Annotated in this window: 49 protein-coding genes, 4 pseudogenes and 1 riboswitch (1 of these 54 running past the window's edge); of the genes and pseudogenes, 35 read left to right on the forward strand and 18 right to left on the reverse strand. The window is 40.0% G+C overall.

Annotation, left to right across the window (positions count from 1 at the left end):
* The first annotated feature begins 302 nt into the window (after positions 1 to 302).
* From R2B77_RS08310 to R2B77_RS08345, 8 genes are all read left to right on the forward strand, one after another.
* Positions 303 to 797 (forward strand): helix-turn-helix domain-containing protein, encoded by a 495-nt coding sequence (locus R2B77_RS08310; protein ID WP_203248103.1) that lies wholly within the window; start codon positions 303 to 305, stop codon positions 795 to 797.
* A gap of 8 nt (positions 798 to 805) precedes the next feature.
* Positions 806 to 1,090 carry a hypothetical protein gene (locus R2B77_RS08315; protein ID WP_203248102.1) on the forward strand — a complete coding sequence of 95 codons (285 nt, stop codon included), beginning with the start codon at positions 806 to 808 and terminating at the stop codon, positions 1,088 to 1,090.
* Positions 1,091 to 1,366: 276 nt separating this feature from the next.
* The gene (locus tag R2B77_RS08320) at positions 1,367 to 1,846 is read left to right on the forward strand and encodes a nucleoside deaminase (RefSeq protein WP_203248101.1); all 480 of its coding nucleotides are present in this window, start codon (positions 1,367 to 1,369) and stop codon (positions 1,844 to 1,846) included.
* Positions 1,847 to 2,045: 199 nt separating this feature from the next.
* The gene (locus tag R2B77_RS08325; RefSeq protein ID WP_203248100.1) at positions 2,046 to 3,005 is read left to right on the forward strand and encodes a zinc-binding dehydrogenase; all 960 of its coding nucleotides are present in this window, start codon (positions 2,046 to 2,048) and stop codon (positions 3,003 to 3,005) included.
* Between the two features lie 203 nt (positions 3,006 to 3,208).
* Positions 3,209 to 3,384, forward strand: a riboswitch (cobalamin riboswitch).
* Positions 3,385 to 3,464: 80 nt separating this feature from the next.
* Complete coding sequence (gene cobT / locus R2B77_RS08330) at positions 3,465 to 4,514, forward strand: nicotinate-nucleotide--dimethylbenzimidazole phosphoribosyltransferase (RefSeq protein WP_203248099.1); 1,050 nt, start codon at positions 3,465 to 3,467, stop codon at positions 4,512 to 4,514.
* A 409-nt stretch (positions 4,515 to 4,923) separates the two neighbouring features.
* A complete protein-coding gene (locus R2B77_RS08335) occupies positions 4,924 to 5,958 on the forward strand; it encodes an ABC transporter substrate-binding protein (RefSeq protein WP_203248098.1) in 1,035 nt (344 codons plus the stop codon).
* Between the two features lie 5 nt (positions 5,959 to 5,963).
* Positions 5,964 to 6,734, forward strand: coding sequence for an ABC transporter ATP-binding protein (locus tag R2B77_RS08340; RefSeq protein WP_203248097.1), 771 nt, complete (start codon positions 5,964 to 5,966; stop codon positions 6,732 to 6,734).
* A 7-nt stretch (positions 6,735 to 6,741) separates the two neighbouring features.
* Complete coding sequence (locus tag R2B77_RS08345; protein ID WP_203248096.1) at positions 6,742 to 7,533, forward strand: ABC transporter permease; 792 nt, start codon at positions 6,742 to 6,744, stop codon at positions 7,531 to 7,533.
* A gap of 121 nt (positions 7,534 to 7,654) precedes the next feature.
* On the opposite strand, the gene R2B77_RS08350 is transcribed toward R2B77_RS08345, so the two are convergent.
* Positions 7,655 to 8,203 carry an ECF transporter S component gene (locus tag R2B77_RS08350; RefSeq protein ID WP_203248095.1) on the reverse strand — a complete coding sequence of 183 codons (549 nt, stop codon included), beginning with the start codon at positions 8,201 to 8,203 and terminating at the stop codon, positions 7,655 to 7,657.
* A 208-nt stretch (positions 8,204 to 8,411) separates the two neighbouring features.
* On the opposite strand from R2B77_RS08350, the gene R2B77_RS08355 reads away from it, so the two are divergent.
* The 3 genes from R2B77_RS08355 to R2B77_RS08365 all read left to right on the forward strand — a co-directional run bounded on the left by R2B77_RS08355 (position 8,412) and on the right by R2B77_RS08365 (position 10,490).
* Entirely contained in the window at positions 8,412 to 9,260 is an 849-nt protein-coding gene (locus R2B77_RS08355) for a pyridoxamine kinase (protein ID WP_203248094.1), read from the forward strand.
* A 172-nt stretch (positions 9,261 to 9,432) separates the two neighbouring features.
* On the forward strand, positions 9,433 to 9,726 hold the full coding sequence (locus R2B77_RS08360; RefSeq protein WP_203248093.1) for a VOC family protein: 294 nt from the start codon (positions 9,433 to 9,435) through the stop codon (positions 9,724 to 9,726).
* Between the two features lie 311 nt (positions 9,727 to 10,037).
* The gene (locus R2B77_RS08365; RefSeq protein WP_203248092.1) at positions 10,038 to 10,490 is read left to right on the forward strand and encodes an OsmC family protein; all 453 of its coding nucleotides are present in this window, start codon (positions 10,038 to 10,040) and stop codon (positions 10,488 to 10,490) included.
* Between the two features lie 122 nt (positions 10,491 to 10,612).
* Here R2B77_RS08365 and R2B77_RS08370 read toward each other — a convergent pair whose 3' ends face one another.
* From R2B77_RS08370 to R2B77_RS08380, 3 genes are all read right to left on the reverse strand, one after another.
* Positions 10,613 to 10,978: an SLAP domain-containing protein gene (locus R2B77_RS08370; RefSeq protein ID WP_203248091.1), complete on the reverse strand. Its 366-nt coding sequence runs from the start codon at positions 10,976 to 10,978 to the stop codon at positions 10,613 to 10,615.
* A gap of 241 nt (positions 10,979 to 11,219) precedes the next feature.
* The gene (locus tag R2B77_RS08375) at positions 11,220 to 11,618 is read right to left on the reverse strand and encodes a VOC family protein (RefSeq protein ID WP_203248090.1); all 399 of its coding nucleotides are present in this window, start codon (positions 11,616 to 11,618) and stop codon (positions 11,220 to 11,222) included.
* 36 nt (positions 11,619 to 11,654) lie between these two features.
* Positions 11,655 to 12,632 (reverse strand): tRNA dihydrouridine synthase, encoded by a 978-nt coding sequence (locus tag R2B77_RS08380; protein WP_203248089.1) that lies wholly within the window; start codon positions 12,630 to 12,632, stop codon positions 11,655 to 11,657.
* A 200-nt stretch (positions 12,633 to 12,832) separates the two neighbouring features.
* On the opposite strand from R2B77_RS08380, the gene R2B77_RS08385 reads away from it, so the two are divergent.
* Positions 12,833 to 13,789, forward strand: a complete 957-nt coding sequence (locus tag R2B77_RS08385; RefSeq protein ID WP_203248088.1) for an Rpn family recombination-promoting nuclease/putative transposase — start codon at positions 12,833 to 12,835, stop codon at positions 13,787 to 13,789.
* Positions 13,790 to 13,933: 144 nt separating this feature from the next.
* On the opposite strand, the pseudogene R2B77_RS08390 reads toward R2B77_RS08385, so the two are convergent.
* The 3 genes and pseudogenes from R2B77_RS08390 to R2B77_RS08400 form a co-directional block, all read right to left on the reverse strand.
* A pseudogene (locus R2B77_RS08390) lies at positions 13,934 to 14,206 on the reverse strand (beta-xylosidase family glycoside hydrolase); the annotation flags it as partial.
* 87 nt (positions 14,207 to 14,293) lie between these two features.
* Positions 14,294 to 15,331 carry an aldose epimerase family protein gene (locus R2B77_RS08395; RefSeq protein WP_203248087.1) on the reverse strand — a complete coding sequence of 346 codons (1,038 nt, stop codon included), beginning with the start codon at positions 15,329 to 15,331 and terminating at the stop codon, positions 14,294 to 14,296.
* A 337-nt stretch (positions 15,332 to 15,668) separates the two neighbouring features.
* Positions 15,669 to 16,841, reverse strand: a complete 1,173-nt coding sequence (locus R2B77_RS08400; protein ID WP_203248086.1) for an ROK family protein — start codon at positions 16,839 to 16,841, stop codon at positions 15,669 to 15,671.
* Between the two features lie 154 nt (positions 16,842 to 16,995).
* On the opposite strand from R2B77_RS08400, the gene xylF reads away from it, so the two are divergent.
* The 7 genes from xylF to R2B77_RS08435 all read left to right on the forward strand — a co-directional run bounded on the left by xylF (position 16,996) and on the right by R2B77_RS08435 (position 27,058).
* Positions 16,996 to 18,108: a D-xylose ABC transporter substrate-binding protein gene (gene xylF / locus R2B77_RS08405; RefSeq protein ID WP_203248085.1), complete on the forward strand. Its 1,113-nt coding sequence runs from the start codon at positions 16,996 to 16,998 to the stop codon at positions 18,106 to 18,108.
* Between the two features lie 66 nt (positions 18,109 to 18,174).
* Positions 18,175 to 19,695 carry a xylose ABC transporter ATP-binding protein gene (locus R2B77_RS08410; protein WP_203248084.1) on the forward strand — a complete coding sequence of 507 codons (1,521 nt, stop codon included), beginning with the start codon at positions 18,175 to 18,177 and terminating at the stop codon, positions 19,693 to 19,695.
* Positions 19,692 to 20,855 carry a sugar ABC transporter permease gene (locus R2B77_RS08415; RefSeq protein ID WP_203248083.1) on the forward strand — a complete coding sequence of 388 codons (1,164 nt, stop codon included), beginning with the start codon at positions 19,692 to 19,694 and terminating at the stop codon, positions 20,853 to 20,855. The genes R2B77_RS08410 and R2B77_RS08415 overlap by 4 nt, the downstream gene beginning before the upstream one ends.
* A 50-nt stretch (positions 20,856 to 20,905) precedes the next feature.
* Positions 20,906 to 22,228: a xylose isomerase gene (gene xylA, locus R2B77_RS08420; RefSeq protein WP_203248082.1), complete on the forward strand. Its 1,323-nt coding sequence runs from the start codon at positions 20,906 to 20,908 to the stop codon at positions 22,226 to 22,228.
* Positions 22,229 to 22,313: 85 nt separating this feature from the next.
* Positions 22,314 to 23,813, forward strand: coding sequence for a xylulokinase (gene xylB, locus R2B77_RS08425; RefSeq protein ID WP_203248081.1), 1,500 nt, complete (start codon positions 22,314 to 22,316; stop codon positions 23,811 to 23,813).
* 20 nt (positions 23,814 to 23,833) lie between these two features.
* A complete protein-coding gene (locus R2B77_RS08430) occupies positions 23,834 to 24,826 on the forward strand; it encodes a Gfo/Idh/MocA family protein (RefSeq protein WP_203248080.1) in 993 nt (330 codons plus the stop codon).
* A gap of 546 nt (positions 24,827 to 25,372) precedes the next feature.
* Entirely contained in the window at positions 25,373 to 27,058 is a 1,686-nt protein-coding gene (locus R2B77_RS08435; protein WP_203248079.1) for a methyl-accepting chemotaxis protein, read from the forward strand.
* A gap of 95 nt (positions 27,059 to 27,153) precedes the next feature.
* Here R2B77_RS08435 and R2B77_RS08440 read toward each other — a convergent pair.
* Positions 27,154 to 27,389, reverse strand: a pseudogene (locus tag R2B77_RS08440) (transposase); the annotation flags it as partial.
* 2 nt (positions 27,390 to 27,391) lie between these two features.
* On the opposite strand from R2B77_RS08440, the pseudogene R2B77_RS08445 reads away from it, so the two are divergent.
* From R2B77_RS08445 to rlmD, 3 genes and pseudogenes are all read left to right on the forward strand, one after another.
* A pseudogene (locus tag R2B77_RS08445) lies at positions 27,392 to 27,889 on the forward strand (FGGY-family carbohydrate kinase); the annotation flags it as partial.
* Between the two features lie 97 nt (positions 27,890 to 27,986).
* Positions 27,987 to 28,970, forward strand: coding sequence for an aldo/keto reductase (locus tag R2B77_RS08450; protein WP_203248078.1), 984 nt, complete (start codon positions 27,987 to 27,989; stop codon positions 28,968 to 28,970).
* A 318-nt stretch (positions 28,971 to 29,288) separates the two neighbouring features.
* Positions 29,289 to 30,689: a 23S rRNA (uracil(1939)-C(5))-methyltransferase RlmD gene (gene rlmD / locus R2B77_RS08455; RefSeq protein ID WP_203248077.1), complete on the forward strand. Its 1,401-nt coding sequence runs from the start codon at positions 29,289 to 29,291 to the stop codon at positions 30,687 to 30,689.
* Positions 30,690 to 30,944: 255 nt separating this feature from the next.
* On the opposite strand, the gene R2B77_RS08460 is transcribed toward rlmD, so the two are convergent.
* The 5 genes from R2B77_RS08460 to R2B77_RS08480 form a co-directional block, all read right to left on the reverse strand.
* On the reverse strand, positions 30,945 to 31,847 hold the full coding sequence (locus R2B77_RS08460) for an AraC family transcriptional regulator (RefSeq protein WP_203248076.1): 903 nt from the start codon (positions 31,845 to 31,847) through the stop codon (positions 30,945 to 30,947).
* A gap of 106 nt (positions 31,848 to 31,953) precedes the next feature.
* Positions 31,954 to 33,042 carry a rhamnose ABC transporter substrate-binding protein gene (gene rhaS, locus R2B77_RS08465; protein ID WP_203248075.1) on the reverse strand — a complete coding sequence of 363 codons (1,089 nt, stop codon included), beginning with the start codon at positions 33,040 to 33,042 and terminating at the stop codon, positions 31,954 to 31,956.
* Between the two features lie 66 nt (positions 33,043 to 33,108).
* Positions 33,109 to 34,137 carry an ABC transporter permease gene (locus R2B77_RS08470; RefSeq protein WP_203248074.1) on the reverse strand — a complete coding sequence of 343 codons (1,029 nt, stop codon included), beginning with the start codon at positions 34,135 to 34,137 and terminating at the stop codon, positions 33,109 to 33,111.
* A gap of 3 nt (positions 34,138 to 34,140) precedes the next feature.
* On the reverse strand, positions 34,141 to 35,178 hold the full coding sequence (locus R2B77_RS08475; protein WP_203248073.1) for an ABC transporter permease: 1,038 nt from the start codon (positions 35,176 to 35,178) through the stop codon (positions 34,141 to 34,143).
* Between the two features lie 32 nt (positions 35,179 to 35,210).
* Positions 35,211 to 36,737 carry a sugar ABC transporter ATP-binding protein gene (locus R2B77_RS08480; RefSeq protein ID WP_203248072.1) on the reverse strand — a complete coding sequence of 509 codons (1,527 nt, stop codon included), beginning with the start codon at positions 36,735 to 36,737 and terminating at the stop codon, positions 35,211 to 35,213.
* 515 nt (positions 36,738 to 37,252) lie between these two features.
* Here R2B77_RS08480 and R2B77_RS08485 point away from each other — a divergent pair.
* From R2B77_RS08485 to R2B77_RS08505, 5 genes are read left to right on the forward strand one after another with little or no spacing between them, the layout of a single operon-like run.
* The gene (locus R2B77_RS08485) at positions 37,253 to 39,322 is read left to right on the forward strand and encodes a bifunctional aldolase/short-chain dehydrogenase (protein ID WP_203248071.1); all 2,070 of its coding nucleotides are present in this window, start codon (positions 37,253 to 37,255) and stop codon (positions 39,320 to 39,322) included.
* 25 nt (positions 39,323 to 39,347) lie between these two features.
* A complete protein-coding gene (gene rhaB, locus R2B77_RS08490; protein WP_203248070.1) occupies positions 39,348 to 40,838 on the forward strand; it encodes a rhamnulokinase in 1,491 nt (496 codons plus the stop codon).
* Positions 40,804 to 41,118: an L-rhamnose mutarotase gene (rhaM, locus tag R2B77_RS08495; protein WP_203248069.1), complete on the forward strand. Its 315-nt coding sequence runs from the start codon at positions 40,804 to 40,806 to the stop codon at positions 41,116 to 41,118. Before rhaB ends, rhaM begins: the two co-directional genes overlap by 35 nt.
* Before the next feature lie 19 nt (positions 41,119 to 41,137).
* Entirely contained in the window at positions 41,138 to 42,394 is a 1,257-nt protein-coding gene (gene rhaA, locus R2B77_RS08500; protein WP_203248068.1) for an L-rhamnose isomerase, read from the forward strand.
* Between the two features lie 39 nt (positions 42,395 to 42,433).
* Positions 42,434 to 43,216: a DeoR/GlpR family DNA-binding transcription regulator gene (locus tag R2B77_RS08505; protein ID WP_203248067.1), complete on the forward strand. Its 783-nt coding sequence runs from the start codon at positions 42,434 to 42,436 to the stop codon at positions 43,214 to 43,216.
* A gap of 76 nt (positions 43,217 to 43,292) precedes the next feature.
* Here R2B77_RS08505 and R2B77_RS08510 read toward each other — a convergent pair whose 3' ends face one another.
* On the reverse strand, positions 43,293 to 44,786 hold the full coding sequence (locus R2B77_RS08510; RefSeq protein WP_203248066.1) for an L-arabinose isomerase family protein: 1,494 nt from the start codon (positions 44,784 to 44,786) through the stop codon (positions 43,293 to 43,295).
* A gap of 214 nt (positions 44,787 to 45,000) precedes the next feature.
* Here R2B77_RS08510 and R2B77_RS08515 point away from each other — a divergent pair, with 214 nt between their 5' ends.
* From R2B77_RS08515 to R2B77_RS08545, 7 genes and pseudogenes are all read left to right on the forward strand, one after another.
* Positions 45,001 to 45,717, forward strand: a complete 717-nt coding sequence (locus R2B77_RS08515; RefSeq protein WP_322555677.1) for a FadR/GntR family transcriptional regulator — start codon at positions 45,001 to 45,003, stop codon at positions 45,715 to 45,717.
* Between the two features lie 14 nt (positions 45,718 to 45,731).
* A complete protein-coding gene (locus R2B77_RS08520; RefSeq protein WP_203248065.1) occupies positions 45,732 to 46,448 on the forward strand; it encodes a (Fe-S)-binding protein in 717 nt (238 codons plus the stop codon).
* Positions 46,449 to 46,463: 15 nt separating this feature from the next.
* Entirely contained in the window at positions 46,464 to 47,888 is a 1,425-nt protein-coding gene (locus tag R2B77_RS08525; RefSeq protein ID WP_203248064.1) for a LutB/LldF family L-lactate oxidation iron-sulfur protein, read from the forward strand.
* Positions 47,885 to 48,595, forward strand: a complete 711-nt coding sequence (locus tag R2B77_RS08530) for a LutC/YkgG family protein (protein ID WP_203248063.1) — start codon at positions 47,885 to 47,887, stop codon at positions 48,593 to 48,595. The genes R2B77_RS08525 and R2B77_RS08530 overlap by 4 nt, the downstream gene beginning before the upstream one ends.
* 255 nt (positions 48,596 to 48,850) lie before the next feature.
* A pseudogene (locus tag R2B77_RS08535) lies at positions 48,851 to 49,183 on the forward strand (23S rRNA (uracil(1939)-C(5))-methyltransferase RlmD); the annotation flags it as partial.
* Between the two features lie 406 nt (positions 49,184 to 49,589).
* Positions 49,590 to 51,005, forward strand: coding sequence for a FecR domain-containing protein (locus R2B77_RS08540; protein ID WP_203248061.1), 1,416 nt, complete (start codon positions 49,590 to 49,592; stop codon positions 51,003 to 51,005).
* 24 nt (positions 51,006 to 51,029) lie between these two features.
* Positions 51,030 to 51,167 (forward strand): hypothetical protein, encoded by a 138-nt coding sequence (locus tag R2B77_RS08545; protein ID WP_203248060.1) that lies wholly within the window; start codon positions 51,030 to 51,032, stop codon positions 51,165 to 51,167.
* Between the two features lie 222 nt (positions 51,168 to 51,389).
* On the opposite strand, the gene R2B77_RS08550 is transcribed toward R2B77_RS08545, so the two are convergent.
* The 4 genes from R2B77_RS08550 to R2B77_RS08565 form a co-directional block, all read right to left on the reverse strand.
* Positions 51,390 to 53,999: an FtsX-like permease family protein gene (locus tag R2B77_RS08550; protein WP_203248059.1), complete on the reverse strand. Its 2,610-nt coding sequence runs from the start codon at positions 53,997 to 53,999 to the stop codon at positions 51,390 to 51,392.
* Positions 53,996 to 54,679, reverse strand: a complete 684-nt coding sequence (locus R2B77_RS08555; protein WP_203248058.1) for an ABC transporter ATP-binding protein — start codon at positions 54,677 to 54,679, stop codon at positions 53,996 to 53,998. The genes R2B77_RS08550 and R2B77_RS08555 overlap by 4 nt, the downstream gene beginning before the upstream one ends.
* Before the next feature lie 141 nt (positions 54,680 to 54,820).
* The gene (locus R2B77_RS08560) at positions 54,821 to 55,825 is read right to left on the reverse strand and encodes a sensor histidine kinase (protein WP_203248057.1); all 1,005 of its coding nucleotides are present in this window, start codon (positions 55,823 to 55,825) and stop codon (positions 54,821 to 54,823) included.
* 1 nt (position 55,826) lies between these two features.
* Positions 55,827 to 56,510 (reverse strand): response regulator transcription factor, encoded by a 684-nt coding sequence (locus tag R2B77_RS08565; protein ID WP_203248056.1) that lies wholly within the window; start codon positions 56,508 to 56,510, stop codon positions 55,827 to 55,829.
* Positions 56,511 to 57,083: 573 nt separating this feature from the next.
* Here R2B77_RS08565 and R2B77_RS08570 point away from each other — a divergent pair.
* A protein-coding gene (locus tag R2B77_RS08570) for a GNAT family N-acetyltransferase (protein ID WP_203248055.1) crosses the window boundary here: on the forward strand, positions 57,084 to 57,671 show its 5' portion. The gene runs 279 nt beyond the window's last position; the window shows 588 of its 867 coding nt (coding positions 1-588); its start codon is at positions 57,084 to 57,086; its stop codon lies off the right edge, out of view.

A 57,671-nucleotide genomic window follows, 5' to 3' on the forward strand; every position in this document is an offset into this window, starting at 1 on the left:
GTTCAGTTCGTTAGATAGGTAGTTGAGTTTGCCAAAAAGGTAGTCCAGTTTCCCCGAGGTAGTCGAGTTTTCGCGAAAGGTAGTTCAGTTCGTTAGATAGGTAGTTGAGTTTGCCAAAAAGGTAGTCCAGTTTCCCCGAGGTAGTCGAGTTTTCGTGAAAGGTAGTTCAGTTCGTTAGATAGGTAGTTGAGTTGGCCAAAAAGGTAGTCGAGTTACCCCTACGAAGAGTGAAAATTAATTTTCAAAGGTGTATCCGATTTCCTCATTTCCCTCTATATAAAAAATAAAGGGGAATGACCACCATGACAACATACTTAAAAGAGAACGCACACTTCGCAAATACACAGGATATGGACGAGGCAGCACGCCGTCATGTTATCAAAAATTGGAACGAAATGAATTCAACAGATCGCGCCGTACTGGATATGATTCGCCGTTACTCGGTAAAATACGGTGCTGCCCATTTAAAGCATGACACGATGGCAGAGAAAATCAGCAAGTCCAACGTAACCGTTCGTCGTGCGATTCGTAAGCTAGAAAAGCTCGGCATCATCGAGCGTATCCATTATATTCGACCTGTTATGAACGGACTTGGCGCTAACATTTACACTATTTTACCCTTCGATGACCAGTCGACTTTGACCACGCCGGCAATGGCGGACAACCCTTGTGACAGTATGGACGAGGCTACTTTATCTGAAACTGAAGCTTTTTCTTTTGAATCTAAAAACATTAAGAACAATACTCTTACAGATACGTATCCTGCGGAGCCGACTCCAGCACCTACTACGGAATAAAAGATCTATTGTCCACAACGATTGGTAACAGTTCTTCTGCACGCCAATTGTTCGGGATTTATCGTGCACAGTCCTTACGTATGATGAAATTCAGCATGTACGAGAACGAAGGGGATTTATTTGAACAATTGGCCATGCAAGCTCTTCATATTGCGGTACGAGCGACAAAGCGTAAAGAGATTCGCAATATCGCAGGCTATTTCGATGGTGTCCTACGTAAATTGATTGATAAGACGCTGTTTGAGAATATTTTTATGGAATATGATGTGTCGTTGGAAGGATTTTTATATTGAAGATGTTATAAAATGGGGACAGTCAGTAAGAGTCTGGTTTTACTGAAATTCTATTTTAGAAGTTGTTTATTTGAACTCTTTTAGATTCTATAATATAAGCCTTTAATCAAATAACGCATATAAAACGCTAGGCAGCTCCGGTATGATAGATGTATCAATCAAAGGAGTGAATCGAGCAAGTTCGATTCAAAATCTGAGCTACTGTAGAACTTGATACCAAAAATGGTGAAGTCCATAAAAATTATATAATGATAACCCAAAAGGAGCGATGCCCCAATGATTAATAAGACGGACATCAAGCATTTAGAGCGTTGTCTAGAACTTGCAAAGGATGCGTTACATATAGGAGACGAGCCATTTGGTTCGATTCTTGTTTCAGCTAGCGGGGATGTGCTGAAAGAAGATCATAATCGTGTTTCAGGCGGAGATCATACCCAACATCCTGAATTCGCTATCGCACGTTGGGCTGCTGAAAATATGACACCTTTAGAAAGACGTCAAGCGACGGTCTATACATCTGGGGAGCATTGTCCGATGTGTGCGGCAGCTCATGGTTGGGTGGGATTAGGCCGTATTGTGTATGCGAGTTCTTCTGCCCAACTAGCTGAGTGGCTACAAGAAATGGGCGTCCCGGCATCTCGTGTTCGCAATTTACCTATTCAAGAAGTTATTCGAGATATAGAAGTAGATGGTCCGGTGCCGAGGCTTGCAGAACAAGTATGGCAGTTACACCGACAGTTGCATGAAAGAAAGTGACTTTTGGGGTGGACGCTATTTTTTCAATATGCTTAGACCACTTCACAGGCAGATAGTGACACCTTTTCGACAAAGATCCTAGTTTATTGACAAGTAGTAGGGCGAGGAGTAAAGTTTTATTTGTAAGATACTTTAAATTCAAGTTAGTTGTAATGAGTTTTTTATATGATAAAGAAAAAACAATTTGGAGGCGATAGTTGTGAAAGGTTGGCTATTTTCAGGTACGAATAAACCGCTAGAATTGATTGAAAAAGAAGATCCGAAAGCAATCCCAGGTCAAGTTGTTATTGATGTGAAAGCTGCTGGTCTATGTCATTCGGACGTTGCAGCATTAGAAGATCCAGGTTGGATGCCACTATTCCCGAATGGTCCTGTTATTATGGGGCATGAGTTTGCAGGGATTGTTATTGAAGTGGGTGAAGGTGTTGAAAATATTAAAGTTGGGGACCGTGTTGGGGTTAACCCAATGGACCGAGCAACTAAAATAACTGCTGGGTACAACTATGATGGTGGTTATGCGGAAAAAGTCCGTGTACCTGAACATCAATGCGTAATCATTCCTGAAGGTGTTTCCTTTGTAGAAGGTGCAGCCTCTACAGATGCAGGAATCACAGCTTATCGTGCTCTGTTTAGTATTGGACAAGCAAAAGAAGGTACGAAGTTAGGCATTGTTGGTATCGGTGGACTTGGTCAATTTGCCTTACAAATGGCACTCATTAAAGGTTGCGAAGTATATGCAACAGACGTTTCTCCAGAGGCTCGAAAACTTGCTGAAGAATTAGGAGCTACTAAAGTTTATGACACAATTCTAGATATGAAAGAAGCAGAATGTGATGTTATTGTTGACTTTGCTGGATTTGGACAAACAACTTCTGACTCACTAGAAGCTGTAAAAGTACAAGGAACAGTCGTAATTGTGGGTATGGGTAAATTGGAATCTACGATTAATACGTACTTAATGATTACAAAAGAAATTAAACTTTTGGGCAGTAATGGTGGATCAGTAGAAGACTTAAAAGGTGTGTATGATTGCTTTGCTACAGGTAAAATGAGTCCAAACCTTATTACAATTCCATTTGAAGAAGTTGATAAAGGTATTGAAAAGCTGAAAAATCATGAAGTTAAAGGCCGCCTAGTAGCTATTTTTGACGAAGAATAAAAATGTTTTATTGATCAGGCATCCAAGTTGCTTAAGCGACCTGGGTGCCTGATTGTTTTTCTTTTAACAAGAACAATCATCTGGTAAGGATATCATTCAATCGTGTTTATTCGAATGACTCCTATTTTTCAATATGATTAGAACACTCATTACATTCTCAATTGAATTTGTCAGCATTCTCCTATATGATAAACGTAATAGAAAGTTAAATAAAAGCAGTAGGTGCCCTTAGGGGAGAATAGGGAATGAAGTGAAAGTCTTCAGCGGACCCGCCACTGTAAAGGGATGTTTTATTTGGAATGCCACTGGAAGTGATTCTGGGAAGGTAAATAAAACGATGACCCTGAGCCAGGAGACCTGCCTATTTGCTTATTATTTATAGACGATGGAAAAGTCTGTAGTTTATTTACTATGTAAATAAACTGCAGGCTTTTATTTTTTTGAAAAGGAGAATGAAAAATGCGACTGTTAGAGGAAACGATTCAAAGGATTGAAGGATTGGATGAAGTAATGATGGAAAAGGCGAGAGAGCGGGTAGATAGCTTGATTAAGCCACCTAAAAGCTTAGGAAGATTAGAGGATATTGCTATTCAATTGTCTGGAATTACGGGGAAGCTTTATCCTGTAGTTGATCAGAAAACGATTATTACGATGGCGGCGGATCATGGCGTTTATGAAGAAGGGATTTCCGGTAATCCACAAGAAATCACATGGGCACAAACGTTACTTTTTGCAAAAGGATTACCAGGTGTATGTGCCATAAGTCGGGTTTCTGGGGCGAAAGTGATTGCAGTAGATATTGGGATTAAAGGTGACATTCCAGAGGATGCTGGTGTGTTCAATAGAAAGATAAAACATGGGACAGATAATATGGTGAAAGGTCCTGCGATGACAAGAGAAGAGGCGGTTAAATCGCTAGAGGTTGGGATTGAAATGGCCAATCAGGAAGCGAAAAAGGGCGCTAATTTGCTGGGAACGGGTGAGATGGGGATTGGGAATACGACGCCTAGTACCGCTATTTTGTCAGTTTTGGGCAATTGTGATCTTTTGGAAATTACGGGGAGAGGCGCGGGAGTTGGTGAAGGAGGAATTGAGCATAAAGTAGCAGTCATTCGAAAAGCTATTGAGTTGAATAAGCCGAAGCCGACTGATGGGATCGATGTTCTTGCTAAGGTTGGAGGGCTGGAAATTGGCGGTATGGCAGGGGTAATGCTTGGGGCTGCAGCCAATCGAATTCCTGTCGTTATAGATGGCTATATTTCTACAGTAGCTGCCTTAATCGCAATAGCCATTGAGCCGAAAGCGAAGGACTATTTCATCGCTTCTCACGCTTCCCTCGAACCGGGCGCGCGACTGGCCAATGAACTGCTAGGAATCGAACCGATGTTAACGATGGACATGTGCCTCGGTGAAGGTTCAGGAGCAGCTTTAGCGTTTCCGATTATAGATGCAGCCGTCAGTATGATGGCATATATGGCTACTTTTGCTGAGGTAGGAATGGAGATTTAATCGAATTTCTTCGTATGCAAGTAGCAATATAAAAATAAAAAGCTTGACTTCTAGTTTGAACATCAGTAATATTCAAAACAATTACTTTTGCGCAAAAGATAATGAAAACTACTAAAAAAATTAAATATAGTTGAGAGATGGTCCAGTAATCATATTGTGAGCAGCAACCAGAGACTGAATGGTAAGTGTGAATTCAGGCAACAATATGTATGAAGTACGCCATCTGATTTACTCAATTGCTAATGAAGTGGATGAGCGGTCTAAAATCGGTTCGTCAATTTAGGGTGGTAACGCGGAGAGCTCCTTCGTCCCTTTCCAAGGGATGGTAGGGGCTTTTTCTATACCCATTTTACCTAGATCCAGCCGCATTCGTAGTGGCAATTATATCAAAAATTAGGGGGAACATGATATGACAAAAAGAATGATCATTACACTTATTTCAGTCCTTTTATTAGCATTTGGACTAGCCGGCTGTGGGAAAGACACAGATGCTACATCCGCTGAACAAACAGCAGTTGAAATTGGAATGTTGAAATTGACGAGTTCCGCACCTTTATTTATCGCACTTGAAAAGGGGTTCTTTGAAGAGGAAGGCCTAGATGCTAAAGCGAAATGGTTTGAAGCGGCGCAACCGATATCAGTTGCAACGGCAGGTGGGGATGTCCAAGTGGGCGCGACTGGTATTACGGCGAGCTTATACAATATGGTGGCTAGCGGAGAAGAGTTAGTCATCGTTGCGGATAAAGGAAGAGAGCAGGAAGGTTATTCTTCTTCAGCTGTATTAGTCCCGAACGACTCTGCTGTAGCAGCCATCGAAGACTTAAAGGGAAAAAAGATTGGGATTACACAAACCGGGTCAACTTATCATTATATGGCGGGTAGACTGTTGGAGGTTCATGGTTTAACGACGGATGATGTGGAGCTCGTTCCGCTAAATAGTATTCCAGGCCTTATGGAAACATTACAGAGCAAGCAAGTGGATGCCATTTTATTGAATGAACCAAATGTTTCTCGAGTAGTAAGTGAAGGATATGGAAAAGTGATTTCTCATGTAGGAGAGGAAATCGAATATCAAACGTCGGGAATCTTTTTCTCGAAAGATTTTGCGGCTAATACGGACGCAGCGACAAAGTTCTTGAAAGCTTATGCAAAAGCGACTCGCTACTACTATGACGCTGTGCTCAACAAAGTCGATGGTGAAATTGTGCCAGGCGAGAACTATGAAGAGGTTGTACAAATCATTGCAAAATACACGGACCAAGAAGAGGAATTGATTAAAAAAGGACTTCCTTACATGGATCGTGATGGGAAATTACTTGCTTCAGACATCCAAACGCAAATTGACTGGTATGCTAAGCAGCAATTAATTGAGAGCTCAATTAATTCAACGGAGATTGTCAATGGAGACTTACTTGAAGAAGCATTGAAACAATTAGGGAAGTGAAGTAAATGAAGATTGTCATTGAAAATGTAGGTAAAAAATTCACGTCTGCGAAAAAAGAAGAAGTGACGGCACTTGAAGATATTAACTTCTCGATTAATGAAAAAGAATTTGTTGTTTTAGTGGGGCCAAGTGGCTGCGGTAAATCAACATTATTGAATATTGTTGGTGGACTCTTGTCACCTTCAAGTGGTTCTGTGTATTTCGAAGGCATGATGGATAAGGAGCCGAATTTGGCGATTGTTTTTCAAGAAATTGCCCTACTCCCTTGGCGCACGGTGTACCAAAATGTGATTTACGGTTTAGAGGAGAAGAAGGTTAGTAAACAGGAGCTAAAAGAGAAGGCTGATTTTTATATCGATATGGTTGGTTTAACGGATTTCAAAGATGCTTATCCAAAACAATTGTCTGGGGGCATGAAACAACGAGTTGGTATTGGTAGGGCACTTGCGGTTGAGCCAGATTTACTGCTAATGGATGAGCCGTTTTCTGCTTTAGATGCCCAAACAAGAACATTGATGCAAGAAGAGCTGTTAACCATTTGGAACCGCACGCAGCTCAGTACACTTTACGTGACGCACAATATTCAAGAAGCTGTGTATTTGGCTGATCGGGTCATCGTTTTGTCCAGACACCCCGGCCGAATCAAAAGTATTATCGATATTGATTTACCGAAAATGGGTAGAGGCGAAGAGCAGCATAGGGAACAATTTGAACGGTATGCTGATGATATCTGGCAGCTCATTCGTAATGACGCTGTCGAAGCACTAAAGGAGTGATAATGGGATGGCTGTACATAAACAAATGATTACGAATCGTGTCGCATTTCTTGAGAAAAAAGTCCCGTTATATGCTTCCGTACTAGGGTTAATCGGTTTGCTCGTTTTATGGGAAGTTATTTGTAGCACGAAAATCGTTTCACCACTTTTCTTACCTGCACCGACGGCTATTGTCGTGACAGGATGGGATATGCTCATCAGTGGTGAAATTACTCGAAACCTTGGTCCCAGTCTTTACCGGATAGGGGTTGGCTATCTGATTGGATCAGTTGTCGGTATTTTAGTTGGGCTTATTTTAGGCTTCTCCAAATGGGCGGATGCAATCGGAACGCCGGTTGTCTATGCCATCTACCCGATTCCAAAGATTGCCCTGCTACCACTTTTCGTCCTTTGGTTGGGCATTGGTGAATTGTCAAAAGTAACGATTATTGCATTAGGGGTCTTTTTCCCAGTAGTCATTAACACATTTTCAGGTGTTAAAAGCGTTGATCAAATACTGATAAAAGCCGCGGTGACCTTTGGCTCCAATCATTTTAACGTCATCCGAAAAGTCATTTTGCCAGGTGCATTACCTATGATTTTTGCTGGCTTAAAGCTTGCGGCAGGAACGTCCCTTCTATTACTAGTAGCGGCAGAAATGATTGCAGCTCAAAACGGGATCGGTTCCATGGTTTTACACTATGGGAACTTAATGATTACAACGAAGCTTATGGTAGGCGTATTAGTCTTGTCACTGCTTGGTTTAACGTTTAACCGACTGCTTCAGTGGCTTGAAAATAAACTCCTACCTTGGAAATGAAAACATTTTTCCATGGGTAAACTGTAAACAGACGCTTCTATAAAAAAGCAATCTTTCATTTGATGGTAAATGAAAGATTGCTTTTAACATTTTTGTTCTCTCCATACTCGCCTATTACGTATCAAAACTTCCTTTTGAAATAAGGCGTTTTTTTCAACATGATACATACCGGAATCGCAATTAGTAAACCGACAATGTTTTGGATAATGTCACCTGGAACGGATGCCATTGGTGCAATCCAGTTATTGTACATGATGCCTTGCCCAATATAGTAAACTACCATCATCACTGGCATTGACAAAACGGCTGCTAAAATGTTTAGTCCAACATTATCGCCTCGATGTCCCTTCGACCAAGCAATTTTCCCGACGATGAGTCCTTGTAATAAGCGGGAGATAATGGTCGTTGGCGCCCAAATTGCCCAGCCACCTAAGATATCGAATAAGCCCATCCCGATTGCGCCGGCAAGTGCCCCTTTTTTAGGTCCGAATAAAATAGCTGCCATGAACAGCATGGATGTCCCTAAGTGAATCAGTCCACCTTGCCCGATGGGTAGCTTAATATTGATCATTGTGGCGACGAAAATAAGTGCAGCTAAAATTGCGGTAATGACTAAATCAAACGTTTTACTGCGCGTTTTTGTATAGGGTTGATTTTGAATATTTTGCATGTTGATCATCCTCACTATAATGAATTCTTTGATAGTTTTAACTTTAGCAAATGGCTGACCATTGTAAAAGTGTCAATTTAGTAAAATTGTTAGAGGTCAGATTGATTTCCTATAAAAATAACTACTGGAAGCTGGTGTATTTCTGCGGTTGCCTACTTATGATAGGATGAAGAGAATACAAGTGAGGATTAGGTAGGTGGAGAGTACGATGAAGAAAGTTGCAGTAATCCAAGATATGTCATCCTTTGGAAAATGCTCGTTAACGGCTGCAATACCTGTGCTGTCAGTGATGGGTGCTCAAGCAGTGCCGTTGCCAACCGCGATTTTTACGGCGCAAACAGGATATTCGAGCTTTTATTGTGAGGATTTAACGTCAAAAATGGACTTCTTTGTGGATGAATGGAGAAAGCTGGGGGCTACCTTTGATGGCATTCACACGGGCTTTGTGACGGGACAAGAGCAAATCAATAATATATTTCAATTTTTAAACGTGTTCTACTCAGATGAAACGACACTGCTTGTCGATCCGGTGATGGGGGATATGGGCGAAGTGTATAAAATGTTTACGGGCGATTTGCTGGATCGTATGAAGGAACTCGTGAAGAGTGCAGACATTGTTACGCCAAATGTTACAGAGTGCTGCTTGCTTACAGGTTTGTCGTTTGAGAAGCTACAGAGCTATCAAGACGAATCAGATTATATGCAGACACTAGGGGAGGCGGGCCACCAGTTACAGCAGACGACTGGTGCGAACGTCATTATTACTGGTTTGAATCCGCCACCAGCAGTTCTAGATAAGCGTTATGTAGGTAATATGTTTGTCGATGCAGATCGTTCATTTACGAGTATCCGTGATTATAATGGCGAGAGCTATTCGGGAACAGGTGATTTGTTTGCATCTGTCATCATGGGTGGGATGATGCGCGGGCAGGATTTAGTAGAGTCGATGAAGCTTGCAGAGACGTTTTTAGCCGCTGCGATCGAAGCTACATCGAAAGAGCAAGTTCCAAGCAAGGCGGGCGTGAATTTTGAACAGTTTTTGCGGATGTTGCTTTAGTCATTTAAGTGAGTGGTGCGCAGGAATCCAACACTAAGTTTTCAATTAAGTACATATTGACAAACGTATGTTCTTGTGTGTGAAATGTATTTATAGGTAATAATGGTGGTGGTTACTGCCGCTTGGAAATCACTTATGCATTGCAAAAATGGAGCTAAGGAGCTGTTGAATAATGTCGATTAGTTTGAATCCGTATTTGATTTTTGATGGTAACACGAAAGAGGCAATCCATTTTTACGAGAAAGCGCTGGGTGGGAAAGTAATAGGGATCACGAAGTTCGGAGATATGCCGGAGGACCCGAATTATCCGTTGTCGGATGATATGAAGAATCGCGTTATGCATGGACATTTGCAAGTCGGTGGACAAGTCATTATGCCTCTTCAGAAGACGGATTGGAGCCCCTTGTATGGGCAAGTCAAGGACAAGTTCGGCGTTACCTTCCAAGTGAATGTCCCGGGAGAATAATCGCAATAAATTGCCTTGTACTTTCAGAAATCACGTGCTATAAGAGTGTGGCTGTGTCGAATAAGATATCGCATTTTCGTAAAATAATAAGCTCTTTTCGAAGGGGCTGCCCAGAAAGTCAATTGTCACTGACTTTCTGGGCAGCCCTGTTTTATTTTGATTACTAACCTACGGCTCTCATCTCCGCACTTACTGGCCTTACTATTTTCTTATAAAAAAGTTGCAAAATTAAAGAAATAGATTGCATATTCAGTATATTGCTGTTATATTCAATAAAACATATTAGTTTACTAGGAATGGAGAGGGTTAAGATGTCAACAAGTCAATTATTAAAAGTAGAAACAAGTGGAGTTTGGAAAGAAGGAGTTAAGACGGAGATTTCCGTTCGTCACTTTGAGCCTTTTGTTGTCGATGAGCCGAAGAGTTTAGGTGGAACAGATGAAGGGCCGAATCCAGTTGAATTTGTATTAGCGGGGTTATCAAGCTGCACTTCTGTCATGATTGCAATCATTGCAAAAGAGCTTCAATTTTCCTATGAAGCAGTTGAGTTCGTCAATGAAGGCTCACTAGATTTGCAAGGATTAATGGGCGTAGAAGGGGTCTCACCACATTTTCAATCGGTCGACTTTGATGTCACTATCAAAACAGAAGAAACAGAGGATCGCATTCAACAATTGAAGGAGAAAGTTGAGAAAAGGTGTCCAGTGATGAATTTGCTCGTGGATGCTGGTGTTCCTGTTACTTCTAATTGGGTGAAAGGCTAAAATTAAGAGTAAACATGAACGATTTTTCTATAAGAATCGATCCATTCAAAGAACGGGGCTGTCGCAGAAAGTCATTTTTCACTGACTTTCTGGGTAGCCCCGTTTTACGCCTTTATTTCACATCAATTCCAAATCACATACTCAGGATCTACATTCGTATCATTCACTTCCGAAAATATAAACGTCCATGGCATCGAAGTATTTCCAGCAACTTCACAAGGTAAACTAAACGTAGCATTGGCCAGTTGTTTCCCAAGTTCATAATATGAAATGACTGTGTTGTGTAAGCGAAGATTTGTATCCTCAAAGTTGTGAATGAGTACGGTAATCAGCTGTTCACCTTTATGATTACGAGCGTCCCATAAAAATGACAAATGAACGCCGCCTTGTAGCTGTTTTGCTTGGAGCTGAAATTGAAGAGTGATTTTTTCACGATCAATAGGGGCAATTGTTTTGTCCCATGCCGGTTCAAAATAGAGCTTTTGCATTGTCATAGCTCCTCGTTTAAGTAGTTGTCGCTCCAGGATATGTATAGTCATTCAGCTAAGTGTGAAAGTTCAACCTTGAATTCACTTGCTTGAATGACTGCGCAACTTTTTTATTTCAAAATATTTTTTTGAAAGGTGTATCCAATTTACTCATAGCCTTCAATATTGCTGTTCAAGCGGTAAAGCGCTGTTTGCTGATATTTTTAAGGAATATGATGTAGCTCCACAATTTGCAACCAAATTACTCTGGTAAGTTTAACTGCCAGGATACGCCGAATTTGTCGTTCAGCCAGCCGAATTTCTTGCTGAACCCATAGTTATTGATAGGCATAAGTGCTGTGCCATTTTCCATCATCTTTTCATATAGGCTGTCAATTTCCTCTTCGGTATCGCACGTCAAAAAAATCGAGAAAGATGGGGTGAACGCAAACGCATGGTCAACATGGCTGTCGATGCACATGAACTCCTGCCCCTTTAGCGAAAATACAGCTTGTATAACAGTCCCTTCTTTACCGGGACCATCAGCCCCGTATCGAGCTATGCTTTTAATTTCTGAATCCTCGATAAGGGATGTGTAGTAATTCATAGCTTCTTCTGCAACACCGCCTTGAAACATTAAAAATGGAGTTACGTTCTTCATCGTTAACTTCCTCTCTTCGTTTAAATTTTGTTTGGCTTAGTCTAATTCCATTTCCAAAAGTGGTTGCACTAACTGGCGTACTTCATCTGTTGATTTTGTCTCCATTAATTGATTCCTTAATTCGCCTGCGCCTCTAAATCCGCGAATATAGATTTTGAAAAAGCGATGGAGCGGCTTAAATGGACGAGGTTCAGCTTCTGTTGAATATTTATCGTGCAGATCCAGCTGTAAGAGCAGTAATTTTAGAAATTCCTTCACGCTATGTTCTTTCGGCTCTTTTTCAAAAGCGAATGGATTGGTGAAAACACCGCGTCCAATCATGACGCCATCGACGCCGTATTGCTCGACTAATTTTAGTCCTGTTGCGCGATCAGGAATATCGCCATTAATGGTTAACAGGGTATTTGGAGCAATTTCATCGCGTAATTTTTTGATTTCAGGGATTAGTTCCCAGTGCGCATCTACCTTGCTCATCTCTTTTTTTGTACGAAGGTGAATGGAAAGGTTCGCAATATCTTGTTTTAATATATGTCCTAACCAATCGCGCCACTCGTCAAGATTTGTGTACCCCAATCTTGTTTTAACACTCACTGGCAAGCCGCCTGCTTTTGCTGCTTGAATAATTTCCGCTGCAACTTCAGGATGTTGGATAAGTCCAGCACCTTTCCCATTCGCGGCGACGTTTTGCACGGGGCATCCCATGTTTAAATCGATCCCTTTAAACCCTAGTTTTTTCATATCAATACTCATTTGTTCGAAAAATGCGGGTTTATTGCCCCAAATATGCGCGACAATCGGTTGCTCATCCTCTGTGAATGTCAAACGGCCACGTACACTTTCTCTTCCATTAGGGTGGCAATAACTTTCTGTATTTGTAAATTCCGTGAAAAATACGTCAGGCGATGCTGCTTCACTGATGACGTGGCGAAACACAACGTCCGTGACATCCTCCATAGGTGCTAATATAAAAAACGGCTTCGGTAAATCAAGCCAAAAATTTTGTTCGTTACTCATTTTTTCTCCTCCTGTTGCTGCGTATAAAACAGTGCACTATCCTTTACTCATTTCTTTAGTATAATGCACAGAACTATTTTCCACCATCCTGTCTTTGAAAGCAATGTGTTTGTTTGGGTGTAAGAATATTCAATCAAAACACTCGACTTTAACGAACGTACGTTTTATAATATAAGGAAAAAGAATGGAAGGTGTTTTGTATGATTGCAGTTGTCCGTGAACAAAATGAGACATATGAACAGGACTTGTTGGATATGCGTAATGATGTTGTTTTTAAAAGTTTTTTCGGCAATCCACGGAATAATAAGCTATTGCTTAGCTTCTTAAATGCCATTTTACATGATACGATTTCTTCTGTTGCTTTAACGGACCCCAGCATCTCGATTAAACATCCTGATGATAAACTATCGGTGATGGATATTCGGGTCGTGACGCATACGGGTGAACAAATTAATGTAGAAATTCAGCTGCAAGATCACGAGGCATTTGCGGAGCGCATGCTCATGTACTGGGCGAAAATGTATACGAGTCAAGATAAAGTAGGTCAGTCGTATACGGGACTTAATAAGGCGATTCAGATCATTATTACCAATTTCAAATGGTTGCCGAAAAATCATTTTCATAGTATGTTTCAATTAATAGATCCCGAGAGTAGAACGCTGTTTACGGACCATATGGAAATACATGTTTTGGAGCTGCGTAAGTTGAGTGTAGCCGAATTGCAAGAGACAGATGCACTTGAAAAATGGCTGTTGTTTTTAAAAGGCAATAAACAACTAAAGGAGGCGTTGGCTATGGAAAGTCCAACAATGAAAGAAGCGTTCGAAGAAATTCAACGACTTAGCGAAGATCCTGCCACACGCAGAATTGCCGAATACAGAGATTTTCAACTCAGAGGGCAGCTTCAGCGAGAAATTGATCGGGAGAAGGCTGGACTAGCTGAAGGACTAGAAATAGGGAAGAAAGAAGGTTTAGAAAGAGGGAAAAAAGAAGGTTTAGAAAGAGGGAAAAAAGAAGGCTTAGAACTAGGTATTGCCAAACGGGATCGGGAAATTGTATTAAATATGCATTCTCAACAAATTGCCGCCGAAATGATTGCGAAGCTGACCGGAATAGATTTGGATACTGTACTGATGGTGATTGAAACTAATTTGTGATACGGGGGGAATTACGCAAGCACCATATGTTCCGTTACCTTCCTTTCGATGGAAGACGTTCAAAAAAGAATCCATTTTGATTAAGCATACTCAAAATGGATTCTTTTGTTGATAGGTTGTTATGTTTGTTTGCAGCTAAATCAGTTAATTGTTTTCTTTTTTATAAACAAAATAATCGAAATCAGCGTGTAGATTTTGACCCGATGTATCTTGACACTGCATACCGACGAATGCGCCCGTAAAGAAACCACCGCCTTCGATATAATCATCGGACAACTTGCAGGATTCAAATTTAACAGGAATCAGCGTCCAATTCTCCCCATCGAACGAATAGGAATACTGGTAACTAGTTGTTTTCACTTCAGCACGTAGATAAACGTATTCGACATGATCAGGAATTACAATTTCTTCACCTTGTGTGAGTGACAGGCATCTTTACAATTATAAGCCATCCCTTAATTGGATGGCTTTTGTCATTTCGCGGAAATATCGGCAAAATTCTAGTTACACTTCAACTCCAAAAGAAAATACTGTCTGCTTTTTATACTGCTCCCCTGCATTCAAAACAACACTTGGAAAACCATTATGATGTAATGATGCCGGAGAACTCTGCGTTTCAAAGCACACACCAAGGTACTTCTTAGAAAAGTTTTCTTTCAATTCCATTCCATCTTCCATAGTATTGGAAGTATACATAACCATTCCGGGTTGATTCGTTTTTAACCGCATTATACGCCCAGAATCAGTATCTCTGACAACAACAGCGTTTTTCTTCCCCTGATTAAAAATAAAGTAATGATCATGGCCATTTCCTGCAATTTTATTTTGCACAGAATCATCTTTAAGCCCATTACCCAATAGTTGACCATTACGATAGTCAAAGGAAGTACCAGCAACATTTATTAACTTTCCAGTGGGAATGAGTTCTTCATCGAGTTCAATAAATTGTTCACTATCTATTGTTACATAATGATGATGGACCGTTTTTTTTAAATCACCGCTTAAATTAAAATAAGAATGGTTTGTCAATGTCAATGGAGTTGGCTGATCACTGGTTGCCGAGTAATCAATAATGAACTGATTATTATTATTCAGTTTGTAGGTGACAGTAACATCTAGATTACCAGGATATCCACCTTCTCCATCTGAACTTTTGTAAGTCAACATCAATCCAATAGTATTAACGGTTTGAAAAGGTTTTACATCCCAAATAGCCTGGTGGAATCCAGATGAACCTCCGTGTAGATGATTGTCTTTGTTGTTTTTTTCCAACTCGTAAGTTTTCCCATTAAGTTCGAATGAACCTCCCTGGATTCTTCCAGCAACACGGCCGATTAATGCACCAAAATAGTTCTGGTTGGATTCGTAGTCGACGTAATTTTTAAATCCGAGCACTACATTTTCTATTTTCCCATTTCGATCAGGAACAAGTATTTCTGTAATGATTCCACCATAGTTCAGTACAGATACAGACATACCTTGTTCGTTTACTAATGTATATTTCATCCACTTTCCGGAAATATCCGTTATTTCCATCTTCATTATTTTTCCTCCTGCTAATTTAATGTCTGAATAATTCGTTTAAATGCCATCTGTTCTTTGAAAACGCCAGTATCTTCAAGTACTCTTGTAAATTTTTTGCCGAGTTCTTTTTCTAAAATACCATCAGGCAGCCTTGAATTGGAAGTCTCACATACTCATTTTTAATTTGCTCTGCCTACTTCTGATAATATGCCGTTACATTACTCCTTTTACCAAGTGAAAATTTCTTGATTTCAGCCAGTTCATCCTTCAATCTTGCTGACAGAACAGCAAGTCCCATCACTTCTCAACACGTGTAGCAACTAGTACCAAAACGATTAGAAACTCAATACTTTATTCACTCATTATGGTCAATCTTAAGAAATTCTTCGATTGTAAAAGCCGACACTCCGAGTGCTGCTGAGTAGTGGGATAACTCGGAGAAAATAATATTCAGATCTACTTTATGAAAGGGCAATAGTTCTTGTTTTGCTGTTGTTATGATGGGTTCTTTAATCCACTTTTCTGCTTTTGCTAATCTATTGCCAATAATAATAAGCTGAGGATTAAACGTTTTTGTTAAGTTCGTAATTCCTGTACTCATATTACAACCAATTTCTTGGAACAATTTTAACGCATCTTTATCATTATTGTTGGCTAGTTCAATTAATTGTTCAAGGTTTACTTCAGATAAATGGTCGATTTCTTTTGCTTGCTTTAATAGTGCATATTCAGATGCATAGGCTTCCCAGCATCCGCTACTTCCACAATTACATTTGCGCCCATTCCTCAAAATGGTCATATGGCCACTCTCTCCCGAGAAACCGTTAATGCCGCGATATAATTCTCCATTTAAAATGATTCCTACTCCAATTCCAATTCCAGCACTTACGTAGATTAAGTTGTTGCTTTTTTGTCCGGCACCAAATTTTTTTTCTCCGTAGGCACCAGCATTCGCCTCATTTTCAACAAGAATAGGGTAGTTGAATTCTGCTTCAAGAATTTGTAACAAGTCTACATCTTTCCATCGTAAATTAGGTGCCAATAATACCTTGCCTTCATTATCAACAATTCCAGGTACACCAACTCCAATACCTATGACACCATATCTACTTTCAGGTACATGCTTGATTAGGATGTGAACTGTATCTATTACAAGTTGAATTTGTTGATCTGATGAAAGATTAGTATCAACCGTTTGACTCACTTCATAAATAACGTTACCCACTAAATCAGTAACAACACCTAAAGTATAATTAACACCTATATCAACCCCGATTGAATATCCGGCTTGTTCGTTAAAGAGCAGTATGACAGGGCGTCTGCCACCACTGGATTCTCCGATTCCTGATTCATAAATAAGCTCGTCATCTATGAGTTCACTTACTAAGGAAGAAACCGTAGCTTTATTTAAGCCAGATTGTTGTGCAATTTCCGCACGTGATAAAGGAGCTAGCTTAATAATGGCTTGCAGAACAATTTCTTTATTCTTTTTCTTGACGATATGTTGATTCCAAGTTGTTTGTCTCATTCTTTTGCAACCTCCACGTTTTATTAACAATTGTAGCTGTTAGAAATATTGTACTACAAAACTTTGTTTATTGTATGGACAAACTAAGTTTGTAGTGTTAAGATTTAAATGTACTAAGATTTACAACAATTCAGAGGAAAGGGAGTATTCTATTATGATGAAATGGAAGGGCTTACAATCAGTTGTTGTTTTATTGCTAATGATGTTTTTGTTGGCAGCATGTGGTCAGGATGCAGGTACGAGTAAAGAGGTTGATTCAAAAGTCGGCAGTACAAGCAATGCAGATGCCGGGGAAAAGTCAGAGGGGAAAATTAAAATCGGTCTTTCAGTATCAGACTTATCACTAGAACGTTGGCAACATGACCGCGACTTTTTTGTTGGGAGAGCGGAAGAACTTGGGGCAGAAGTAATCGTACAGTCAGCAAATGGCGACGAAGCAAAGCAATTATCACAAATTCAGAATATGCTATCCCAAGACATTGATGTATTGGTTATCATCGCAATTAACTCAGATGCCCTATCTCCGGCTGTTGAAAAAGCAAAGGAAGAAGGAATTCCTGTATTAGCATATGATCGTCTAGTGAACGGTTCAGATATCGATGCCTACGTATCTTTTGATAATGTACGAGTCGGTGAGATGCAGGCTGAATACTTAGTAGAGAAAGTACCGACAGGAAAGTACTTCCTAATGGGTGGTTCTCCAACAGATAATAACGCGAAGATGTTTAGAGAAGGTCAAATGAATATTATTCAGCCTCTTGTTGATAAAGGCGATATTACAATTATCGGTGATCAATGGGCGAAGGGCTGGGATGCAAATGAAGCATTGAAGATTATGGAAAATGCATTAACAGCAAATAAAAATGATATTGATGCAATTGTTGCTTCTAATGATAGTACAGCCGGAGGGGCAATCCAGGCATTGGATGCTCAAGGCCTAGCTGGCAAAGTCGTTATCTCGGGTCAAGATGCCGATTTAGCAGCAGTTCAACGTATTGCAGAAGGTACACAAACAATGACAGTGTATAAGCCAATCAAAGCCATAGCAATTAAGAGCGCAGAAGTAGCTGTACAATTGGCAAAAGGTGAAGCGGTTACATCAGATTCAACTGTAAACAATGGCAAGTTAGATGTACCTTTCATTAAGCTAGATCCGATTAAAGTAGGTAAGGAAAATATTATCGATACGCTAATAAAAGACGACTTCCATTCATACGATAATGTTTATAAAAATGTACCAGAAAATGAGCGTCCAGCACGCCCATAAGTAGAATTTTAGGAGGGGGATACTATCCCCCTCTAAATTTATCTATTTTAGGGGAGGGAATCCAAAATGGAAAATTACGCACTTCAAATGAGGGCAATTACGAAAGAGTTTCCCGGTGTACGTGCGCTAGATAATGTTACTTTTTCAGTTCGTAAAGGCGAAATTCATGCTTTATGCGGTGAAAATGGTGCAGGTAAATCCACTTTAATGAAAGTTTTAAGCGGGGTTTATCCACACGGATCATACGACGGAGATATTATAATAAGCGGTAAAAATGTAGCATTTAAATCAATCAAAGAATCGCAAAATGCTGGTGTTGGAATCATTTATCAAGAACTTGCATTAGTAGAAGAAATGTCAGTTGCCGAAAACCTATTCTTAAGTCATGACTTAATGAGAGCGAAAATCATTGATTGGAATAAAATCTATGCAGAAGCCCAAAAATGGTTAGATCATATTGGATTAGATGTTGACCCGCAAACAAAAGTCGGGCAACTAACAGTGGGTAAACAGCAAATTATTGAAATTGCAAAGGCATTGACGCAGAAAACAGAAATTCTCATATTGGATGAGCCTACCGCCGCATTAACAGAAAGTGATGTTGATATTTTAATGAAACTTCTCCACGATCTACGTGCTGAAGGGGTCACTTGCATCTATATTTCTCATAAGCTCAATGAAGTGATGGCACTAGCGGATTCCGTAACGATTTTAAGAGATGGGCAAACAATTAGTACCGACAAAATTGCCGACTTAACAGAGGAGCTCATTATTACAAAGATGGTAGGACGCGAATTGACCGAGCTTTTCCCTTATGAAGCCCGCCCAATTAGTTCTGAAAATATACTAGAAGTAAAAAATTATTCAGTTACTGATCATGTAGGGAAAAAAGTAATCGTTGATACCTCATTTGCTGTAAAAAAAGGTGAGATTCTTGGCTTTTCTGGCCTGATGGGTGCTGGAAGAACGGAATTATTTATGAGTTTGTTTGGTGGACTAAAAGGTAACCAAACAGGAAGTGTTTTAATTGATGGAAAAGAAACAAATATTAAAAACCCAGCGGATGCTATTCGAGAAGGATTGGCATACGTTTCCGAGGATAGAAAGCGCTATGGTTTAGTTTTAGGAATGGATATTACTAAGAACACAACATTAGCGGCTTTAAATAAGATGATGAAATTAAAGGTAATTGATAATGCTTTGGAAGTTAAAACAGCGGGGGATATTACATACAAAATGAACTTGAAGGCGCCTAACTTGGAAGCGTTGGTTGGTCAACTCAGTGGTGGAAATCAGCAAAAGGTTGTCTTGAGTAAATGGTTATTAAATGACCCTAAGATTTTGATACTTGACGAACCGACAAGGGGAATTGATGTCGGGGCAAAGTATGAGATTTATAAAATAATCAACGAACTTGCCAATCAGGGAGTAGGTATCGTGATTGTTTCATCTGAATTACCCGAAGTTTTAGGCATGTCTGATCGAATTATTGTGATGGCAGAAGGGAAAATAACAGGGGAATTCCTAAGGGATGAAGCAACTCAGGAGAAAATAATGACATGTGCAACAGGAGGGAAGAAATCGTGAAAACACAGTCCACGGTTAATCCAGAGATTAAGGAAAAAAGAGGTTTAAGTTTTAAGTTAGATATGCAAGCCTACACATTGATTATTGCACTGGTGCTAATTGCTGTTATCTTTGGTTTTTTCACTGGTGGAGAATTTTTATCGTCACGAAATATTTCCAACTTATTTTCCCAAATGTCTATCATTGCAGTGCTAGCTATTGGTATGACTTTGGTTATCGTAGCCGGGCATATTGATTTATCCGTTGGTTCATTAGTGGGTCTGACGGGTGGCGTTGCAGCGATATTACATGTTTGGTACGAATGGAATACGTTTACTGTCGTTGTTGCGGCAATTGCCGTAGGTGCACTTTTCGGTGTTTGGCAAGGGTGGTGGGTTGCCTACAGGGCAGTTCCAGCATTTATCGTAACGCTTGGTGGGATGTTGATTTTCCGTGGCATATTGATTGGACTGAGTAAAGGGCAAACAATTGCGCCGCTGAATGATAGCTTTAAGGCAATCAGTAATAGTTATTTTCCTTTTACCTTAGGTTATATTTTGGCAATAGCCAGTATTGGCTTGTTGATATTTTGGACAGTCTGGAATCGGTCGAAAAGAAAAAAATTAGAATTATTGCTACCAGCACCAGTAATTGACTATGGCAAGGTTGGCGTTTACTCGTTTTTCATCTTGTTAGCTACGTATATGTTGAATCGCTATCAAGGAATTCCAACGCCTATATTACTTGTTGTTTTATTGGCAGCCATTTTCATCTTTATTTCAAATAAAACCTCATTCGGGAGATACGTTTATGCCATTGGTGGAAACCCAGAAGCAGCAGCCCTTTCAGGTATCAATATTAAGCGTAATACACTATGGGTTTTCATATCAATGGGTGCATTATCTGGAGTTGCAGGTGTGATTTTAACCAGTAGATTAAATGCGGCCACCGTAAGCGCAGGAAATATGTACGAACTTGATGCAATTGCAGCCTGTGTTATAGGTGGAACTAGTCTAATGGGTGGTAAAGGAAAAGTTGTCGGTGCTCTCATTGGTGCATTAATCATGGCCAGCATTGACAACGGTATGAGTATGATGAATATCGAAACCTTCTGGCAATATATCGTCAAGGGATTAATTCTAATCATCGCTGTCTGGAGTGACATAGCTAGTAAAAAGTAATCGATAGATTTAAAGAATTGTAAAACATAAAACATCTGGAGGAATTGAGCATGACATATTTTGAAAACATTAATCACATTAAATTTGAAGGACATAAATCCACAAATCCACTAGCATTTAAATTCTATAATCCGGAAGAAAAAGTAGCCGGCAAGACAATGGAAGAGATACTACGATTCGGTGTTGCTTATTGGCATACATTTACAATGGACGGATCAGATCCATTTGGTGCTGGCAATATGATTCGTTCATGGGATAAATTTAAAGGCATGGATTTAGCTAAAGCCCGTGTCGAAGCTGGATTTGAGTTTTTCGAGAAATTAAATGTACCATTCTTTTGCTTCCATGATATTGATATTTCACCAGAAGGAGCAACTCTTCAAGAAACAAATAAGAATTTAGATGAAATTGTCGCAATGACTAAAGACTATATGACTACAAGTAAGACAAAGCTTTTATGGAATACAGCCAATATGTTTTCACATCCCCGTTTTGTACATGGAGCTGCAACGGCCGTCAATGCTGATGTATTTGCCTATTCAGCTGCAAAGGTGAAAAAAGGCTTGGAAGTTGCCAAAGAACTAGGGTCAGAAAACTATGTATTCTGGGGGGGGCGTGAAGGCTACGAAACCCTGTTAAACACGAATATGAAGCTTGAACTTGATAATCTGGGACGGTTTTTCCATATGGCTGTCGATTATGCGAAGGAAATTGGATATGATGGTCAGTTCTTAATTGAACCAAAACCGAAAGAGCCATCGAAGCATCAGTATGATTTTGATGTTGCGACAGGTTTAGCATTTTTACAATCATACGATCTACAAAATCATTTCAAATTTAATATTGAAGCGAACCATGCTACTTTAGCGGGTCATACATTTGAACACGAACTACACTTCGCACGTATTAATGGCATGTTAGGATCAGTAGATGCAAACCAAGGGGATACATTACTTGGCTGGGATACAGATGAATTCCCAACGGATCTATACTCTACTACTTTAGCGATGTATGAAATCCTGAAAAATGGCGGACTAGGTCGCGGCGGCTTGAACTTCGATGCAAAAGTTAGAAGAGGATCGTTCGAACAAGAAGACCTATTCCATGCACATATTGCAGGGATGGATAGTTTTGCAGTAGGACTAAAAGTGGCGCAAAAACTAATTGATGATAACGTATTAGACGGATTTATTGATGAGCGTTATGACAGTTTTAATCATGGTATCGGTAAGGAAATTGTGGAGGGAACAACAAACTTCCGTAAGCTAGAAGATTATGCAATGCAACTAGGAGAAATCCAGAATACTTCTGGGCGGGCAGAGCGTCTAAAAGCAACAATAAATCAATATTTACTATCAGTAACGTCTGAGTAACGATTGTATTACAGTAAGACATACTAGAAGCGGATTAGAGGTTTCTAGTATGTCTTTTTTATCAAACATAAATGAGGGAGAAAATATGAAATATGTGATTGGGATTGATTTAGGTACAAGTGCTGTGAAGGTTTTATTGACGAATAAAAGAGGAGAAGTATGTCAGGAAATCTCAAAATCTTATCCACTTATCCAGGAGAAATCAGGCTATAGTGAGCAGAATCCGGAAGAATGGTATGCAAAAACTTCGGAAGCACTTGTGGAACTTGTACAACAATTTGAAGGGAATCCACAAGATATTGAAGGAATTAGCTTTTCCGGTCAAATGCACGGACTTGTAGTAGTGAATCAAAAGAATGAATTATTACGGAATGCTATTTTGTGGAACGATACGCGTACAACAAAGCAATGCCAAGAAATCTATGAGGTTGTTGGTAGAGAAAAGCTGCTGAATATTACGAAAAATCCAGCTTTGGAAGGCTTCACTTTGCCAAAAATATTATGGGTGAAGGAACATGAACCAGAAATCTTTGAACAAATTGCTTTCTTCATGCTTCCTAAAGATTATTTACGCTATCGTTTGACTGGAAAAATACATAGTGAGTACTCAGATGCAGCAGGAACCTTATTATTAGATGTTAGTGAAAAAGTGTGGAGTCATGAGATATGCAACCTTTTTGATATAGAACAATCAATTTGTCCGCCTTTAGTAGAATCACATGGTTATATAGGAACGATTACAGCGGAATTTGCACATACAACAGGGCTCTACCATTCAACAAAAGTGTTTGCCGGTGGTGCAGATAACGCCTGTGGTGCTATTGGTTCAGGAATTTTATCGGAAGAAAAAACATTATGTAGCATTGGAACATCCGGTGTGATTTTGTCCTATGAAGAACAAAGAAATCGTGATTTCGATGGCAAGGTTCACTATTTTAATCATGGAAAAGAGGATGCCTTTTATACGATGGGGGTTACTTTGTCGGCGGGGCATAGTTTGGAATGGTTCAAGCATACCTTCGCAGAGAACGAAGATTTTACTGAGCTGTTAGATGGTATTGAACATATACCTGTTGGTGCGAATGGCTTGATCTTCACTCCTTATTTAGTAGGAGAAAGAACTCCGCATGCTGACTCTAGTATCCGAGCTAGTTTTGTAGGGATGGAATCTGCCCACACGAAAAAGGATTTTGTTCGGGCGGTACTTGAGGGAATTACTTTTTCTTTGAATGAATCGATTCATATCTTTAGAGAAAGTGGTAAAAAAATAGACACTATCATTTCTATTGGTGGTGGTGCAAAAAATGACACATGGTTGCAAATGCAAGCTGATATTTTTAATGCGAAAATACTAAAGTTATCTAGCGAGCAAGGTCCTGGAATGGGGGCAGCTATGCTTGCGGCATATGGATGTGGCTGGTTTGAATCACTAAGTCAATGTGCTGATGTATTTCTTGAAACAACTAAATCATATGAACCCATTAAAGAAAATGTAGAAAAGTATAAAGAGTTATTTGCTATTTATACAAAGGTTTATGCGCAAACAAGAACAATAAATGAGGAGTTAAAGCCATTTAGAAAATAAAGAATAAAGGGAGTATAACGATGAAAAAAGTTCGTTGGGGAGTATTAAGTACAGCAAACATTGCCCAAACACAAGTGATTCCAGCCATTTTTCGAGCAGAAAATGCGGAAGTTGTCGCCATTGCAAGCCGGGGAAGTAAAGTCCATGCAGTTGCATCGGCTTTACATATACCTAAAGCCTATGAAAGTTACGAACAGCTATTGAATGATCCGGATATCGATGCGGTATATATACCCCTCCCTAATCATTTGCATAAGGAATGGGTATTACAAGCTGCTAAGCAGGGCAAGCATATACTTTGTGAGAAACCAGCGGCATTAACAGCCGCTGAGGCCGCTGAAATGGTACAAATTTGCTCAGAGCATAATGTGAAGTTTATGGAAGGATTCATGTACCAATTTCATCCACAACATGCACGTGTGAAAGAAATTATAGCTTCCGGAGAAATCGGGGATACTAAACTGATTAGATCCAGCCATTCTTTTTATTTAAAAAATCGTAACAATGACATTAGAATGGACAAAGATATGGGTGGGGGTAGCTTATACGATGTGGGTTGTTATTCAATAGAAGTAATTCGCCATATAACAGGAGCGGAACCTATTGAAGTACAAGCCATTGCCGCAATAGAACCAGAATCAGGGATTGATATAAGCGTGTATAGTTATTTAAAGCTCGATAATGGTTTGACAGCTATTTTCGATTGTAGTTTTGACATGACCGCAAGAAATGAGTACGAGATTGTTGGGACAAAAGGGACGATTAAGGTACCTTTTGCATTCCGTCCAGATGTGAATGGCGGTATAGGCTCTATTCTGATACAAGGAAATGGAATGATCAGAGAAGAAAAAGTATCTGGAGATATTTATCGTTTGGAGGTAGAGCATTTTTCCTCAGCTATACTAAATAATACAGAACCTGCAATTACCGGGCAATCTACAATCAATAATATGCGAGTACTAGAGGCTTGCTATCAATCCATTAAAACAGGCCAGCCTGTAAAGCTAACGTAATACTTTTCATTGAATAGTCATGAGGCTGTCTAATCATCCGTTTTGTCGAATTGTGTATCCATCGTTATCACTAAAAGTGACGTCGCAATAACGATGGATGGTGCGTGATTGTTGGTGTCTACTTGGTACTTTACCTCACCAAGTACATTAGAATTAGGCTCTTGTATTCGGCGAAGGAGGACACTTTTCTTGTGTACGGATGTTGGTTTAGTCGCTTAACATCGTATCAGAAAAAGTGTCTTTTTTCTATGATTTTATTGGAAATAACTAGCTAATCAACAGACGTTATAATCTTAATCAGTACATATTACTCGTTAGTCATAAATCACTATAAACACATCGCTTTATTACGATTACAGAAAGGTATTGATTTCTATTGAACAGGGTTATTCATTAAGGAGAGCAGAGAGGCATGAGACAACATTGATGATTGAAATATTAACGGCAGGTTGATTTCAGGATAATCTTAGGTAGTAGTTTTTGTATGAATTATGAACATAAAATCAAAGAAGCAGTATTAATAAAACTGAAAAAGGGGTTATAGGAATGAACTTCACAATTGGAAATAAATTGTTAGGCGGATTCTTAAGTGTTGCAATTATTCTTGGAATCATTAGCTCTATATCCTATTACAATATACAAAAGGTAGACAAATCTTTTTCCGATTTGGTAGATAGACGAGCGGTTATTGAATCGCATGCATTGAAAATGGAGATAAGTACTTCGCAAGAAATCAGTAGCTTGCGAGGTGTGCTATTACAGGAAAAGGGTACACCAGAAGCGTTAGCACAAGTGATAACTGACCTTAATGAGCACATTGAAGCTGCCTACAAGTTAGCTAATCACCAAGACCTGAAAGATACACTCACACAACTTGAAACGTTGAATGAACAGTTTAAGTTAGAATCAGACCAAATCATAAGCTTGATGAATTCTAGTCCAGATAAAGCTGAAAAACACTTCCTTGGGGTAGCTATGCCCCTAGTGAGGGAAATACGCGATATCTCAAGTCAAATAGCCATAGAGCAAGCAGAGCTTATGAAGGAAGAAAGTCTTGCTAGCTCTGCGTTGGTTAGTTCCGTTACTTCGACAGTTCTTACCTTAAGTGTGATTGCAATTATTTTGGCGATTTTAATAGGCGTCATCATTACTCGAATGATTACAAAACCGATTTTATTAATTGAAAAGATGGCAGAAGGAATCGCATCTGGCGATTTGGCTCAAGAGGACATAATGGTGAAAAATCGGGATGAAATAGGGAATCTTGCAAAATCCTTTAACCAAATGAAAATGAATCTTCGTCAATTGATCCAACAAGTTAGCTTAGATGCCGAACAAGTGGCGGCAACATCAGAACAGCTTTCTGCCGGTGCCGAACAGACCGGTAAAGCAACTGAACAAATCTCAATTGCCATTCAAGAGGTAGCTTTAGGTTCGGAAACGCAAGTTTCCCATGCAAGGGGAGCTTCTCAAGCAGTCATAGAAATCTCAAATGGGATGAATCAGGCTGCATTTTCTATTCAATCCGTCGCAGATTTAACGACTTCTACGAGCGAAAAAGCAGCCGCTGGAAACACTGTGGTTACCCAAACTGTTGAACAAATAAATCTTGTACAACAGTCCGTAAGTGAAACGAGAGAGATTATTAACGCCTTAGGTGAAAAATCAGAGGAAATTGGTCAAATCGTTGAATTGATCACTCAGATTGCTGATCAAACAAATCTCTTAGCTTTAAATGCTGCGATTGAAGCTGCGCGGGCTGGGGAGCATGGTCGAGGGTTTTCAGTCGTTGCTGATGAAGTTAGAAAGTTAGCCGTGGGGTCTGGACAAGCCGCCGGTCAAATCCGTAATCTTATTATAGAGATCCAAGCTGAATCGGAGAATGCCGTTCAATCTATGAATCTTGGTACATCCGTTGTCGGGGAAGGTATTAATATGGTTCATCAAACAGGTGAGGTCTTCAAAGACATATTAATGGCCATTGAACAAGTTACCGAAGAGGCGCGGGAGGTTTCTGCTATTATCGGGCAAGTTAATTCAAGCTCACAAAGTATGGTAGAGACAATGGAAGCTCTAGCTTCTATCGCTGAACAATCTGCTGGAAATACACAGAACGTAGCTGCCTCAGTAGAAGAACAAAATGCCTCAATGGAGGAAATATCAGCTTCAACAATTGCTTTAAGTTCAATGGCCCAGGATCTACAAGAAGTAATCAGTACCTTTAAAGTTTAATAAACAAAACCCCTCACTGCTTGTGAGGGGGCAGACTGTAGACAAAAGAGCTAGAAATCAACCCGATTTCAAGCCCTTTTGTTATTTTTGATGTATTATGTGCGGAGAATCTCCATATCGCATAGCTGTCTTAATTTATATAATGCCCTTGCTGGCGTTTCCCGCGTCAATCTGGCGAGCTTCTTAAGATTTTGGGCAGCGAAAGTGAGCATCGCCTGCATGGACATTTTTTTAAGTCCCCTTTGGGGGTTGTCCATTGCATGACATGCTTTTCATTGTTGTCGGTAAAGACGCGCTCAACCGTCTCTTTACGCTTCCCATATATTTCTTTGATTACTATTTACCCCTTATGTAGTTGGTGAAAGGACACCACATGCAGATGCGACGATTCGTGCTAGCTTTATCGGCATGGATAATGCTCATCAACGAAAAGATTTTGTGCGAGCGGTACTTGAAGGCATTACATTTTCGCTAAATGAATCCATTGAGATTTTCCGACGTAGCGGGAAAGAAATCGATACAATTGTCTCAATTGGTGGTGGTGCGAAAAATGAAGTATGGCTTCAAATGCAAGCAGATATTTTTGACGCTACAATTGTCAGACTTGAAAGTGAGCAGGGCCCAGGCATGGGGGCAGCGATGTTGGCCGCCTATGGATGTGGATGGTTTGATTCACTCCAGCAATGTGCAGATACATTTTTAAAGGTTGATAAACAATTTGTACCAAACCGAGAAAATGTGACGAAATATAAAAAGCTGTTTGACCTTTATCAAACTGTTTATACTCAAACAAAAGATGTGAACGAAAAACTTGTAGCATTTCGAAGGTAATTATGTATACTGGGCACCAACTAATTAGTTGGTGCTTAATTTTAGTTTTTTAGATGAAAGGTTTTCTTACTATTAAAACTAAGGGAGTGGGTAGTAAATGAAGTTTCGTCAATTAGGTAATACAGATTTAAAGGTCAGTGAACTCAGCTTTGGCACTTGGGCGATTGGTGGGGCATGGGGAAAAACGAATGATCAGGAATCACTTAGAGCGTTAGACTACGCAATAGGGCAAGGTGTAAACTTTTTTGATACCGCAGATGTTTATGGAGATGGACATAGTGAAGAACTGTTGGCAAAAGCAACTAGGGGAAAAGAACAAGATATCCATATTGCAACGAAGTTTTGCCGGGCAGGGGATATCTATGATCCGCAAACCTATTCAATGGAAAGCGTCACAAAGTATTGTGAGGACAGCTTGAGACGACTTAACCGTGACCAAATCGATTTATTTCAAATTCATTGTCCACCAATGGACATTTTAAAGGACGGGCAAGTGTTTGAGGTACTTGATCGTTTGAAGAAGCAAGGCAAGATTCGTTATTATGGCGTAAGTGTAGAAACAGTTGAAGAGGGCCTATTATGCCTTGAACAGCCAAATGTACGTACACTTCAGGTCATCTTTAACATGTTGCGCCAAAAGCCAATAGAAAGTCTATTTCCACAAGCAAAAGCTAGAGGTGTCGGCATCCTCGCACGTGTTCCACTAGCGAGTGGATTATTAACGGGTAAATTTGTGGCCGATACCCAGTTTGAATCAGATGATCATCGACACTTTAACCGCGATGGAGAAGCGTTTAATGTCGGAGAAACATTCGCAGGGTTAGAATTTAAGAAAGGTGTGGAATTGAGTAGTAAGCTATCCTGGACTGCTGAAAATAGAGGGAGTATGACACAAGCTGCATTAAAATGGATTTTAGAACATGATGCGATATCTTGTGTAATCCCCGGTTTTAAGAATGTTGCCCAAGTAGAAGATAATTTGAAAGCGTTAAAAGTAGCTGGGTTTTCGGAAAATGAAATGAATAAATTGGCACAGTTTTATAAGAATGAGGTGCACAATAATATTCGGGGTGCTTATTAAATCAGGGTAGGTACTAGTATGAATATGAAAAGTTATCACGGTTAGATATAAAGAATCCTACTTATAACGCTCAGCTAGCCCAGTAAGGCGCCTTCACTGGTGATTATAAAATAAATGCTGCTTGAATAATTTTTGCTCCACTTTAAGGCGTTGGATGAAACCAGCGCCTTTTCTTATTGATGAACTTGTAAGAAGAGCATGTTCTTTCAGTTCGATTTTCGTTATAATGACAAGGTATGTCTGTTTTGAAGAGGTACACAAATAGTGTGGAAATAATCCTTTAATATACGAATGGACTGTTGAAAGGGGAATCATTCCTTGACTGTTATAAAAGAAGAAACATTAGTTGCGAAAATTGACCATTTAGATCATAAGGGCAATGGACAATCTGCAGTTTGGCGTGAGAATGCTAAAGATAAAGCTTTTAATCCTAGAAAGCTGAAACTGACAATACCACAGACGCTCCCTGGGGAGTCGGTGCAGGTAGTCGTAGATCAGCCCGATAAGCGCTGGAGAAAAGTTATGCCTGCTGAGATACTAGTGGCAAGCCCTGAACGGACGGATGCACCTTGTCCACATTTTGAGCTTTGTGGAGGTTGTGTCTGGCAGCACTGGACGTATGAAGGTCAATTGAAGCATAAGACCCAGCAAGTGAAGAAGGCATTGGAGAGCGAAGGATTAGATGCTGAACTGGTGCTAGAGACGATTGGCATGGACGAACCTTGGCATTATCGTAATAAGATGGAATTCACGTTTTCACCTGCAGGGGATATCGGCATGCATGAGCAAGGGAATTTCCGCAAGATTATTCCATTGGAAACGTGTTTGATAGCAGGCCAAAATATGGTCGATGGTATGTTGGAGATTGGTGAGTGGGTAAAAGAGTTCGAGCTTAAAGGCTATGACAAGGATGCGCATGAGGGACTGCTTCGTCATTTGATGGTGCGAGAATCGCATGCGACTGGTGAAATGATGTTGGCATTGTTCGCTACGAAAACACCTGATGGTGAATTGACGTCTGCCGTTGAAAATCTGGTCGAGCGGATTACGAAAAAGTTCCCGAATGTGAAAAGCCTTCTTTGGCTTGTCAATACGGACTGGGCGGATCGCACACAATCAGAGGATACGCATCTATTAGCGGGGCGTGATTTCATTTATGATGAAATGGCTGGCTATCGCTATCGACTTTGGTTCGATACATTTTTCCAGACGAACCCAAAACAAGCCCAAAAGCTTGTGGACCTTGCGCTTGAAATGGGGAAACCACAGGAAGATGAGAAAATGATCGATCTGTTTTGTGGTGTCGGCACGTTCTCCTTACCGTTCGCTGCACGTGTGAAGGAATTGGCGGGAATTGAGATTGTCGAGACATCGATTGCATCTGCAAAACGCAATGCCGTCGATAATGATTTGCATAACACGACATTCCTGGCCCGTGACGCACGTAGAGGACTGGATGAGATGCATGAGCATTTTGGATTCGCTGATATTCTATTGGTGGACCCACCACGTAGCGGTGCTGGTGGGAAAGTAATGCGCCGTATCGGACGCTCAAAGCCGAAACGGATTGTCTATGTATCCTGCAATCCTGACACATTCGCGACGGATCTAACTGAATTATTACCGTTCGGCTACACGCTTAAAACCGTGCAACCTGTCGACTTATTCCCGCATACAGTGCATGTGGAGCTAGTCGCTTTGTTGGTGTTGGAGAAATAAAGACAGAACATCCCAGGAATCAGTGCTTGATTCTTGGGATGTCTGTGTATGGGAAGATCATAATCAATTGGGCAAGTCCGTGCGTTCTGTAAAATCCTGTTACGCCAATAAAGCATTGTATTTATTACTATAGAATCATCTCAATTCTATAGTAATAAACTTTAGCGGGATGAAGGGAAGGAGCAATGAATGAACTCTCACTCGAAGATTTAATATACTCCTGGTAAAGTTAAGTCTCAAGGGGTTCCTTTATTCCTATTTTGCTTTTTTCGAATCATTCCATCCGTTTTGCCAATGTTTTCGAAAAGAAAGCGGTGTACTATCCACCCGGTCTTTAAATAAGTTAATAAAATGACTAACATTATCAATGCCCACTTGAAAAGAAATCGAGGAAATTGTTAAATTAGTATTTTTCAGCAGGTCTTTAGCTTTCGTTATTCGTCTATTTATTAAATATTCATTTGGGGTAATCCCGATGTAATGTTTAAATTCCTTAGCTAATTGGTATTTGTTTACCGCGAAAAGTTTAGAAAGTTGTGTGAGGGTTATTTTTTTATCATAATTAACTTCCAACTCCGTTTTCATTTGTTCAATATAATCTGGTGTAATTGCTGTATTCTTATTCAATTCGCTACTGTTCAATAAAACCTCCGTTAGTAGATCAAGGATGAGTTTAGAACTTATTATTTCAGTCTTCAGACTCGCTTTATCCAATTGATGAAGTTGAATAAGCTGTTGCATTAAATAAGGAACGTGAGATTCTTGATGGGAAATGCTTACTGGCGAATTGCTTTTTGAGTAGTGTTTGTAATATTCAGCAGTCGTACTTCCTTTAATATGGATCCACAGTATTTCCCAGGAATCTTCATTTGAGGTCTGATACAATTGATAGTTATTACAATCGATAAAAAATAAGTCGCCAGGGCCAAGAGAATAGGTTGTATTATTATAGGTCAATTGTCCATTCCCGCTCAACGTATGCACAATTAAATACGAATCCAAATGTTGCCTTTCTGTAAAAAATGGATATAAAGTTTTAAAATGACCAATCTCTTGAATATAAAAAAATGCAGAGCGTGCCTCTGCTGAAGGAGTAGAAATAAGTCGTACCGAATCCTCTGACCAGTGGCATTCAGCTTTTTCCCAATAATAATTCATAGGAATCCTCCTCGTAAAAAAAGGGAATATAGCAACTTATCTATTCTGATAAGAAGAACAATATTCCCGATTCATTGATTATTCGTATGTTGAATTGATTATCGGTTTAATAAACGTCTTTCCATTCCCCGATATTGTCCGCGTCAAACTTATATGGATCTCCAAGCATAACTTGTGTTCCATCACCATCTTCTACGATGTCCAATTCTCCAAACACACCCGTTTCCACGCTTTCACCTAACGCACCTGTAATATCACCAGTTACTAAAGCGTGAGCAATGTATCCTGCGGCAGAGCCAACATCGATTGGATTCCACAGGTACATCCACGGTGAAACTCCATTTTCAAGATACGTTGCCATTTCGCTTGGAAGACCAAGCCCAGTTAATTTTACTTTGTCTTGTAAATTCTTATCCGTTAGCACTTTCCCAGCTGCTGCAATTCCAACAGTTGTTGGAGCAATGATAGCCTTCAAATCTGGATAAGATTTTAACAACGCCTCTGTTTCAGAAACACTTTTATCTCGTAAGTCATCACCGTATGCAACTTTTACAAGAGTAATATCTTTATATGCGGGTTCCTCTAACTCTTTTTGCATCCACTCAATCCAAAGATTTTGGTTTGTTGCTTGGGAAGTTGCACTTAACACTGCAATTTCTCCTGCGCCACCAATCATTTCAGCAACTGCTTCAATTTGAATACGTCCTATTCTTTCTGGGTTAGCCTGGTTGACGTGTAGAATACGGCTATCCGCGTTAACAGCAGAGTCTACAGAAAGAACTTTAATCCCTTGATTCATTGCTTTTTTCAATACTGGCTCCAAAGCATCGTTGTCATTTCCAGCAATGGCGATTGCAGTTACTTTTTGTTGGATGAGCTGTTCAATAATTTGAATTTGCCCCTCTGCTGTTGGTTGATCTGGTGAGCGTAAAATAACTTCCCCACCAAGTTCTTCAATTGCATCTTTAAATCCATCCATCATTTTCTCACCATAAGGATTTCCAGTATTTTTGAAAATGAAGGCATACTTGTCTTTTTCACCGTTGTCTTTTTCTTCGGGCTTCTCCGTACCCTTAGCCTCATCTGTATCTTTGTTACCTCCACTGCTTGGCGGTTCTTGGCTACAAGCGGCTAACATAATTAGTGCTAGTACCATTGTAAAAAAGAACATAGACATTTTTTTTAGATTAGTCAACACTTTCTCCTCCTTTTAATGGGTGTTATATACAAAACAGTCAGTGCAACTGTAAAGTAACAAAAGTTATTCTTTTTTTCTTGCTAAAAATGTGGGAACCTTAATTTTGGGAACGGAAACCGCTAGGATAAGCAGGATTCCAATTACGATAAGAAGTGTTTGAGCCGGAATATTAATCAATCCAAGCCCATATTGAAGATACCCGATGATGAATATAGCAATTACTGTGCCAAGTATTCTTCCTTTTCCGCCTGCCGTGCTGATTCCGCCAAGTGCTGCCATAGCAATCACATCGAGTTCATACATTGTTGCGATATTTGGTCGAGCACTCCCCATTCGGGAAGTTAAAAAGATAGCAGTCAGTCCAGCCATTAGCCCAGTTAGTGTAAAGACAATAATTTTGATTTTATCTACTTTGACACCTGAGAAACGACTTGCAGTTGGATTTTTCCCCATCGCATACACTTCACGACCAAATGTTGTTTTATGGAGAAGCAAGCCGAATGCGATGGCAACGATAACAAAGAGTACTAGTATAAAGGGAACTCCGAACACATACCCCCATCCGAAAAAACCGAACCATTCAGGGAATTTTCCTGAAGCTTGATCTTCCAGAATGACATAAGCGATTCCTCTATACAAAATCATTGTACTTAATGTCACAATAACAGCGGACAACTCCTTGAACTTTACAATTAAGAATCCATTGATTAACCCACAAAGGGCACCGACTGCGAGACAAATGACAATGGAAACCTCCATAGGAAGACCTAATAAGTTATAAGAGGTTGCCATGACAACGGATGATAAAGCGACCGTTGACCCTACAGAAATATCAATGTCCCGCAAAATCATGACGAGTGCCATCGGGAAGACAATAAAGGCTTTATCCAAGAAAATCATTGTTCCGTCACGCAAACTGCCGTAGTTAAAGAAGTACGGCGAGATGTTGGAGTTGACTAAAAACACAGCGAAAAGAATGAGTATAAGCATCCATTCCCATTGGAAGAAGAAACTTTTAAGAGAAAAACTTTTTTTATCCAATAAAGTCCGTGGGATGTACTCCTGCTGAGAAGTTGTTGTTTTAGGGCTCATAAGTTAAATCCTCCTCCTCATTAAATTATTTAAATCAACGCCTCTTTTAACTAGTGTGTTAAAGATGACAGCTATGAGGATGATTGCTCCCTGGATACTCGATTGCCAGAAAGGAGAAACGTTTAACAAAGGAAGCGCATTGTTCAATAATCCGAATAACATAGCGCCAAGAATGACTCCAGAAATTTTCCCGGAACCACCCGCGATACTGACTCCACCTAAAATACATGCTGCAATAACGGTTAACTCGTAACCAGCAGCGGTATCCCCTTGTGCTGAAGCAAACTTAGAAACCCAAAGGACGCCGGAAAGACCCGCGAGTCCACCCATAATTGTATATACAAGCATTAAAATTTTCGTTTCATTAATACCACTTACAGTAGCTGAGTCAGGATTGCTTCCGACAGCATAGATTTGTCTGCCAGTTCGTGTATGGTTTACAAAGTAGAAGAAAGCAAGATAGATGATAATCGCGATGACAATCAAATTGTTTAATCCCAATGTTTTTCCGGTTGCTATTGCAACAAAGCTTTCGGGCATTTGATAGGCACTAATCCATTCACCACCACTTATTGTGAAAGCCATTCCTCTAAAGATATTCATTAGTGCAAGTGTAGCGATAATTGGAAGAATGCCTACTTTAGCTACAAGGAATCCATTGACAACCCCGCAAATAATACCCACGGCGATACCTAGTAAAATGGCGAGAAATGGATTCAACCCCTGATAGATACTGACTACTTGGGCAGAAATCATGCCAGATAAGGCAATAATTGCCCCAATGGACAGGTCAATTCCTCGTGTGATTAAAACAAGCATCATGCCTAGAGCTAAAATACTCAAAATGGCTGTGTTTGTGAACATATCGTTAATATTTTCTCCGCTTAAAAAGCTTGGATTACGCAGCTGGACAACAAGGCTAATAATAACGATAAACCCGAGAAGCCCAAGCTCTCTAAATTTAGAAATGTTCGCTAGTATTGAGGTTTTCTTAGGCGGAATCTCGGGCTGAGCTACTGCATTCAACGTATTTTCACGCATTCATTACACTCCTTTCGGTTTATCACATGGTGCTATACTTTTAATATTTCCTTAGAAGGAGTCGTTTCACTGAGTGCTGCCTCAAGGATACGTTCTTGGGTTGCTTCTGCCTTATTGAAAGTGTTTGCGATTCGTCCATCACGCATGACGATAATTCGGTCGCTCATTCCTAATATTTCCGGCATTTCAGAAGAAATCATAATGATTCCATATCCCTGTGCTGCCAAATCGTTTATGATTTCATAAATCGCAGACTTTGCTCCAATATCTACACCTTTTGTTGGTTCGTCCAAAATAATGACATCTAAATCAGCTGTCAACAATTTGGCAACAGCAACTTTTTGTTGGTTTCCACCTGATAAAGAACTTACCAAATCGAAAATGGATTGTGCTTTAACATCTACTTTTTCGGCAAGTCTTTTTGCGATGGCTGCCTCATTCTTGTTACTTAACCAGCCCATTTTGGATAGCTTCGTTAATGCTGGCAATGAAATGTTTTTTCCAATGTCCCAATCAAAAACTAATCCTTGTAATTGGCGATCTTCAGGCAAATAACCGATACCCAATTTCATTGCCTGTTTGGGTTGTTTAATTTCAATTTTTTTATTATTTAAAAAAACTTCACCTTGATCATAAGGGGCTATGCCGAAGAGTGCTTGGCATACTTCTGTTCGTCCAGCCCCTATTAGGCCAGTCATACCAAGGATTTCTCCTTTGTGAAGTGTAAAGGAGATGTCTGCAAACAACCCCATTTTGGATAGGTTTTTTACTTCAAATAACTTATCCCCGATACTTCCTTTTTTATCGGGAAATACTTGTGTAATTTCCCTCCCAACCATTGCAACAATGAGTTGGTCATTTGAAATTTCATCGATTTGCCAGGATCCGATATATTTTGAATCTCGTAAAACAGTTACTTGACTCGCTAACCGGTAAATATCTTCGAATCTGTGGGAAATGAAGATAATAGAAGTTCCACTATCTCTTAGTTTTTCTGTGATTTTATAGAGTTCTTCGCTTTCCCTTGCTGTCAGTGCGGCAGTCGGTTCATCCATGATGATGATTTTGGCATTTGTCGATATAGCCTTTGCAATTTCAATAATTTGTTGTTGGGCAACACTTAGCGCTTGCATTTCCATTTTCGGATCAATCGTTGATCCAAGTTGTTGCAAGATTCTTTTTGCTTCGGCATGCATGGTACCCCAATTTAATCTTTTCGTTTTTGCATGTACTTTTTGATGACTCATAAAGATGTTTTCAGTAACACTTAAATCTGGATAGTTCGTTACATTTTGATAAATAGCTGCAATCCCCATGTTTTGGGCTTCTTTAGGATTGCTAAAAGATATTTTTTCTCCGTTTAAATACATTTCCCCGGCGTTTGGCGGATGCACACCTGTAATAATTTTAATGAAAGTAGATTTACCGGCACCGTTCTCTCCCATAAGTGCATGTATTTCTCCCGGTTTTAATTTGAAGTGAACATTATCTAATGCTCTTACGCCTGGGAATTCTTTTGTGATTCCATTTAACTCAAGGATATATTCAGATTCAGACATGATACCCTTCCTCCCTTCAGATATGCTTTGCCATGAGACATGCATTACACTTTAATCAGTTCATTTGGTAATGTTTATAAGAATAGTGGACCATTCTTATAAACATGAAACCCATCTTTACTTTCACTAGTAGAGTTAGTAACTTCACTTTATAACCCTGATAATTTTCCGAGAAAGCGTTTACAAGTTTAGTTTTTAGAAATATTAATGACGTATACATATGAGACGACAGTCATTTCATATGTATAAATGATTGAAAATCTTTGTTTTCTTTGTTATTAAGTTGACAGAAGATTTTTGTTATTCACATCTTAGCATATTAATTTCCGTTTGGGAACATCAATTTTAAGAAATTTTATTTTTGGTAATGCGGTATATTGATATTTATGTATTTAAAAGCGTGAAATCAAGAAAAAATGGACTTCTAAAAATAAATTTTAAAAAACTAGTCACAATAGTCTGAAGTCGTGTATAATAAAAAACAGACATAAACAAACAAAAACGGAGGTATGGAGATGGCGAATAATTTATGGAACGAAAATCAAGCAAGGAAACTTGAAAAAGGATTACCGGAATTAGTGTATCGTTCAAATTTATTAGGAACGGATCGCACTGTTTGTAATTGGGGTGGTGGTAATACATCTATGAAAGCGATTGAAAAAGATTTTCGTGGAAGAGATGTAGAAGTTATGTGGGTGAAAGGAAGTGGCTCTGATTTAGCAACAATGGGTGCTGAAAACTTTACAGGGCTGAGAATGGAAGATATAGCCCCATTAATAGAACGCAGTGAAATGAATGATGAAGATATGGTGGAATATTTGGGACACAGTATGATCAATAGCAAACACCCTCGACCTTCAATTGAAACGCTACTTCATGCTTTTTTACCGTATAAGCATGTCGATCATACGCATCCAGACTCGATTATAAGTCTTTGCTGTGCACATAACGGGAAAGAAATAGCGAAAGAGATTTTCGGAAATCGTTTTGTGTGGGTTCCTTATGTTCGTCCGGGATTCACCTTATCAAAGATGATTGCTGAAGGTGTAAAAGAAAATCCAAATGCCGAACTCGTGTTAATGGAGAAACACGGTTTAGTTACTTGGGGAGACACCTCAGGAGAGTGCTATGAGAAAACACTATCTGTAATTAATGAAGCGGAGAAATACATTAATGGATGTAGCAACGATGAAAAGGTGTTTGGTGGTCAAAAATACCTGTCGTTCTCCGAGGTGGAACGACGTGAACTATTAGCAAGAATCATGCCAGTTATTCGCGGTGCTGTTAGCGATGAAAAGAAAATGATTCTTACTTTTGATGATTCTGGTGACGTCTTACAATTTGTAAATAGTCATGACGCATCCGTATTAACTCAAATCGGTGCTGCATGTCCCGATCATTTAGTTCATACAAAACGTACGCCACTTTATATTAATTGGAATGTGGAGAAAGATAATATAGAGGGATTAATTGAACAAGTGAAAAGTGGGGTTGAAGAATTTAAGAATGAATATAAAGCCTACTTCGAAAGAAATAAGCATGAAGGGGACCAAATTTTTGAATCTGCTCCGCGTGTGATTTTAATTCCTGGAATTGGAATGGTGAATACCGGCAGGAGTTTAGCAATGGCTAATGGGAGTGGGGGGCTTTATCATCGAGCAATCGCTGTCATGAAGGGGGCTACATCATTAGGGGAGTTTGTATCCCTTAGTGAAAATGAGTCTTACAATATTGAGTATTGGCCATTGGAATTATATAAGTTGTCGCTTGCACCACCTGAAGTGGAGTTTTCAAGAAAAGTTATTTTCATTACAGGCGGGGCAGGTGGAATCGGGAGTGAATCAGCTCGACGATTTGTTTCGGAAGGGGCTCATGTTGTTTTAGCAGATTTAAATGAAGAGGGCGCGCAAAAAGTTGCCGATGAAATTAACTCGCAATACGGAGAAGGTCGAGCAGTTGCAATAAAAATGGATGTAACGAGCGAAAGCCAAGTGAAATCCGCATTTGACTTTTCTGCTCTAACCTATGGAGGAGTCGACTCAGTTGTAAACAATGCGGGATTGGCGACATCTAGTCCATTTGAAGAAACGACGTTACAAGAATGGAACCTAAATATGGATGTACTTGGGACGGGCTATTTTTTAGTTGCTCGTGAGGCATTCCGTCAAATGAAGACACAAGCTATCGGTGGAAATATGGTTTTTGTAGGGTCGAAAAACTCTGTTTATGCTGGACGAAATGCAGCTGCATACAGTTCTGCGAAAGCGCTTGAAGTACATCTAGCCCGTTGTATTGCTGCTGAGGGCGGGGAATACGGGATTCGGGTGAACTCTATATTACCGGATGCTGTGTTGCAGGGTTCTGCAATTTGGGGATCGAACTGGCGCGAGGAGCGAGCTGCAGCTTATGGAATTGAACCGACTGAGTTAGAGGAACATTATAGAAACAGAACGACATTATTGGTCAATATTTATCCAAGTGATATTGCCGAGTCGATTGCTTTCTTTGCTTCATCAAAATCAGATAAGACAACGGGCTGTATGATTACAGTGGATGGTGGAGTACCAGCCGCATTTACAAGGTAAGTACGTGCAAAGGAGGCTGCGACGGATGGTGCATATCGCGGTAGATATTGGTGCTTCAAGTGGTCGGCTTGTTATTGGCAAACTGAAGCAAGGAAAACTTGAAATTACAGAAATTCATCGATTTGAAAATGGATTTTCAGCAAAAGACGGAACATTGTATTGGGATATTGACTACTTACTCAATGAAATCCTCTACGGAATACAACTCGCAAAACAAGCGGGCCATCGGGTAGCGTCTGTGGGAATCGATACATGGGCAGTCGATTATGTCCTTTTGAATAAAAAGGGGAAGCGGATGAAAGAAGTTGTCTCCTACCGGGATCATCGGACAGCTGAAACGATAGACAAAGTAACGGGACAGATTGCAAAAGATCGAATCTATGAAAAAACAGGCATTCAGTTCCTACCGTTCAATACAATCTATCAACTATATGAAGAAGATGAAGAAGTTATAAAGGGGACCAATCAACTATTGATGGTCCCTGATTATCTCAATTATCGACTTACAGGCAAGGTGGTAATGGAAGTGACAAATGCTTCTACGACACAGTTACTGAACGTTGAGACAAGACAATTCGATCAAAATTTACTAGAAGTTATTGGTTTTCGCGAAGATCAATTTGGTGAACTTATTGAACCAGGTCAACCGCTGGGCTCTCTTAAGAAAGAATGGTTTCCAGCATTCGATTTACCTGATTGCAAAGTCTATGTCATCGCATCCCATGATACAGCTTCGGCGGTTGTGGGGACACCCGGAACAGGAGATAACTGGGCCTATTTGAGCAGTGGTACGTGGTCGCTGCTCGGTGTAGAAACGGATAGCCCTGTCGTGACTAGAGCAGCTTTACAAGAAAACTATACAAATGAGTGGGGCGTGTTTAAGACTTACCGCCTGTTGAAAAACATAATGGGAATGTGGATTATTCAAGAGGTCCGTCGCCACTCACCTGAAAAATTATCCTATGAGGAACTCGTTATGGAAGCTTCCAAAGTTGCTCCGTTCCAACAGTATATTGATTTTAATGAAGAACGATTTTTAAACCCGAAAAATATGATCGAAGAAATTCAAACGTATTGCGAAGAGACCAATCAAACAATACCGACATCGATCGGTGAATTAGCAGCTTGTGTATATAATAACTTGGCGATTATTTATACGATTGCTATCGAAGAATTAGAGAAGATGACTGAAAAGGCGATTCGGCATTTGTATGTCGTCGGAGGTGGAGCGAAAAATAAGCATCTCAATCAATTAACCGCCAATTTAAGCAAAATAACTGTTTTTGCTGGATCGGCTGAATCCACAGCAATCGGAAATGTAATGATGCAAATGATTACGGCCGGTAAAATAAAAGATTTGGAAGAAGGTAGGAAAATCATTCGAAGTTCTTTCCCTCTAGAAGAACTTATTCCGGAAAGCATGGATTCGGGCTCCATCATCGAGGAGTTCAGGAAAATCATAAGCAAAGGGGGATGTACGGATGATTCGAAAAGCATCGATTATGAAAGTTTATAAAGAGTATTACAGCGAATATAAAGAGCGGCATGATCAACTATGGCCTCGAATGGAAAAAGAGATTAAAAAGCACGGTGCGCAAAACTATTCTATTTTTCTTGATGAAGAATCGGGGACGTTGTTTGCCTATGTAGAAATTGAAAATGAAGAGCAATGGGGCAACATTGCGAATACGGATGTGTGCAAAGAGTGGTGGGCTTATATGGAACCACTTATGGAAACGAATCCCGATAACAGCCCAGTTGCCGTCGAATTAAAAGAGGTATTTCATTTAGGGTAAAATTTAAGGGGGTATTGGAATGACAATCAATGAAAATTATGCATTCGCAAAGAAGGAATATGAACGATGGGAAATTAACGTAGAAGAGGCGCTTCAAAAACTAGAAAATATACCGATATCTGTTCACTGCTGGCAAGGAGACGATATTAGTGGGTTTGAAGTGAATAAAAGTGAGTTATCTGGCGGAATTGATGTAACCGGAAATTATCCTGGAAAAGCACGTACGCCCGAAGAATTGCGGATGGATCTAGATAAGGCTCTTTCACTGATTCCTGGTAAGCACAGGGTGAATCTTCATGCAATCTATGCGGAAACGAATGGGGAAGTAGTTGATAGAGACAAACTAGAGCCAAAACATTTTGCGAATTGGGTGGAATGGGCAAAAAAGATAGGCATCGGTTTAGATTTTAATCCAACATTGTTTTCCCATGAAAAAGCGGAAGATGGATTGACGCTATCACATCCTAATCCGGAAATTCGGAAATTTTGGATTGACCATTGCATCGCAAGCCGGAAAATTGGAGAATATTTCGGGCGAGAGCTTGGAACACCTTGCTTAACAAATATATGGATTCCTGATGGCTATAAAGATACTCCGAGTGACAGACTAACACCAAGAAAACGATTGAAAGAGTCGCTTGATGAAATTTTTGCGGTTGAAATTGACAAGGCATACCATATTGATGCGGTTGAGAGTAAGTTGTTTGGGATAGGATCAGAATCGTATGTAGTTGGATCACATGAATTTTATTTCGGATATGCGCTACAAAGCGATGTATTATGTCTATTGGATACGGGACATTTTCATCCAACGGAAACCGTTTCAAACAAAATACCGACCATGCTTATTTTTGAAGATAAATTAGCATTGCATGTATCAAGGCCTGTACGTTGGGACAGTGATCATGTCGTCACTTTTGACGATGAACTACGTGAAATTGCGCTGGAAATTGTTCGTAACGATGCATTGGATAAAGTGATGATTGGTTTGGATTTCTTTGATGCAAGTATAAATCGTGTGGCGGCATGGACAATTGGAACGCGTAATATGATAAAATCGTTGTTATATGCATTGTTGACGCCTACTGATTATTTAAAGAACTTGCAAGAAGAGGAGAATTTCACGGAACGATTAGCTTTAATGGAAGAGTTTAAAACATATCCTTTTGGTGCGATTTGGGATTACTACTGTGCCAAAATGAATGTACCTGCAAAAGAGACATGGCTTGAAAATGTGAAAACCTATGAAGCGGAAGTCCAGTCAAAGCGAATCTAATAAAAATACCGATAAACTGAACTAGGAGGTGGATTGGCCATGCTTGCAGCAGCAAGACATCAGAAAATCATAGAACTTCTCGATGTACGTTCGACAGTTCGTGTTACAGAGTTGAGTGATATTTTTAGCGTGACAGAAGAAACAATCAGAAGAGACTTGGAAAAGTTGGAAAAGGAAAAAAAACTTTTGCGTAGTCATGGTGGGGCAATGCGTAATGAGCAACCGGACTCCGAAATCCATTTTTCCGAAAGAGAAATCCAAAATGTTGAAGCGAAAAGAGTGATTGCGGAGGAAGCAGTTAAGCATGTCGTAGAAGGAGATCGGATTATTCTAGATGCCAGTACGACAGCTTGGTATATGGCGAAAGCATTGCCTAATATTTCGATTGCGGTCATTACGAACTCCATAAAAATTGCCATCGAGCTAGGGCGAAAAGACAAAATCGAAGTGATTTCAACAGGAGGGAAATTGCTGTCGAAATCATTGTCCTATGTTGGCCCTTTAGCAGAACGTTCACTAGATATGTATCATGTGAATAAAACATTTATTTCCTGTAAGGGATTCCATTTAGAAACAGGGCTTAGCGACTCCAGTGAACTTCAAGCGTTATTAAAAAAGCGCATGATTCAACACTGTGATTATGTTATTTTAATGGTTGATTCAACGAAGTTTGATACACAGGCATTTTCTTATATCGCATCAATAGGCGAAATTAATGAAGTGATTACGGATAATGGGGTTACGCCAAAATCGATTCAAACGATTGAAGAAAAAAATATTAAGTTGACGATTGTGCCATGTAGAAACGAAGTGAGCGTATAAAAGCAACCCTCCCCTTTCAACTGAAAGTGGAGTGTTGCTTTTATTTAGGAAATATGAAGCTGCAATTCGAAGTTAGTTAGATAACAACATAAGGAATATTTAATAATTTTGCGGTTTTAACAAATTGGTTGATGTTACTGCCGATGGACATAGCACAGTGGTGAGTAGGTGCTTCCTGGAACCAACGTTCATAGTAATTGTCTGGGGCGACTGGAAATTTAACAGGTGTTTGTGTATTACCGATTTGCATTGTTTTCCCATTCGTCGAAATACCTTCACTAATAATCAATTTGAGTTTGCCGTCTATTGTTTGTGAAAGACCGAGCATAGTAACTGGACCTGTTTTCACTTGTGCCTCAACAGCGACACCACTACCTTGTTTTCCATGATAAATCCCCATCCCACGAAGTACAGGTTTCCCATCCGCAATTTTTAAGTGGAAAGGTCCGTCATGGCCTAATAAGATGGTGCCTTCTACATAATCCGTCGTGACAATTTCGCAATAACTTCCACCAACGCCAAGAGCATCACAAATCTTCATGGCGATTGCTGTTTTTAAATCTCCTTCGCCGGCACATGGAATGCCTTCAGCGGTTAAAAGCGATTGTCCAACAGTGAGACCATTTTGTAGTTTTTCGTAGTCATTCCCTGGTGCACCGTGGTAGTAATAGGTAATGGCATCGAGTTGTTTTTCCTCAACAAGTTTATATTGCGCAGAGGCGATTTTACATGCCCAATTCAGTTGTTCTTCGGACGGCTTTGTCGCTAGCTTTTCCGCAGGTGAATCTTCACTAATGATAAACATATCTTCAACTTGCACTCTCTTTTGTTGGATGTCTTTATCTGTAACATCATCGATTAGTTCCGCTAGGTCACACATTTCCAACACTTCTACATGAATACCCGTTTGTGCTTGAATCATTGTAAAATCACTATACAGATCAAGCATGCCATTATACGTATTTCCCAAAAATCCGAATTGTGCACTCGCCAAGTTTCTCTTTACTTTTGCGGCTTGTACCCATTCATTGATTTCACGCCATGCTCTTTTTGCCTCCGGACGTTCGGCAGTTGTTTCGTTTGCAAGAGAGATTTCAGGCGTGTAATCCAACCCCAAAAGCCCACTAATTACATGGTAATCAATACCCGCTCGGTTGAAGGCATTTGCAAACTCAGGAACTGGACATGCCCCGCATTGTGCAAGCCACTCACTAGTGTTCGTTTCTTCATAGTTAAGTTGTTCTGCTGGCTGTAAATTTAGCATAATCACTTTTGCATTGCAGCGCTGGTGAATAGGTAGAACAACGGAACTAACTGCATAGGTTGCTGCATGAAGGAATATTATATCGACATTATGCTTACTAAAATAGTCCCCTGCTGCCCTCCCTTTTTCTATGCTATCGATTAATCCAAAGTTAAAGACTTCAGCATTCTGGGATAGCTTACTTTCTATAAATGAACCATACTCAATCAATCTTTCTTTTAACCCAGGAAACTGCTCCCAGTACGTATTTAAACCTGTTGAATATAAACCGATTTTGGCTTTTTTATAATTTGATTTTCTTTGCATGACTTGTTCCTCCACCTTTCAAAATAATAACTTCTAAACTCACTATAAGTCGTAATCTTTATTTCTACATCCAATAATCTTGTTAAAAAATAATAGTTTCTTGTATTTTTAGAAAACTTAGAGAAATCGATGGAATGTTGACAGGGAGATATGTTAACATGAAGTCATCAGATGACCTTATGAGTGAGGCGTAAGGCTGTTAGGGGAGTGTAGAGTGGGAACGAGACGGATTCAAACGAAAAAAATTTATGAAGAAGTGGCAGATTCGCTTACCCAAATGATAAAAGATGGGGAATTAAACCCGGGGGATCGGCTGGAATCTGTGGAGCAACTTGCTGAAACTTTTGATGTCAGCCGTTCCGCAGTTAGAGAGGCTTTAAGTGGTATGCGGGCAATGGGTTTGGTTTCGATGCGTCAAGGTGAAGGCACATTCGTCACGGAATTCGATGCATCTAACTTTACTTTGCCTGTAACGGTTGGGATGTTAATGAAAAAAGAAGACGTTAAAGAATTATATGAAGTACGTAAAATTCTGGAAGCAGGTGCGGCGAGATCTGCAGCACTTTATCATCAAGAAGAAGATTTACTGACGCTACAACAAGCGATTGGAGAAATGGAGAATGCTGAACGAAGTGGAGATATAGGTGAAGATGCTGATATGCGTTTCCATATGGCTGTTGCCGATGCAACGCGTAATCAAATCTTGATTCATTTAATGCGTTCGGTTTCAGAGGTTATGCTTACTGTATTGCGGGAAACTAGAGAAATCCTAATTCATTCGGAAAAAAAGACGGTTTCGCTCATTAATGAGCACCAATTAATTTTTGAAGCCATCAAAGCAAGGCAGCCTAACCAAGCTGAACAATATATGTTAGATCATTTGCGTAATGTTGAAAAGTCATTGGAGAAGTATATAGAATTTAGAAAATAGTGGAGGTGAATCAGATGAAAGTCTCTTTATTTATTACATGTATGTGCGATATATTCTCTTCAAATGTGGGGAAAGATACGGTCGAAGTTTTGGAACGGGTAGGGTGTGAGGTTGATTTTCCGGAAGCACAAACCTGTTGTGGTCAGCCAGCTTATAACAGTGGTTATTTAGAAAACACGAAAAAAACGATGAAACATATGATGAAAACATTTAAAGATGCAGAGTATGTTGTTGGACCTTCAGGATCTTGCGTTGCCATGTTACGAGAGTACGAGACGATTTTTCGTGAGGATCCTGAATGGGCGGAGGAAGCTAAGAAATTAGCGACAAAATCATTTGAGCTGACCCAATTTCTTGTTGACGTGATGGGTGTTGTTGACGTCGGTTCTACTTTTAAAGGGAAAGTGACATACCATCCGTCTTGTCATATGACGCGTCTTTTAGGAGTAAAAGATGCACCACGTAAACTATTAGAATCCATACAAGGTGTGGAACTGGTGGACCTTCCACAAGGCGAAGATTGTTGTGGGTTTGGTGGAACTTTCTCTGTTAAGAATGCGGTTATTTCAGGGGAAATGGTGCAAGAAAAGGTAGACCATGTAGTGGAAACAGAGGCAGAGTATTTGGTCGGTGGAGATATGGCTTGCTTAATGAATATCGGTGGACGTTTGTCGAGAGAAGGACGCAATGTTAAAGTGGTCCATCTCGCTGAAATCTTAAACCATTGTTAGAAGGAGGGGAATTTGTTGAGTATTCAAATTAAAAGTGGTTCATTCAATGAGCGTGTACAAGAAGGCATTGAAAATGATTTTATGCTGAACTCCGTCGCCTCCGCGCAGGGGCGTTTTAGGAGCCGGCGGGTGGATGCAGCGGAAGAATTAGGAAACTGGGAAGAGTGGCGTTCGTTGGGCGAAGAGATTCGTACACACACGTTGCAACATATCGATTTTTATTTACAACAATTAAGCGATAATTTATCCAAACGTGGTGGTCATGTGTTTTTTGCCGAAACAGCAGAAGATGCGAATAACTATATTAAAGAAGTTGTGAAAAGTAAACAGGCAAAAAAAATCGTGAAATCCAAATCGATGGTTACAGAGGAAATTGGTCTCAATAAAGCACTTCAAGAAGCTGGCGCAGAAGTCGTTGAAACAGATCTGGGTGAGTGGATTTTACAATTAGACGAGGATGTTCCCTCGCATATTGTCACGCCGGCTTTGCATCTGAATAAAGATCAAATCAGGCAGACCTTTGTTGAAAAAAGAGGCTATGATAAATCCAATTTCCCAGAGGAGTTAGGATTATTTGCTCGCGAGCAATTGCGAAAAGATTTTTTGTCGGCGGATATAGGAATTACAGGATGTAACTTTGCCGTTGCCGAATCGGGTGCAGTTACCTTTGTGACGAATGAAGGAAATGCCCGGTTGACGACATCATTACCGGATACACAAATTACGGTAATGGGGATGGAGCGCATTGTTCCTACGTGGGAAGAACTAGATGTGCTAGTTAGTTTATTAACAAGAGCAGCTGTAGGACAAAAATTAACGAGCTATGTCACCGCGATTGCAGGGACGCGTTTGGAAGGGGAAGTCGATGGACCTGAAGAGTATCATTTAGTCATAGTCGACAATGGTCGCTCTAAAATTCTAGGTACCGAATTTCAATCAGCGCTTCACTGTATCCGTTGTGCCGCTTGCATTAATGTTTGTCCGGTATATCGTCATATTGGTGGGCATGCATATGGCTCGATTTATCCGGGTCCGATTGGTGCAGTGCTTACGCCTTTACTAGATGGCTATGAAAAACATAAAGAACTTCCACATGCTTCTACGCTATGCGCGGCTTGTACAGACGTCTGTCCTGTGAAAATTCCGCTTCATAATCAATTAATTCGCCATCGTGAAATTATGGTTGAACAAAAAATTTCCCCAGCGATTGAAAAAGTGGCAATGGACGGTTTTGTGAAATGGTCTTCCCATCCAGCAGCATACAAATTGAGCACAAAATTGGCGCGTAATGCACTTAAACCTTGGACAAAGGATGAAACGATAACGAACGGTCCAGGTCCCTTAAAAGGGTGGACAGCACAGCGTGATTTTCCGGCTCCAAGTAAACAAACGTTTCGTTCTTGGTTTAAAGAACGTCAAAAAGGAGAGGGGGCACAATGAGTATTCAAAACAGGGACACTTTTTTGGATAAATTAGCAAATAGTCTTGGTAGACCTCGTATATCAGAAGGAGTTGTACGACCTACATGGAGCTTATCTCCCCAATGGGATGTTTATAAATATTATTCACAAGACGAATTGGTCAAAGTATTGGAAAAACAATGCAAAGTCATCCATACGCATTTTAAGCGGACGAATCTAGGTGGTTTATCCAAAATGCTGAAAGAAGTAATCCAGGCGCATGAGGGGCAAAAAGTGATTGCAGCGAACGATCATCGGAATATGGAATTTGGACTAAATACAATATACGAAGAACTCCAAAACAGTGGTGTGGATGTACGACTTTGGAATGCGGCTATTGGAAAGGAAAACCAGGTGTTTGCTGAACAGGCTGATGTAGGCATCACATTTAGTGACATTACACTGGCAGAGTCCGGTACTGTAACTTTATTCAATGACAAAGACAATGGTCGCTCCATTAGTCTATTACCTAGAGTTCACGTTGTCATTGTACCAAAAAGTACAATCGTTCCAAGGATGACACAAGCAGTGAAAAAAATTCACGACGCCAATCAACAAGGGCAGGAAGTCACATCCTGTGTAAGTTTTATATCTGGGCCAAGTAACAGCGCAGATATTGAAATGAATCTCATTGTTGGTGTGCATGGACCGGTAGAGGCAACTTATATTGTTGTAGATGATAAATAAAACTTATAAGGTGGGCGTATTGAAGTGACATAACTACTTAGGTTCGCGTTGACATAAAGAAGCCTCCTAAACAATGCTCGGCGCTTGGGCATGCCCCTCGCGATACCTCCGTAAGAGTGCTTTCACTGGAGATTTGGTAGGATCGGTGGTTCAACCTACTTAGATCCTAGTCAAAGGAGAATTCTTCACGGACAATAGTAATGAGCATGGAAGGGATTCTACGGTTTTGTTTGCGAAGTGTAGAAATAATTTCGCAAACGCAATGCCGTCGATAATGATTTGCATAACACAACATTCCTAGCTCGTGACGCACGCAGGGGACTAGACGAGATGCGTGAACAGTTCGGATTCGCTGATATTCTGTTGGTTGACCCACCACGTAGCGGTGCTGGCGGGAAAGTGATGCGCCGCATCGGACGATCAAAGCCGAAACGAATCGTCTATGTATCCTGCAATCCTGACACATTCGCAACGGACTTAACTGAATTACTGCCATTTGGTTACACGTTGAAAACTGTGCAACCTGTCGACTTATTCCCGCATACAGTGCATGTGGAGTTAGTCGCTTGGTTAGAGCTGGAAATCTAGCCTTATACTCATCAATCAAAAAACATGTGAGCCGGATTCGGTTCACATGTTTTTATGTTCGCCCTTTGACAAGCTAGTTATGATTAAACAAAAGATAGAAACGAAAAACTTGTAAAAATTATGAGGTAATTATGGGGGGCACTAGCTAATGAGTGGGTGCCCCATTTTATTTTTCTAGTATTGAAACGTAAGGGTTGCGTCGTTTCATAGATTTAAAAATACATATGATTATTTGATTGAATAATGAGAATCTTCGTGCTAAGTTATAGATAAGCTGTTCTTATGAAAACTGAAAATAGGGAGTTCTAAGAGAGATATGCCTTGGCATCTTGAGTGAAGTGTTTTATCCCGTTGTACAATGGTGTTCTACCAATCGGAAAATTATTCTAAGCAAGGGGTGAGTATATTGAAAAGAATCGGCATAATTTTCACAAAATCTCAATTATCTTTAATAGTTGCAATCGTAATGATCTTAGGTTTACTATCTTCACTTATGTCGCAGCCAGTACAGGCTGAAATCGTAAGATCGGCGCAAATCGAGAAAGTGATTGGGGTCGTTCATATTCAAAAAGCGGGTGGCGTTAAGCAGATCCGTGCATACGAAGGCATGATTCTGTACCAGGGAGACCATATTCAAACGGAAGCGAATTCAAGCATGGTTTTTCAAGTACCTGGTCGAGGGGATACTATCACAGTTGAGGAGAACTCACGGCTGTATATTTCTGCTTTACGGAATGATTCAGGGAAGATGAAAACAAGCTTTTTCATTTGGAGCGGCTCAATATGGGTGCAGGTATCTCCTCTCACCAACTCGAAAGATGAATTCGAAATTGAGACGCCTGCTGCTTTCATGAGCGTTAGAGGCACAACTCTGCTCGTAGGTGTGGATCCGGCTACTGGGGAATCTAAATTTTTTATCGCCTCGGGTCAAGGAAAAGTGAATAAGAAAGGTGAGGAGCAAGGCAGCGGCACAACCTTGTATCCAAATGAGCAAATCAATCTGGACAAGGATACCGACTCCGGTGATTATGACGACTATAAGAATATAGCTGATCTAGACAATTTAATAGCGAATACGAGCAATGCAATTATCGAAGCTATTATTGCCAGCAAAGCTGCAATCGACAAAGAGAATGAACAATATATCGCGAGCCTTAGAGAGCAGCAAGGTGGCACAAACCAAGAGGCGATTGATCGAATCAATCAAAACCTTGATAATCTGGTTGGAAATATCGTAAATAATGCGATTAAGCAAAATAAAGTAGATGAGGCAGCAATTAAAGCGTTGATTGAGCGAAATAATGAACAATTGGATAAGAAAATTGATCTTGATAATGTGAAGGCGCAGGAGCTATCGGCTCAGGAGAAGGCAAAACAAGCTCAGATCAATCTATTAAATGAAGAGCGCAAGAAGAAACAAGAAGCAGAGAAGCTGAAGCAGGATGAGCTTAAGAAACAAAATGAAGAATTACAGAAAAAATTAAAAGAGCAACTTGAGAAGCAGAAGGAAGCGAAGGAGAAGGCGGCAGAAGCCGCGAAGCAGAAAGCTGCCGAAGAGTACGCGAAGAAACTAGCAAATGATGCCGCTAGGTTAGCATTTGAAGCGAAACAGAGAGCTCTAGCAGCGGAGAAGGCTAAACAGGATGCTGCCGCCAAGGGTGCAGTTGACGCACCCGCACCTGTTTCACAACCACCTAATGATACTGGATCTGAATCAGATCCAGTTGAAGAAGATCCGGGGGAAGAGGGTCCGGTTGAAGAAGAACCAGTTATAGAAGATCCGGATGGAGGAGATTCAGTTATAGAAGAACCAGGTGTATAAGATCCAGTTTTAGTGGGTCCAGCATTGACGGTATTAACGATTGCTAGCCCAATAGTTGCCATCTTTGGTAACGGACTTAATCAGGATATAGTCGTGCAAAAAGAGCTAGGGGTGTCACTGCAACTCTATAATGGTGAAACAGCCGTCCACTTCGAGACTTAAATAAGTATAGATGATGTGACAATCGTCACTCTTATAGCCTACGATTTAGAGGAAGGTGTTACAACTTCACTGTAAGGGCTGAGGATGCGGCAGGTAATGTAACCCACTTGGAAAGAAGAATACTTCTTAAACGTAACCCTAAACAAATCTAATTCTAATCAAAGAAGCATCCAGTCGTCGATGACGTGGATGCTTCTTCTTTCTTGCCTTTAGGTACCTAATTTAAATATTCTCCTGCTTCAAGCTTTCGATAATGTTTTCATTCTTTAGTTTCGAAATCGAATACAGCATCGCAGACCCAACAATTAAGAAAATCATGACAATAACAAATAAGATGCTCATCCATGGAAGTTGAAATTCATACATAAAGGTATAATTAACGGAGCGATGAATGCCAAACATAACAAGCACACTAATTGGTAGGCCATATCCCAATGCCTTTACCCCGTAAAAAATACTTTCATAATGGATCATTTTTTTAAATCCTTTTGGTGTCATGCCAATGGATCGAAGCATTGCAAATTCACGAGATCGGAGCGAGATGCTTGTTGAAATCGTATTAAAGATATTGGCGATCGAAATGAACGAAATCAGCGTGATAAATCCATAAGTGAATACGGACATAAGCAAAATCATCTGTTCCTCTTGCTGTCGTTGCTGATAGACATTGTATACATGAATGTTTGGGTCATTGCGTTCTTCGATTGCTGCTTGGGTGGCCAGTGGGTTTGAACTATTTAGATACACATAGGAGTTCACTTCCTCTTTGGGAATCGAAAGTTGCTCCATTGTTGCTTCAGAGACGATTAGATTAACCCCTCCAAGCGTAATAACTTGGACGCCCATTGGAACTTGGTCGGTAAGTGCCCCGATTTGAACACTACTTACAAATTCCCGCTTAGATTGTTCTATCTCCATATCCCCATGTGGAAGAGTAAATAAGTCAATCATTTTTCCAACTTCTGACTCAATCGATTTTGCTTCAATAAATTTTCCGGTTGCAGCATCCTCATAGGTAACCTGATCAATAACGATTGCAATCGGTGTGTCTGGTTGGACAAAATCTTCCTGGTTTGCACCGATTTGTTCGGCATAAGCTTGAAAACTCTCCTGATCTAAGCTTTGCAGACCAACATAGTAGGGGTATTTCCCATCCTCAAGAACTATATCGTTTTCTTGAATTTGCCTTTTCAGTTGCTCTGGAAGTTCGTCCATCCCAATGAGCGCCTCAAAGTACGTTTCCGCAATGATAGTGGACTTGGTGACATTATCTAACTTCGTAAACTCTACCAACTCTTCCTTTGCTACTTCACTGTTAGAAATTTGAATGTCAAACTGTAGATTACTTTGTGACATCTCAAGAGATTTTTTCAGATTATCGGTAAAAAAGGAAACCGATAAAAACAGGACAATACTAATCACTAATGAAAACAAAGTAGCTAAATAGCGCTTTTTATTTCGTTTGACGTTCTTCAATCCAATTTCAGCTTCAAGTCCAAAGACTTTTCGTACGAACTTTGATGTTTTTACCGTTTTTCCTGATAATTTGATGTCTTCGGTTTGCCGAATGGCGTCAATCGCTGAAATCTTTGATGCCTTTTGCGCAGGGACATAGGTTGAAATAAAAATGGTCAGTATAGAAACGCCGCATGCAGCCAATAGGGAAGCTGGTGTGACAACTAATTCTAGTTTTTCAGAAACGCCGAGTGCATTTTCTATCATCGTGTTAATAAAAGCAAAGGTTGCACCGATTCCCACAAGTCCCGCAACAATTCCAATCGGTAGACTAATCGCACCAATGACGGCACCTTCAAAAAATACTGAATTTCGTTTTTGCTTTTTCGTTGCACCAACACTTGAAAGCATGCCTAAATGTCTAGCCCGCTCGGAGACACTAATTCCAAATGCATTATAAATTAACGCCACAGAGCCAATGATAATAACACTCATAATAATGCTAGCTAAGGAAAAAAGTGTTGTCCGTAATTGGTCGTTCGCTGTTACACCATAGTAGCGGAGTAGATCGGAGTTAAAACTGACTTCCTCAATTCCATGTGCTTGAGCGAGATTTTTTGCGTGACTATACAAGGAACGGTTTATTTTTGTTGAAACGACAAAAGCATCAACCGTATTTGTTTCACTTAATGACTTTTCATCGACGTAGCCAATGACTGTGTAACCAGGTGACCAAGTCGGTTCCCAAGAAGGACGTTCAATCACCCCAACGATGGTAACTTTTTTGGTTTCATTGACTTGTAATTCTTCAGTGATTGTATTTTCTTCCGGTTCGATTGGGCTAATTTGCCGTTCGAGGGAGTTATTTTGCGTGAGCGTTGTCCCGTATGTTTTGTTCAAACGTTCACCAATATCTAAGGTAAGCTGATCGCCTATTTTATAATCAACCTTTGCATTGTTTATAATCTCCTCGGATATGGCAATCTCATTTTGAGCGTGAGGAAGTCTTCCTTCGGCAATTTCAATAGGGAACTGCTCCATACCCACTTTGTTATAGTTTTTAACATACAAATATGGTTTATATTCATTCTTTGAATCCTCTAAGGCTGCATAGCCATCGCTGGAGAGAACAAGTTTATGCGTTTTACTGTCTTGTTCAATGGCTTTAATTTGGTCTGGATTAATATCTTTATAGTGAACATGCCATTCCCCATTAGTAGTAATATGCTGACGGGTCATTAAGTCTAAAAAGGAAATCCCAAGTGTCGCCACGGCGGTAATCATCGCGACCGAAATGATGACACCGATAATTGTAACAAGTGATCTGCGTTTGTTCTCTTTTAAATGTCTTAGCGTTACTTTATTGATAATATTCATGGCCGAATCACTTCGTCTTTCGCTACTTTGCCATCCTCAATAGAGATGATACGGTCTGCTTGCAGGGCGATTCGCTCATCATGTGTGATGACAATGAGTGTTTGATTGTAGGTCTTGTTAAACATTTTGAGTAATTCCATGATTTCCTCACTATTTTTACTATCGAGGTTGCCCGTTGGCTCATCGGCTAGCATAATGGCAGGATTGCTGATCAGCGCTCGCCCAATGGATACGCGTTGCTGCTGACCCCCTGACAGCTGGTTTGGCAGATGGGAAAGTCGTTTGCTCAATCCCAAACTGTCAACAATGTTGTTAAATTGCTTGTGGTCCACCTTTTGTTCATCTAACAGCATCGGCAACTTTATATTTTCTTCAACCGTTAGAATGGGGATAAGATTATAAAATTGATAAATCAAGCCGATTTGTCTCCGTCTAAAAATGGCTAGCTGTGTTTCATTCAAGTCATAAATATTGGTTTGATCTATGAGAACCTCTCCGCTGCTGGGCTGATCGACGCCACCAAGTAAATGAAGCAGTGTTGATTTACCTGAACCAGATGGCCCGATAATGCAAACAAACTCGCCTTTTTTTACTGAAAAAGAAACATTATCTAGTGCGGTAACAGCTGTTTCGCCTTTGCCGTAAATTTTAGATAGGTTCTTAATTTCTACTATATTCATGTGAAAACCTCCGTAAGTCTTTGTATAAGAGTAGTATATCTAGTCACTATGACTGTAAGGTGACTCTTAAGTGACACTTTATTCACTTAGGAGGTGAGAGGGGAGAATTTGTGGATATAAAAAAAGCAGCTGATAGGTTACTCAAATCACCTGCTTGTAAAATTTAATAGTAAAGGTTGTCCCAACATCGGGCTGACTTTTCACTTCAATATCTCCTTGCTGACTTGTAATGAAACTATAGGCCATAGCAAGGCCAATACCTACACTTTCTTCACTGGCATTTTTACCTTTGTAAAACCTCTTGAAAATGTAAGGGAGATCCTCCTTTGGAATTCCTTTTCCGTTGTCAGAAATGATTATTTCTGTGAATAGGGCGTTCTCCGAAAAAGTGATAGAGATTTCTCCACCTTTGGGAGTATGCTCGACACAGTTTTTAAGGATATTGATAAGTGCTTCCACAGTCCAGTTGAAATCCCCAATAAATGCTGTTTGCTCATCGCCTTTGACGTTCAAACTTTGCATGTTAATATCCATTGGGATTAATAGCGGCTCAGTTGCAGTTTGAACAAGGAGATCGACCGAAACTTTTTCTTTTTTGAAGGTGATTGTCCCCGCATCGATTTTTGAAAGCTTTAATAAGGAAGAAACAAGCCATTCCATACGTTCCAGCTGTATTTGAAGATTCCGGGTGAACTTGATCCGCTGATCGTCGTCCAAGTGATTGTCACGTAACAATTCTCCCATGACCATCATCGAGGTGAGTGGGGTTTTTAGTTGGTGGGAGATATCTGAAATTGCATTTGTTAGTTTCGTTTTATCCTCGTGTAAAACGGTCCCTTGTTCAGCAAGCATCTTTGTCACTTTATAAATATGACTTTTTAAGATACTCAATTCTCCTTCATAGTTATCACGAACGTCTAAATGAAAGTTGCCAGTGCTAATTTTTTGTAAGTAATCAGACAGTTTTTCAATTTCACGGTACCGCCATTTTGTGAATAGCAGCATACAGCTAATCAGCATGATGGATACGCCTAGCACAATAGACGCGGCAAAGCTTGAAATGAAAATAGCTGCTGTCGTAATTCCGATTCCACTGATCAGTAAAAGTACAAGTAGGAGTATTTGAATTTCTCGATTTCTAAGCAACTCACTCACCAACCTTATAACCCATGCCACGGACCGTTTGAATCATCGTTGGGTTATGTGGATCATCCTCTAGCTTTTCACGCAATCTTTTAATATAGACGGTCAAGGTATTATCGTTTACAAAATCACCGCCGACATCCCAGATTCGATCCAGCAGCTGTGCTCTTGTGAGAACTTGACCAATATGATTGGCGAAAATAAGGAACAGCCGATATTCTAAAGCTGTTAATACAATCTCTTTGCCATTTTTATATACCTTTCCTTCTAATAGGCTAATGAGTATATTTCCAATTTCAATTTTGTCTTTTGGTTGAGTGTGACGATTGGAACGGCGAAGTACCGATTTAATTCTTGAAATAAGTTCACGGATTCGAAAGGGTTTTGTAATATAATCATCGGCTCCCATATCCAGACCCATGACGACATTCACTTCATCATCGTACGCTGTTAAGAAGATGACAGGGATATCTTGCCGTTTTTTCACGAGCTGACATAAGTCATACCCACTACCATCAGGTAAGTTCAAGTCAAATATGCATAAATCAATGTCATCCATTTTATGATTGATGACTTCAATTGCTGAAGCTGCATTATGACAAAGCAAGGGTTCATAGCCCTCTTGTTTTAAGGAATATTCTAATCCCAAAGCGATTGTTCGATCATCCTCGACCAATAGAATTTTCATATGTGTCACCTTACATTCATTTTTTATTAATGTTACTGGAAGAATGTGAGACCGTCAAAAAATGCGGATAATGAGTGTGAAGAAGGAATTGCATATATCAACGTCTATCCATCACGAAATGAGACAGCTTAACGAACATTTAGTAAATCCTTCTAATGAAACCTTTAAGTATTAGGAACGTATATTTTATAAGAGATGCTAGAAATAGCAAAGTACTCATTTATGGGGATGTTTTGTTTTGGAACCTTTATCAAAAAAGGAATGAAGTATGGTGCACATTAGGTGACAGGATAAGATAGACTTAAACTATAGGCGGAGCTGGTCTATAATTTTCAAAGGAGGAATTATCATGACCACCTGGATTATGTTAGGTGTACTGTTCGTTGTAAATTTTATTATTTGTAGTATTGTGTGTGTAATATTCCGCAGAACTAAGAGAATAGATTGGGCAATATCTTTAATTATAAGTTTTTTGGTTTCGATTACTGCTATATTGGTGTTTGGCATGGGTCCATCGTAAGCAAATGAAACACCTCTGAAAAAGAATGGTGTCAATAAAAGGGAGGGTGAGCCATGAATATTTCGTATAGATTGATGTCTTCAGTAAGCTTTGAAGAAGCGCATATCCTATTTAATCGTGGATTTGAAGGCTATTTAGTACCGATGAATTTACCTTTTGATACATTCATCAGTCGCTTTGGGAATGATGGATTATCTCCAGCATTATCCGTTGTTGCATATGATGGAGCAGATCCAATCGGCTTTGTGCTCCAAGGAATTAGAGAAGTGGATGGTCAAAAGATTTCTTGGAATGGTGGAACAGGTATTATTCCAGCATACAGGGGAAGGAAATTGGGGTATTCCTTGATGGAGGAAGCTGAGAAACTCCTAAAGGAATGTAATGTTTCTGTAGCAACTTTAGAGGCGCTATCTGAAAATAAAGCAGCTATCTCTTTATATGAAAAATGTGGTTACAAAGTACAGGACAATTTACTCTTTTTACGCGCAAACGAAACTTTAGATAGTAAGGAACCGGATCTTGACGGTTATGAACTGATAAGAATTCCTGCTACCCAATCGATTGGCTCAGATTTGTTTCCAATTATCGTCCCTTGGCAAACCGATGCTAGTAATACACCAAAACTAGGTGGGGAAGCGGTG

It is taken from the genome of Sporosarcina beigongshangi (genome assembly GCF_033485195.1).
Taxonomy (GTDB): domain Bacteria; phylum Bacillota; class Bacilli; order Bacillales_A; family Planococcaceae; genus Sporosarcina; species Sporosarcina beigongshangi.

Coding starts and splice junctions, on each gene's coding strand:
- R2B77_RS08310 (WP_203248103.1), top strand. CDS start 303: ATGACAACATACTTAAAAGAGAACGCACACTTCGCAAATACACAGGAT.
- R2B77_RS08320 (WP_203248101.1), top strand. CDS start 1,367: ATGATTAATAAGACGGACATCAAGCATTTAGAGCGTTGTCTAGAACTT.
- cobT (WP_203248099.1), top strand. CDS start 3,465: ATGCGACTGTTAGAGGAAACGATTCAAAGGATTGAAGGATTGGATGAA.
- R2B77_RS08335 (WP_203248098.1), top strand. CDS start 4,924: ATGACAAAAAGAATGATCATTACACTTATTTCAGTCCTTTTATTAGCA.
- R2B77_RS08340 (WP_203248097.1), top strand. CDS start 5,964: ATGAAGATTGTCATTGAAAATGTAGGTAAAAAATTCACGTCTGCGAAA.
- R2B77_RS08345 (WP_203248096.1), top strand. CDS start 6,742: ATGGCTGTACATAAACAAATGATTACGAATCGTGTCGCATTTCTTGAG.
- R2B77_RS08350 (WP_203248095.1), bottom strand. CDS start 8,203: ATGCAAAATATTCAAAATCAACCCTATACAAAAACGCGCAGTAAAACG.
- R2B77_RS08355 (WP_203248094.1), top strand. CDS start 8,412: ATGAAGAAAGTTGCAGTAATCCAAGATATGTCATCCTTTGGAAAATGC.
- R2B77_RS08360 (WP_203248093.1), top strand. CDS start 9,433: ATGTCGATTAGTTTGAATCCGTATTTGATTTTTGATGGTAACACGAAA.
- R2B77_RS08365 (WP_203248092.1), top strand. CDS start 10,038: ATGTCAACAAGTCAATTATTAAAAGTAGAAACAAGTGGAGTTTGGAAA.
- R2B77_RS08370 (WP_203248091.1), bottom strand. CDS start 10,978: ATGCAAAAGCTCTATTTTGAACCGGCATGGGACAAAACAATTGCCCCT.
- R2B77_RS08375 (WP_203248090.1), bottom strand. CDS start 11,618: ATGAAGAACGTAACTCCATTTTTAATGTTTCAAGGCGGTGTTGCAGAA.
- R2B77_RS08380 (WP_203248089.1), bottom strand. CDS start 12,632: ATGAGTAACGAACAAAATTTTTGGCTTGATTTACCGAAGCCGTTTTTT.
- R2B77_RS08385 (WP_203248088.1), top strand. CDS start 12,833: ATGATTGCAGTTGTCCGTGAACAAAATGAGACATATGAACAGGACTTG.
- R2B77_RS08395 (WP_203248087.1), bottom strand. CDS start 15,331: ATGAAGATGGAAATAACGGATATTTCCGGAAAGTGGATGAAATATACA.
- R2B77_RS08400 (WP_203248086.1), bottom strand. CDS start 16,841: ATGAGACAAACAACTTGGAATCAACATATCGTCAAGAAAAAGAATAAA.
- xylF (WP_203248085.1), top strand. CDS start 16,996: ATGATGAAATGGAAGGGCTTACAATCAGTTGTTGTTTTATTGCTAATG.
- R2B77_RS08410 (WP_203248084.1), top strand. CDS start 18,175: ATGGAAAATTACGCACTTCAAATGAGGGCAATTACGAAAGAGTTTCCC.
- xylA (WP_203248082.1), top strand. CDS start 20,906: ATGACATATTTTGAAAACATTAATCACATTAAATTTGAAGGACATAAA.
- xylB (WP_203248081.1), top strand. CDS start 22,314: ATGAAATATGTGATTGGGATTGATTTAGGTACAAGTGCTGTGAAGGTT.
- R2B77_RS08430 (WP_203248080.1), top strand. CDS start 23,834: ATGAAAAAAGTTCGTTGGGGAGTATTAAGTACAGCAAACATTGCCCAA.
- R2B77_RS08435 (WP_203248079.1), top strand. CDS start 25,373: ATGAACTTCACAATTGGAAATAAATTGTTAGGCGGATTCTTAAGTGTT.
- R2B77_RS08450 (WP_203248078.1), top strand. CDS start 27,987: ATGAAGTTTCGTCAATTAGGTAATACAGATTTAAAGGTCAGTGAACTC.
- R2B77_RS08460 (WP_203248076.1), bottom strand. CDS start 31,847: ATGAATTATTATTGGGAAAAAGCTGAATGCCACTGGTCAGAGGATTCG.
- R2B77_RS08470 (WP_203248074.1), bottom strand. CDS start 34,137: ATGAGCCCTAAAACAACAACTTCTCAGCAGGAGTACATCCCACGGACT.
- R2B77_RS08475 (WP_203248073.1), bottom strand. CDS start 35,178: ATGCGTGAAAATACGTTGAATGCAGTAGCTCAGCCCGAGATTCCGCCT.
- R2B77_RS08480 (WP_203248072.1), bottom strand. CDS start 36,737: ATGTCTGAATCTGAATATATCCTTGAGTTAAATGGAATCACAAAAGAA.
- R2B77_RS08485 (WP_203248071.1), top strand. CDS start 37,253: ATGGCGAATAATTTATGGAACGAAAATCAAGCAAGGAAACTTGAAAAA.
- rhaB (WP_203248070.1), top strand. CDS start 39,348: ATGGTGCATATCGCGGTAGATATTGGTGCTTCAAGTGGTCGGCTTGTT.
- rhaM (WP_203248069.1), top strand. CDS start 40,804: ATGATTCGAAAAGCATCGATTATGAAAGTTTATAAAGAGTATTACAGC.
- rhaA (WP_203248068.1), top strand. CDS start 41,138: ATGACAATCAATGAAAATTATGCATTCGCAAAGAAGGAATATGAACGA.
- R2B77_RS08505 (WP_203248067.1), top strand. CDS start 42,434: ATGCTTGCAGCAGCAAGACATCAGAAAATCATAGAACTTCTCGATGTA.
- R2B77_RS08510 (WP_203248066.1), bottom strand. CDS start 44,786: ATGCAAAGAAAATCAAATTATAAAAAAGCCAAAATCGGTTTATATTCA.
- R2B77_RS08520 (WP_203248065.1), top strand. CDS start 45,732: ATGAAAGTCTCTTTATTTATTACATGTATGTGCGATATATTCTCTTCA.
- R2B77_RS08530 (WP_203248063.1), top strand. CDS start 47,885: ATGAGTATTCAAAACAGGGACACTTTTTTGGATAAATTAGCAAATAGT.
- R2B77_RS08550 (WP_203248059.1), bottom strand. CDS start 53,999: ATGAATATTATCAATAAAGTAACGCTAAGACATTTAAAAGAGAACAAA.
- R2B77_RS08555 (WP_203248058.1), bottom strand. CDS start 54,679: ATGAATATAGTAGAAATTAAGAACCTATCTAAAATTTACGGCAAAGGC.
- R2B77_RS08565 (WP_203248056.1), bottom strand. CDS start 56,510: ATGAAAATTCTATTGGTCGAGGATGATCGAACAATCGCTTTGGGATTA.